General features: G+C 72.3%; 43 protein-coding genes (2 of these 43 cut by a window edge). 25 read left to right on the top strand and 18 right to left on the bottom strand.

Going from position 1 to position 57,671, the window contains the following annotated elements; all coding sequences use genetic code 11:
* A protein-coding gene (locus CUC05_RS15625) for an AfsR/SARP family transcriptional regulator (protein WP_157965623.1) crosses the window boundary here: on the bottom strand, window positions 1-2,978 show its 5' portion. Its footprint begins 46 nt before the window's first position; 2,978 of the gene's 3,024 nt are visible here — the first part of the coding sequence; the start codon lies at window positions 2,976-2,978; the stop codon falls past the left edge of the window.
* A gap of 240 nt (window positions 2,979-3,218) precedes the next feature.
* Between CUC05_RS15625 and CUC05_RS15620 the strand changes: the two genes are divergently transcribed.
* The 3 genes from CUC05_RS15620 to CUC05_RS15610 all read left to right on the top strand — a co-directional run bounded on the left by CUC05_RS15620 (window position 3,219) and on the right by CUC05_RS15610 (window position 6,670).
* Window positions 3,219-3,881 (top strand): serine hydrolase, encoded by a 663-nt coding sequence (locus CUC05_RS15620; protein ID WP_108667052.1) that lies wholly within the window; start codon window positions 3,219-3,221, stop codon window positions 3,879-3,881.
* Window positions 3,882-4,072: 191 nt separating this feature from the next.
* Window positions 4,073-4,897, top strand: coding sequence for a hypothetical protein (locus CUC05_RS15615; RefSeq protein ID WP_108667051.1), 825 nt, complete (start codon window positions 4,073-4,075; stop codon window positions 4,895-4,897).
* 69 nt (window positions 4,898-4,966) lie between these two features.
* Window positions 4,967-6,670, top strand: a complete 1,704-nt coding sequence (locus tag CUC05_RS15610) for a cell wall-binding repeat-containing protein (protein WP_108667050.1) — start codon at window positions 4,967-4,969, stop codon at window positions 6,668-6,670.
* A gap of 195 nt (window positions 6,671-6,865) precedes the next feature.
* On the opposite strand, the gene CUC05_RS24765 is transcribed toward CUC05_RS15610, so the two are convergent.
* Window positions 6,866-7,030, bottom strand: coding sequence for a hypothetical protein (locus CUC05_RS24765; RefSeq protein WP_157965622.1), 165 nt, complete (start codon window positions 7,028-7,030; stop codon window positions 6,866-6,868).
* A gap of 102 nt (window positions 7,031-7,132) precedes the next feature.
* Here CUC05_RS24765 and CUC05_RS15605 point away from each other — a divergent pair, with 102 nt between their 5' ends.
* Entirely contained in the window at window positions 7,133-8,050 is a 918-nt protein-coding gene (locus tag CUC05_RS15605) for a LysR family transcriptional regulator (protein ID WP_108667049.1), read from the top strand.
* 233 nt (window positions 8,051-8,283) lie between these two features.
* Window positions 8,284-9,066, top strand: coding sequence for a peroxide stress protein YaaA (gene yaaA / locus CUC05_RS15600; RefSeq protein ID WP_108667048.1), 783 nt, complete (start codon window positions 8,284-8,286; stop codon window positions 9,064-9,066).
* 88 nt (window positions 9,067-9,154) lie between these two features.
* Here the strand turns inward: yaaA and CUC05_RS15595 are convergent, their stop codons facing one another.
* Entirely contained in the window at window positions 9,155-9,553 is a 399-nt protein-coding gene (locus CUC05_RS15595; protein ID WP_108667047.1) for a hypothetical protein, read from the bottom strand.
* A 124-nt stretch (window positions 9,554-9,677) separates the two neighbouring features.
* On the opposite strand from CUC05_RS15595, the gene CUC05_RS15590 reads away from it, so the two are divergent.
* On the top strand, window positions 9,678-10,517 hold the full coding sequence (locus tag CUC05_RS15590) for a helix-turn-helix domain-containing protein (RefSeq protein ID WP_205712368.1): 840 nt from the start codon (window positions 9,678-9,680) through the stop codon (window positions 10,515-10,517).
* Window positions 10,518-10,526: 9 nt separating this feature from the next.
* Window positions 10,527-12,029 carry a CYTH and CHAD domain-containing protein gene (locus CUC05_RS15585; protein ID WP_108667046.1) on the top strand — a complete coding sequence of 501 codons (1,503 nt, stop codon included), beginning with the start codon at window positions 10,527-10,529 and terminating at the stop codon, window positions 12,027-12,029.
* A gap of 10 nt (window positions 12,030-12,039) precedes the next feature.
* On the opposite strand, the gene CUC05_RS15580 is transcribed toward CUC05_RS15585, so the two are convergent.
* Complete coding sequence (locus tag CUC05_RS15580; protein WP_108667045.1) at window positions 12,040-12,345, bottom strand: transcriptional regulator; 306 nt, start codon at window positions 12,343-12,345, stop codon at window positions 12,040-12,042.
* Window positions 12,338-12,820 carry a hypothetical protein gene (locus CUC05_RS15575; protein ID WP_205712367.1) on the bottom strand — a complete coding sequence of 161 codons (483 nt, stop codon included), beginning with the start codon at window positions 12,818-12,820 and terminating at the stop codon, window positions 12,338-12,340. Before CUC05_RS15575 ends, CUC05_RS15580 begins: the two co-directional genes overlap by 8 nt.
* A 164-nt stretch (window positions 12,821-12,984) precedes the next feature.
* Here CUC05_RS15575 and CUC05_RS15570 point away from each other — a divergent pair, with 164 nt between their 5' ends.
* The gene (locus CUC05_RS15570; protein WP_170128030.1) at window positions 12,985-15,381 is read left to right on the top strand and encodes a cell wall-binding repeat-containing protein; all 2,397 of its coding nucleotides are present in this window, start codon (window positions 12,985-12,987) and stop codon (window positions 15,379-15,381) included.
* A 35-nt stretch (window positions 15,382-15,416) separates the two neighbouring features.
* Here the strand turns inward: CUC05_RS15570 and aztA are convergent, their stop codons facing one another.
* Genes aztA through CUC05_RS15555 form a run of 3 tightly spaced genes read right to left on the bottom strand, consistent with a single transcriptional unit; the run spans window position 15,417 to window position 20,168 of the window.
* Window positions 15,417-16,214: a zinc ABC transporter ATP-binding protein AztA gene (aztA, locus tag CUC05_RS15565; RefSeq protein ID WP_205712366.1), complete on the bottom strand. Its 798-nt coding sequence runs from the start codon at window positions 16,212-16,214 to the stop codon at window positions 15,417-15,419.
* Window positions 16,211-18,712, bottom strand: coding sequence for a putative bifunctional diguanylate cyclase/phosphodiesterase (locus tag CUC05_RS15560; protein WP_108667043.1), 2,502 nt, complete (start codon window positions 18,710-18,712; stop codon window positions 16,211-16,213). The genes aztA and CUC05_RS15560 overlap by 4 nt, the downstream gene beginning before the upstream one ends.
* A 52-nt stretch (window positions 18,713-18,764) precedes the next feature.
* Window positions 18,765-20,168, bottom strand: a complete 1,404-nt coding sequence (locus CUC05_RS15555; protein ID WP_157965621.1) for a DUF3179 domain-containing (seleno)protein — start codon at window positions 20,166-20,168, stop codon at window positions 18,765-18,767.
* A 123-nt stretch (window positions 20,169-20,291) separates the two neighbouring features.
* Between CUC05_RS15555 and CUC05_RS15550 the strand changes: the two genes are divergently transcribed.
* Window positions 20,292-20,984 (top strand): GNAT family N-acetyltransferase, encoded by a 693-nt coding sequence (locus tag CUC05_RS15550; protein WP_108667041.1) that lies wholly within the window; start codon window positions 20,292-20,294, stop codon window positions 20,982-20,984.
* A 203-nt stretch (window positions 20,985-21,187) separates the two neighbouring features.
* On the opposite strand, the gene CUC05_RS15545 is transcribed toward CUC05_RS15550, so the two are convergent.
* On the bottom strand, window positions 21,188-22,636 hold the full coding sequence (locus tag CUC05_RS15545; protein WP_170128029.1) for an HsdM family class I SAM-dependent methyltransferase: 1,449 nt from the start codon (window positions 22,634-22,636) through the stop codon (window positions 21,188-21,190).
* 64 nt (window positions 22,637-22,700) lie between these two features.
* Here CUC05_RS15545 and CUC05_RS25135 point away from each other — a divergent pair, with 64 nt between their 5' ends.
* Window positions 22,701-24,431 carry an ATP-binding protein gene (locus CUC05_RS25135; RefSeq protein ID WP_170128028.1) on the top strand — a complete coding sequence of 577 codons (1,731 nt, stop codon included), beginning with the start codon at window positions 22,701-22,703 and terminating at the stop codon, window positions 24,429-24,431.
* Window positions 24,432-24,571: 140 nt separating this feature from the next.
* Here CUC05_RS25135 and CUC05_RS15535 read toward each other — a convergent pair whose 3' ends face one another.
* Entirely contained in the window at window positions 24,572-26,932 is a 2,361-nt protein-coding gene (locus tag CUC05_RS15535) for a cell wall-binding repeat-containing protein (RefSeq protein ID WP_108667038.1), read from the bottom strand.
* A 210-nt stretch (window positions 26,933-27,142) separates the two neighbouring features.
* Between CUC05_RS15535 and CUC05_RS15530 the strand changes: the two genes are divergently transcribed.
* The 5 genes from CUC05_RS15530 to CUC05_RS15510 all read left to right on the top strand — a co-directional run bounded on the left by CUC05_RS15530 (window position 27,143) and on the right by CUC05_RS15510 (window position 34,913).
* Entirely contained in the window at window positions 27,143-28,318 is a 1,176-nt protein-coding gene (locus CUC05_RS15530) for an exonuclease SbcCD subunit D (RefSeq protein WP_157965620.1), read from the top strand.
* A 41-nt stretch (window positions 28,319-28,359) separates the two neighbouring features.
* The gene (locus CUC05_RS15525; protein ID WP_108667036.1) at window positions 28,360-30,774 is read left to right on the top strand and encodes an AAA family ATPase; all 2,415 of its coding nucleotides are present in this window, start codon (window positions 28,360-28,362) and stop codon (window positions 30,772-30,774) included.
* 1 nt (window position 30,775) lies between these two features.
* A complete protein-coding gene (locus tag CUC05_RS15520; protein WP_108667035.1) occupies window positions 30,776-31,783 on the top strand; it encodes a hypothetical protein in 1,008 nt (335 codons plus the stop codon).
* Window positions 31,780-34,482 carry an ATP-dependent helicase gene (locus CUC05_RS15515; RefSeq protein ID WP_108667034.1) on the top strand — a complete coding sequence of 901 codons (2,703 nt, stop codon included), beginning with the start codon at window positions 31,780-31,782 and terminating at the stop codon, window positions 34,480-34,482. Before CUC05_RS15520 ends, CUC05_RS15515 begins: the two co-directional genes overlap by 4 nt.
* Before the next feature lie 131 nt (window positions 34,483-34,613).
* Window positions 34,614-34,913, top strand: coding sequence for a PspC domain-containing protein (locus CUC05_RS15510; protein WP_108667033.1), 300 nt, complete (start codon window positions 34,614-34,616; stop codon window positions 34,911-34,913).
* On the opposite strand, the gene CUC05_RS15505 is transcribed toward CUC05_RS15510, so the two are convergent.
* Window positions 34,910-35,758, bottom strand: a complete 849-nt coding sequence (locus tag CUC05_RS15505) for an SDR family oxidoreductase (protein ID WP_108667032.1) — start codon at window positions 35,756-35,758, stop codon at window positions 34,910-34,912. The genes CUC05_RS15510 and CUC05_RS15505 overlap by 4 nt on opposite strands.
* A gap of 233 nt (window positions 35,759-35,991) precedes the next feature.
* On the opposite strand from CUC05_RS15505, the gene CUC05_RS15500 reads away from it, so the two are divergent.
* Window positions 35,992-37,575, top strand: coding sequence for a cell wall-binding repeat-containing protein (locus tag CUC05_RS15500; RefSeq protein WP_108667031.1), 1,584 nt, complete (start codon window positions 35,992-35,994; stop codon window positions 37,573-37,575).
* Window positions 37,576-37,753: 178 nt separating this feature from the next.
* On the opposite strand, the gene CUC05_RS15495 is transcribed toward CUC05_RS15500, so the two are convergent.
* On the bottom strand, window positions 37,754-39,367 hold the full coding sequence (locus tag CUC05_RS15495) for a DEAD/DEAH box helicase (RefSeq protein ID WP_170128027.1): 1,614 nt from the start codon (window positions 39,365-39,367) through the stop codon (window positions 37,754-37,756).
* Window positions 39,368-39,564: 197 nt separating this feature from the next.
* Here CUC05_RS15495 and CUC05_RS24760 point away from each other — a divergent pair, with 197 nt between their 5' ends.
* Window positions 39,565-40,965 (top strand): cell wall-binding repeat-containing protein, encoded by a 1,401-nt coding sequence (locus CUC05_RS24760; protein ID WP_170128026.1) that lies wholly within the window; start codon window positions 39,565-39,567, stop codon window positions 40,963-40,965.
* 79 nt (window positions 40,966-41,044) lie between these two features.
* Here CUC05_RS24760 and CUC05_RS15475 read toward each other — a convergent pair whose 3' ends face one another.
* On the bottom strand, window positions 41,045-41,491 hold the full coding sequence (locus tag CUC05_RS15475; protein ID WP_108667029.1) for a redoxin domain-containing protein: 447 nt from the start codon (window positions 41,489-41,491) through the stop codon (window positions 41,045-41,047).
* Between the two features lie 9 nt (window positions 41,492-41,500).
* On the bottom strand, window positions 41,501-42,148 hold the full coding sequence (locus CUC05_RS15470) for a DUF4191 domain-containing protein (RefSeq protein WP_108667028.1): 648 nt from the start codon (window positions 42,146-42,148) through the stop codon (window positions 41,501-41,503).
* A 128-nt stretch (window positions 42,149-42,276) separates the two neighbouring features.
* On the opposite strand from CUC05_RS15470, the gene CUC05_RS15465 reads away from it, so the two are divergent.
* The 3 genes from CUC05_RS15465 to CUC05_RS15455 all read left to right on the top strand — a co-directional run bounded on the left by CUC05_RS15465 (window position 42,277) and on the right by CUC05_RS15455 (window position 49,812).
* Window positions 42,277-42,897: a DM13 domain-containing protein gene (locus tag CUC05_RS15465; protein WP_108667027.1), complete on the top strand. Its 621-nt coding sequence runs from the start codon at window positions 42,277-42,279 to the stop codon at window positions 42,895-42,897.
* A 172-nt stretch (window positions 42,898-43,069) separates the two neighbouring features.
* On the top strand, window positions 43,070-44,329 hold the full coding sequence (locus tag CUC05_RS15460) for a hypothetical protein (protein ID WP_108667026.1): 1,260 nt from the start codon (window positions 43,070-43,072) through the stop codon (window positions 44,327-44,329).
* A 116-nt stretch (window positions 44,330-44,445) separates the two neighbouring features.
* On the top strand, window positions 44,446-49,812 hold the full coding sequence (locus CUC05_RS15455; protein ID WP_157965618.1) for a cell wall-binding repeat-containing protein: 5,367 nt from the start codon (window positions 44,446-44,448) through the stop codon (window positions 49,810-49,812).
* 51 nt (window positions 49,813-49,863) lie between these two features.
* Here the strand turns inward: CUC05_RS15455 and CUC05_RS15450 are convergent, their stop codons facing one another.
* From CUC05_RS15450 to CUC05_RS15440, 3 genes are all read right to left on the bottom strand, one after another.
* On the bottom strand, window positions 49,864-51,636 hold the full coding sequence (locus CUC05_RS15450; protein ID WP_108667024.1) for an ABC transporter ATP-binding protein: 1,773 nt from the start codon (window positions 51,634-51,636) through the stop codon (window positions 49,864-49,866).
* A gap of 90 nt (window positions 51,637-51,726) precedes the next feature.
* Complete coding sequence (locus CUC05_RS15445) at window positions 51,727-52,131, bottom strand: hypothetical protein (protein ID WP_108667023.1); 405 nt, start codon at window positions 52,129-52,131, stop codon at window positions 51,727-51,729.
* A gap of 175 nt (window positions 52,132-52,306) precedes the next feature.
* Window positions 52,307-52,792 carry a MarR family winged helix-turn-helix transcriptional regulator gene (locus tag CUC05_RS15440; protein ID WP_108667022.1) on the bottom strand — a complete coding sequence of 162 codons (486 nt, stop codon included), beginning with the start codon at window positions 52,790-52,792 and terminating at the stop codon, window positions 52,307-52,309.
* Window positions 52,793-52,912: 120 nt separating this feature from the next.
* On the opposite strand from CUC05_RS15440, the gene CUC05_RS15435 reads away from it, so the two are divergent.
* Window positions 52,913-53,755 (top strand): DUF6676 family protein, encoded by an 843-nt coding sequence (locus tag CUC05_RS15435; protein ID WP_108667021.1) that lies wholly within the window; start codon window positions 52,913-52,915, stop codon window positions 53,753-53,755.
* A gap of 15 nt (window positions 53,756-53,770) precedes the next feature.
* On the opposite strand, the gene CUC05_RS15430 is transcribed toward CUC05_RS15435, so the two are convergent.
* Entirely contained in the window at window positions 53,771-55,177 is a 1,407-nt protein-coding gene (locus tag CUC05_RS15430; protein WP_108667020.1) for a gamma-glutamyltransferase, read from the bottom strand.
* A gap of 61 nt (window positions 55,178-55,238) precedes the next feature.
* On the opposite strand from CUC05_RS15430, the gene CUC05_RS15425 reads away from it, so the two are divergent.
* The 4 genes from CUC05_RS15425 to CUC05_RS15410 all read left to right on the top strand — a co-directional run.
* On the top strand, window positions 55,239-55,808 hold the full coding sequence (locus tag CUC05_RS15425; protein WP_157965617.1) for a QsdR family transcriptional regulator: 570 nt from the start codon (window positions 55,239-55,241) through the stop codon (window positions 55,806-55,808).
* A gap of 122 nt (window positions 55,809-55,930) precedes the next feature.
* The gene (locus CUC05_RS15420; protein WP_108667018.1) at window positions 55,931-57,067 is read left to right on the top strand and encodes a dienelactone hydrolase family protein; all 1,137 of its coding nucleotides are present in this window, start codon (window positions 55,931-55,933) and stop codon (window positions 57,065-57,067) included.
* 48 nt (window positions 57,068-57,115) lie between these two features.
* Entirely contained in the window at window positions 57,116-57,388 is a 273-nt protein-coding gene (locus CUC05_RS15415; protein ID WP_108667017.1) for a hypothetical protein, read from the top strand.
* Between the two features lie 45 nt (window positions 57,389-57,433).
* Window positions 57,434-57,671: the beginning of a TPM domain-containing protein gene (locus CUC05_RS15410; protein WP_108667016.1), read on the top strand. The gene runs 2,093 nt beyond the window's last position; only the first 238 of its 2,331 coding nucleotides appear in the window; its start codon is at window positions 57,434-57,436; its stop codon lies off the right edge, out of view.

The raw sequence follows: 57,671 nt of genomic DNA, 5'->3' as shown, positions 1-57,671 counted from the left end.
CCGACCTGGACGGCGAGGGCGACGGCGTGGGCCCAGTCGAGCTCGTGGCCCTCGGCGCGGGCGCGGTCCAGCACGGGGGCAGGCAGGACGTCGGTGACCAGCGCCCGCTGGCGAGGGCCGTCGATGGGGTCCATGCGGGCGGGATGGAAGCCGACGCGTGACCCCAGCCGGTCGACCGCACCGAGCAGCACCCCTCCTTCGTAGTGGCGGCCCATCAGCCCCGCCACCGACGCCATCGTGTGCAGGCCGGCCAGGGTGGAGGAGCGGTCGCCCTGCTCGGCCAGCCGACGCAGCGCCTCGGCCATGACCCGTCCGGCGTCGACCGGACGCTGCTGGTCCAGCAGGATCTTGCTGAGGATCCAGCCGGAGGACGCCCAGACATAGGTGTTGTCCCACCGGTCCGCCCGTTCGCGGGAGCGTTCCAGCACCGCGATGGCGTCCTCGATGCGGCCCTGCGACCGGCGGACCTGCCCACGGACCATGTCGACCTCGGCCAGCACCCACTCCGGCACGTCCCGCTCCTCGGCGGTGTCCAGCAGCCGGTCGGCCACCTCGGCGTTGCCGAACGCGGCCTCGAAGTAGGCCAGGTACGTGCGGGACAGGGCGCCGAGGACGTCGTGCTCGGCATGGGCCGCCATCGAGACCGCCTGGGTGATCCGCCGGTGCGCGGTGGGCAGGTCCCCGGACAGGTACGCCCCCAGCGACCGGCCGATCAACGCCTGGACCAGGTCGGCAGCCGCCACCGTCGCCGTCCCCACCCGAGCCGCGCCGCCGTCGAGGGCCTCCGGGTCGTCGACCAGCAGGCCGTCCAACCAGCGGTTGCCCTCGGTGACCTGCCCGAGCCGGAACCAGGCCCATGCGAGGTCCCCGCAGATCCGCAGGGCTGTCTCGACGTCGCCGACCTCCTGGCAGTGGGCGAGGGCGGCCCGGATGTTGTCGCGTTCGGCGATGGCGACGTCCCAGCGGGTCTCCTTCCCCAGGTAGGCGTCGGCCACGCGAGCCGCGACGTCGGCCAACCAGGCGGTGTGGCGGTCGGCGAGGGCCGCCCAGGCCGCCTCGCCGGCGTGCTCGCGGCAGTAGTCCCTGATCGTCTGCAGCACCCGGAAGCGCCGGCCGCCTGCCACGTCGACCGGGGTGACCAGGGACTTGTCGACCAGCTGGGTCAGGAGCGCCGCCGTCGCCCCGAGCCGCCGCTCGGCCACCACGGACAGGGCGTCGAGGTCGCAGCCGCCACCGAAGACCGACGCGGCATGCAACACCTCCTGCTGGTCGCGGGTCAGGGGGCGGTAGGACCAGTCCACGGCCGCCGCCATCGTCCGGTGCCTGGGCGCGTTGGTCCGACCGCCGTCGCCGAGCAGCGCGAAGCGATCCTCCACCAGGACGTCGATCTGGGCCAGGGACAGCGCCGACAGCCGCGCGGCCGCCAGCTCGATCGCCAGCGGGATGCCGTCGAGGGCCCGACAGATCCGGCGCACGACCGGCCTCGTCGTGTCGTCCAGCACGAAGGTGGGGTCCACGAGGGCGGCGCGGTCGGCGAACAGCAGCTCGGCCTCGCCCACCTCACCGTCCAGGCCCGCGGTCAGCGGCGGGATGACCAGGACCCGTTCGCCCGGCACGCCCAGCGGCTCGCGGCTGGTCGCGACGATCGACACCTCCGGGCAGGCGCCCAGCAGCTCGGCCGCGACCGTGGCCGCGCCACCCACCACGTGCTCGCAGTTGTCCAGCACCAACACGGCCCGGCAGCCCGACATCGCCGCGATGACCGCCGACAGCGGGTCGGTCGCCACGGCCGCCACGCCGATCGCCTGCGCGACCGTCGCCGGCACCATCGCCGGGTCGGACACGCCGGCGAGCTCGACCAGCCACGGGCCGTCCGGCGGCCGGGGACGAAGTCGCCGCACCGCCTCCAGGGCAAGGCGGGTCTTGCCGGCACCACCCACCCCGGTGAGGGTCAGCAGCCGGGCGGTCGACGACAGCCGCTGCACGTGGTCCAGCTGCGTGGTCCGACCGACGAACGTGGTCAACGGCACGGGCACGGCACGTGCGGCCGATCGGTCCAGCGCGGATGCACGCACCGGCAGGACCGAGGACAGCTCGACGCCGATGGAGGAGTCGCCGGCGGGGGAGTCGCCGGCCGGGGCATCGGGGACGCTGACGGACAGCGCACGGTCGGTGTCCAGCGACGGGGCCAGCGGATCGCCGTCGAGCAGGTCGGGATCCTGCTGCAGCACCAGCCGGTGGATGCGCTGCACCTCGGGACCGGGGTCGATGCCGAGGGTGTCGGCAAGCGTGGCGCGGAGGGTGTCGAAGCGCTGCAGCGCCTCCGCCTGTCGCTGCTCCCGGTAGGCGGCGACCATCAGCAGGGCCGCGACCTGCTCGTCGGCCGGGGTCCGGTTGGCCACCACGGCGAGGTTGTCGCGGACCAGGTCGTGGCGACCGGCGGCCAGGTGGGCGCGACCGCGCAGCACCTCCAGCTCCAGGCGGCGGGCCTGCAGCAGCTCCGCCGCGGTGATGGCGAAGGGCAACGCGACGATGTCGCCGAGCGCGTCGCCTCGCCAGCGTGCGAGGGCGGCGTCGGCCAGTCGACCGGCTTCGGACGGCTCCGTGCCGATCGTCGTGCGCGCCAGCAGGAGGAGGTCGGCGACCTCCAGCGCGTCGACGACGGTCGTTGACGCATCCAGGACGTAGCCACCGGTCACCTTCGGCAGGGCCGCCGGTCCGAGGGTCGAGCGCAGGCGCGAAACGTAGGCGCGGAGGGTGCCCTCGGCCGTCGCTGGTGGCTGCTCGCCCCACAGGCCGGTGACGAGGCGCTCGACCGGCACCGGCGAGCCGGCCTCCAGCGCCAGGGCTGCGAGGACACCACGAGGCATCCGACCGCCGAGGGCGACCTCGGTTCCGTCGATGGTGGCGATGACCGGGCCGAGCAGGTGCACCCGCACCGCCCCCGACCCGGAACGGTCGTGATCAGTTGTGGACAACGCGCTTCCTCGCACGACGCCCGAAGGACCCCTTGCCGTCGTGGGACGACAGCCCGCCGTGGACCGGCCGGACGCCTCGATCCTAGAACGGTGCAACCGAGGGTGCGAAGGGGATTTTCGGGACGTGTTGCAGCGGTGTTGCAGACGGATGGGAGGGGAGCGGTCGCAGGCGAGACCGGCGGACCCGTCAGGCACAGTCCCGGCAGCCGGGTCGTCGGGGCCCGGGAGACTGGAGCTGCCGTGGCCGTCCTGCGCACCGACCTGCCCCCTGCCCTCGCCGCCATGGGGCGTCGCATGCCGCCCAGCGCATCGGTGGTGGTCGCCGGCCGCACCCTCGTCGAGGTCGACGGCCCCGGGCCCGTCCGGCTGGGTTCCAACGTCAGCGGGGTCCTGCTGGTCGTCGTCGTGAACGCGCTGGCCGAGCAGGGCCTCCTGTCGCTGGGGACGACGATCGGGGAGTGCGTCGCACGACGAGTGCTCCCCGGCGACGCCGACCCGGACTGGACCGTCGCCTCGCTGCTGTCCGCGGTCGCGGACCCCGCGGCCACGCCGATGTCGACGTGTGCCAGCAGCCTGCTCGGTCGGGTGGCTGCGGCCGTGTCGGGGCAGCGCCTGCGACGCGTGGTCACCGAGACCGTCACCGAACCCCTCGGCATGACGTCCACCCGCTGGGACCGGGGGTGGACCTCCAGCGCCACCGACCTGGCCCGACTCGCCGGGTCGGCGGAATGGGCCGCCGCCCGCGACCGCACCGGATGGCTGCCCGAGCCCGGCACCGCCCGCCACGGGGCGGACGACCTCGCCGTCGCAGGCCTGTGGCGCAACGACGCGATGGACGTCTCGCTGGGGTACTGCGGGGACGGTCGCGCCCTGCTGGCGGTGCTCGACCACCTCTGCGCCTGACCCCGGGACTGCCCATGCGGTTGCAGCCGATGGTGGGGCGGTTGCACCGCCGTTGCAGCCGCCAACCGGCTGCCGAACCGGGGGTCGTCGCTCCATACGGTCCCCCACGTCGCCATCCGAGCCGGCCTGCACCGCCCGGCCGGAGGGCGACGCCAAGCCCCCAGCGAAACCCCTCACCACCTGGAGCCACCGTGTCCGTCGACCGTCCCTTCCGCAGGCCAGCCCTCGTCCTCGTCGTGCTGGCCTCGCTCGCCGGCGCCTGCAGCACCGACGGTCCCGGCATCGCCGAGGCCATCGCGACCGTGGAGGGTTCTCCCAGCGCACCGGTCACGGCGACCGAGCCGGCCGTCACCGCCGATCCGGCCACACCGGACGCACCCACCGACGACGTCGACAAGCCGTCCGTGCCGATCGCCCCCGACGCGTCCGTGGCCACCAGTCCACCGGCACCACCGGCGACCCTGCCACCGGCACCCGTCGCCCCGCCGCAGGAACCGACCGTCTTCATGTCGGAGGTCCCCATGACCACCGGCGCCGACCTGCCGCCCTACGACACCTACGTCACGGTCATCGACGACACCGGCCGCATCTCCGTTGACGTGCCGACCGACTGGGTCGACGTCGACGGCACGCCGGTCACCGTCAGCGGCACCACCGTCGCCGACATCCGGGCCAGCAACGACCTGGCGGCGTTCGCCAGCACCTGGACCACCCCCGGCGTGATCGTGTCGGCCGGCGACGTCCCCGGCGTCACCCCCGAGCAGATCCTCGACGACGAACGCACCACCCTCGGATCCACCTGCACCTTCCAGGATCGCGAGCCCTACACCGACGGCCTGTACGTCGGGTCCTTCGACACCTACACCGCCTGCGGCGGCACCACGGCGGTCTACGTCGTCATCGCCGCACGCCCGGCCGACGGCAGCGACCCGATCGTCGAGGTCCAGGTCCAGGTCAACGCCGAACGCGACATCCAGGCCCTCGACCGGATCGTGGCGTCCTTCGTCGCCATCTAGGCGCCCGACCCCGTCCCCAGCAGCGCATCGACTCCCCCCAACGACACCACCGCCAAGGAGCACCTCACCATGACCCCGCACGACCACTTCAACGCCCTCGTCGCCCTCGAGCGCCCCATCGCGACCCTCAACGACGGGCGCGGTGCCGACCCTCCCCGGCGCGTCCACCAGGCCAGGTCGCCTCGCCGCCACCGTCGTGTCGGCCTCGGCGCGGCCATGCTCGTCACCGTCCTCGCGGCCTTCGTACTGGTGACCATCCCCTCCACGTCACGCGCCCAGGTCCCGGGCGTGGACTGGACCAGCCTTCCCGCCGAACCGGTCGACCTGACCGGCGGCTGGGCCGGCGCGGCCTGCGACGGCGACGGTCCCTTCCTCTGCACCACCCTCGACGGCACCGACCAGGGCATCGTCGAGCACCTCGAATGGCTGCTGGAGGAGGGTGACCTCGCCGCCGACCTCGACGCCGGCATCCCGGTCCGCCAGGCGCTGGCCGCCGAGGCCGCCCGATTCCACGAGACCATCCGCACCGACCGCGGAAGCGTCTGCCCGGACATGGCCTACATCGCCGAACCCACCGTCGGCGCGACGGTCGCCGGTCTCGACGGCATCCGCTACGGCTTCGAGATGGTCGTCGGCGAGCGTGTCGTGGAGCAGGTCATCGGCTTCATGACGGTCCGCCAGGCCACCCACGGTGCCGTCGTCGACGTCGTCGCCGCGACGGAGATCAACGACGGTGCCTGCGTCGACGACGAGGGCCTCCAGCCCTTCCGCGACGGCAGCCTGTCCGAGATCGACCCGATCCTCGCCCAGGTGGTCGCGCGGTCCAGCTTCGGCCCGGGCAGCCGGCCCGTCCCCGAGCTGGCCGACGACCTCACCATCCCGCTCGGTGACCGTGTTGCCGTCTCGGTGGCCATGTCCCAGCTGGCCCACCCCGAGGACGGCGGCACCGAGGCCGTTCTGATCGCCCGTGACGACCAGTTCGCCGACGCCCTGGCCTCCGGCGGCCTGCAGGGGGCGCTGGACGCCCCGCTGCTGCTGACCGGCCCCGACCACCTCGACGAGCGCGTCGCCGCGGAGATCGGCCGCCTCGGCGCGGTCCGAGCGATCGTGCTCGGCGGCGAGTCCGCGGTGCCCGAACAGATCGCCACCGAGCTGCGCGGCCTCGCGCTCACCGTCGAGCGTGTCGGCGGGTCGGACCGCATCGCCACCGCACTCGCCATCGCCGACATGATCGGCCCCCGGGTCGAGCAGGTCGTGCTCGTCCGTGCCCACGGCCACGAGTCCGACCCCAGCCGTGCCTGGGCCGACGCCCTGGCCGCCGGCGCCACCGCCGCAGGGCTCGAGGCACCGGTCCTGCTGACCACCGAGGACGTGCTCGACCCGCGGGTCGCCACCTGGTTGCAGGCCGAAACCATGGACAACGGGCTGCAGTCGGTGCTCGTCGCCGGGGGCGAGGCGGCGGTCGACCGCCCCGTGCTCCAGGAGATCGTGGAGATCGGGCTCGGCGTCGACCGTGCCAGCGGCGCGGACCGGACCGAGACGGCGCTGCAGCTCAACCGGCGTCGGGGCATGGCCTCGGCCGAGCTGGTCGACACGGTCATCGTCGTCGACGGCAGCGACTGGGCCGGTGGAATGACCGCGGCGCTGGCGTCCGACGCGCTGGTGGCCCCCGTGGTGCTGACCGGCACGACGATGCCGGCGACCACCGCGGCCTTCCTCGGCGAGGCCGATGTCGCCGTCGTCTGCGTTGCCCGCGCAGCGGCGTGCCGGTGAGCGACCCGGTTCGGTCGGCCCGACGCGGGCAGGACCACCAGGCCTGCAGGTGAGGGCAGGGGTCACCGGCAGCCGGTCCACGGTTGCTGGCGGCCGTCCCCGCCTCATCGCAGAAACGCGGCCGGATCCGAGGGGGATCCGGCCGCGTGGGGGTGTGGCGGCGTTGCGGGCGACGCCACGGAGTGGACTGGTCCGCTACCCGACCCAGGTGATCCGGGGGGTGTGGACCGCGCTGACGCCTCGGCAGGCGCCGCAGCGGTAGTAGGTCAGCCATCCGTCGCTGACGGTGTGGCGGGACATGCGGGTGCCGGCGGTGGCCTGGGTGCAGGCGGTGCAGCGGGCGGTGGCGATCGTGGGCACGGTTGGCTCCGTTTCGGCTCTGGTGGAGAAGTGACCTCAGCGTGCCTCGCTCGTGCGATCATGTCACCTGAATGGTTCTGAACATACCGATCGGTAGATCCGATGGAACTGCGTGACCTCCGCACCTTCCTCGCCTGCGCTCGCCTGCAGCACTTCACCCGGGCAGCCGAGGAGCTGGCCTACGCCCAGTCCACGGTGACCGCCCAGATCCGGTCGCTTGAGAAGGAGCTGGACGTTCCGCTGTTCGACCGGGTCGGTCGGGGGGTCGTGCTGACCCCGGCGGGGGACCGGCTCGCGACCTACGCGCGGCGCATCGTGGACCTCGTCGAGGAGGCCAGCGCCACCGTGGCCTTCGTCGGGGCGCAGCCGCACGGCGACCTGACCATCTCCGCCACCGAGACCCTGTCGACGTTCCAGCTGCCCGACGTCCTGCGCGAGTTCCAGCGACGCTTCCCCGACGTGCGGCTGTTCCTGCGCCCGCACGACCCCGCCGACCTCGTCAGCCGGGTGGTCGAGGGCGACTCGGCGGCCGCCATCACCCTCGACCGGCCGATCGCCCACCCCGACCTCGCCACCGAGACCCTGCGGGAGGAGGCGGTGTGGCTGCTGGCCCCGCCCGACCACCCGCTGGCCGGACGCCGGCGAGTCCGCGCCGCCGACCTCGCGCCGTTCCGCCTCCTCCTCAGCGAGCTCGACGTCTCCTACGGCGGCGCCTTCATCGAGCGGTTGGCCGCCGACGGCGTCGTGCCGATCGACCCCATGGAGTTCTCCTCGGTCGCGGCGATCAAGCAGTGCGTGCGGGTCGGGATGGGGCTGACGGCGCTGCCGGCCTTCGCCAGCGCCGAGGAGGTCGACGCCGGCCAGCTCGTCGTGCTGCCCTTCGAGTGCCCCTCGGTGAGGGTGCAGCTGCTGTGGCACCGCCATCGGTGGATGCCCCCGGCGGCCGAAGCGCTGCTGGAGCTGACCCGCGAGCTGCTCGGCCAGGGAGATCCTCGGTCGGCTGCTGCCCCGCTGCGCTGATTCCTTCGGGCGAGCTGCGGGGGGTCCTCGGTCGGCTGCTGCCCCGCTGTCTTTCCGGGCGGGGCAGCCGAGACGCCTCCCTGCGAGCCTCCTCGCGAGCTGCGGGGGGTCCTCGGTCGGCTGCTGCCCCGCTGTCTTTCCGGGCGGGGCAGCCGAGACGCCTCCCTGCGGGCCTCCTCGCGAGCTGCGGGGGGTCCTCGGTCGGCTGCTGCCCCGCTAGATTCGGGAGGGCCATGATCACCTTGCTGTCCCCCGCCAAGTCCCTCGACTACGAGACGCCGCTGCCGACCCGCAAGCACTCCGAGCCGCGGATGCTGGATCGGTCGCAGGAGCTGATCGACGTCATGCGTCGCAAGTCGCCCGACGAGGTCGCCCGGCTGATGAGCATCTCCGACGACCTCGCCGCGCTGAACGTGCAGCGGTACCAGGACTTCACCGTGCCGTTCACACGCGACAACGCCCGCCCGGCGGTCCTGGCGTTCACCGGTGACGTCTACATGGGGATGGATCCCCGGGGGCGGTTCGGCGAACGCGACTACACCGAGGCGCAGAAGACCGTGCGGATCCTGTCGGGGCTGTACGGGGTGCTGCGGCCGCTGGACCTGATGCAGGCCTATCGGCTGGAGATGGGCACCAAGCTGACGACCGACCGTGGCGACACGCTGTACGACTTCTGGGGCGGCGAGATCACCGACGTGCTCAACGCCGACCTCGCCGAGTCGCCGGGGCCCGAGGCCGTCGTCAACCTCGCCTCCAACGAGTACTTCGGCGCCGTCGACACCGACCGGCTGGAGGGTCGGCTGATCAGCCCCCGCTTCCTCGACGAGGGCAAGGACGGCAGCTACCGGATCGTCTCGTTCTTCGCCAAGCGAGCGAGGGGTGAGATGGCCGCTTGGCTGGTCACCAACCGCGTCCGGTCGATGAAGGCGATCCAGGAGTTCGACGTGGCGGGCTACCGCTACGACCCCGACCGCTCCACCAGCGACGAGCCCACCTTCATCCGCCCGGCCCAGTAATCCGCGTGTCGGGTAACGGGCCGCCCGTCGTGATCACCCGACAAGCGCGGCGTGGTGTGCGCCGGGACGTCGACCTCCGGTGAGGGTGTCAGGCGGTCGGCGTGGCACGGAGCTGCATCGCGACGAACCCGGCCACCACCGCGGCCTGCGCCAGCACGACGGCCACGCCGAGGCCGGTCAGGTCCCAGGCGCCCAGGACGACCGCGCCGACGCTGGCCAGCACCCAGCCGCCGTTGGCAAGGCCGATCCGGCGAACCCAGCCGGCGGTCCGGGGCAACATCCGGGCCACCACGGCCAGCTCGGCGGCGTAGGCCAGCATGAAGATGCCCAAGCCGAGCAGCCAGCCCGACGAAATGCCGAGGGGCTCGGCGAGGGCAGCGTTGCCGGCGGCAAGCAGCAGGCCGGTGGCGCCGGAGCCGACGGCGTCGACCAGCAGCGCACGGGACTGGACGGACTGGCGGGAGGCAGGGGAGGAGATGGCGGTCACGGGAGGACCCCTTTCACGGTCGGGTGAGGGATGACGCCACCGACGATGGGGCCGGCCGGTCATGGCGTCGATTACCTCCCGGGTAATGGCCGACCGGCCGTGCGCGAGCCTACGGTCAGGGACCATGACCGGTTCCACCGCTGGCCCCATGACCACACCGACCCCGCCCACCCCGACCGTCGGCGTGCTCCTGCGCCAGTGGCGTGGCCATCGGCGGCGCAGCCAGATGGACCTCGCCCTGGACGTCGGGGTGTCGACCCGACACCTCAGCTTCATCGAGACGGGCCGGGCCAACCCCTCGGCGGAGGTCGTGCTGGCGCTCGCCGAGGGGCTGGACGTCCCGCTCCGCGAGCGCAACCACCTGCTGCTCGCCGCCGGCTACGCACCGCGCTACGAGGAGACCCCGCTGGACGCCCCCGCCATGGCCCGGGCACGGGACGCGGTGCAGCGGATCCTCGACGCGCACGACCCCTATCCGGGCGTCGTGCTGGACCGACGCTGGGACGTCGTGGCCGCCAACGCCGGCGCCCTGGCCCTGATCGACGGGGTGGCCCCGGAGCTGGCCGCGCCCACCCTCAACGTCTTCCGCGTCAGCCTGCACCCCGACGGCCTGGCCGCCCGCACCCGCAACTTCGAGGAGTGGGGCAGCTACCTGGTGTGGCAGCTCGAGCGCCAGCTGGCGTTGTCCGGTGACGAGTCGCTGGCCGCCCTGCTGGAGGAGGTGCGCACCTACCCCAACGTCGCCGCGCTCCCCCGGCGCACACCCGAGTCCGACCCGGCGCTGGTCCTGACCGTCGACATCGCCGATCCCGACCTGTCGTTCTTCACGACGCTGACGACGTTCGGAACACCACGCGACATCACCCTCGACGAGCTGATGATCGAGCTGTTCTATCCGGCCGACGACGCCACCGCCCGACACCTCGGACGGCAGGGCATCGCCGCGCGATCGGCGGAGACCTAGTCTTCGGCCATGGCCGCTGAACACGAGGTCAAGCTGGACCTCCACCCCACCGTCGAGCTGGGGGATCCGGTGTCGGACATCGAGGGCGCCGACGTCGAGCACGTCGACCCGGTCCGGCTGCGCGCGACGTACTTCGACACCGCCGACCTGCGGCTGATCCGGGCCGGGGCGACGGTGCGGTACCGGCCGGAGGCCGACAGCGACCCGTGGCAGGTCAAGCACCCCATCGGCGACGCCGACACCGACGGCATCGTGCGCGACGAGCGTGCCTACCCGGGCAACGACGAGGGCCCGCCGGCAGCCGTCACCAGCGCCGTGGCCGCGCTCACCCGCGGGGCACCGCTGGTCCCGGTCGCCACCCTCCTGACGGAACGGACTCGCGTGCGGGTGCACGCCGACGGGCAGGTGGCCGTGGAGGTCACCGACGACGACGTCGAGGCGCACGTCGACGGCCGGCTCGTTGCCCGGTTCCGCGAGCTGGAGGTCGAGGGCGACCACGACCGGATCCGCCGAGAGGTGGTGGACCGACTGGTCGACGCAGGGGCCTCACGGTCCGGCAACCGGCCCAAGCTGGTCCGGGCCCTCGGGCCGGCAGCCGAGGCCCCGCCCGACCTGGTCGTGCCCGAGCTGCCCACACCGAGCACGCGCGTGCCGGTGGTCGACGTGGTGTCGCGGGCGATGCTCGTGGACCTCGACCGGATGATCCGCTTCGACCCGGGCACGAGGCTGGGCGAGGACGTCGAGGCGTTGCACCAGATGCGCGTCGCCACCCGCCGGTTGCGGACGACCCTGCGGACCTACCGTCCGGTCCTGGACCGCGAATGGGCCGACAGCCTTCGTGACGACCTCCGACCCCTCGCGGCAGCCCTGGGGGCGGTCCGGGACCTGGACGTGCTGGTCGCGCGGGTCGAGACCGACCTGGCTGCCCTCGACCCGGCCGATGCGGTGGCTGGCCCGGAGCTCTGCGCCCTGCTCCAGCTGCGTCGTGACCGGGCCCGCGGGGTCCTGCTCGAGCAGCTGGAGGGCCCCGGCTACGGGGAGCTGCTCGATCGGTTGCTGGCCGCGGCGACCACCCCCCGTGTGCTGGAGCCCGACGCGCCCGCCGGGCCGACCCTCGCCCCGCTGGTCAGGCAGGCCTGGAAGGGCGTGCGCCGCGCCGTTGCGGCGGGCGACGACCAGCCCGCCGACGACCAGCACCCCGACGACCACCTGCACGACGTCCGGCTGCGCACCAAGCGCCTGCGATACGCCGCCGACGCGGTCCAGCCGGCGCTCGGCCAGCCCGCCGCGGACCTGTCGAGGGCTGCTGGCCGTGTCCAGGACGTGCTGGGGGCCTGGCAGGACGCCGTCGTGGCCATCGAGATGTTCCGGACGCTGCGGGACGAGGTCGATCCCGGCGTGGCCTACCTGCTCGGGGTGCTGGCCGCCCGTGCGGGGCGTCGGCGTGATCGCGCCGCTGGCCGTTGGCCGGCGGCGTGGCGACGCCTGCGCCGCCACCGGAAGCGGATCTGACGTACCGGACTCACCCGGCAGGGGCGGTGATGGCCCGAAGCGCGCGGACGTGTGCGTCGAACGCCGTCCGACCGGCCGACGTCAGGGACAACCAGGTCAGCCGCCGTGCGTCGCGTCGTTGCTCGGACGCGGCCTTGTCGGCGACGACGTAGCCGGCGGTGGCCAGGGTCTTGAGGTGCTTGGAGAGGGTCGCGTCGGAGACGTCGAGGGTGTCGCGCAGCACGGCGAACTCCAGCCGGTCGACCGGCCGGAGCAGCCCGCAGATCCGCAGCCGCACAGGGGCGTGGATCGTCTCGTCGAACGCCGCCTCAGCCACGACGCAGGCTCTGGACGGCCGAGCGGTAGGCAACCCCGGCAAGCCAGGTCGTGGCGACGAAGCCGACCAGGCTGGTGAGCGCGACCGCCCACTGCAGGCCGAAGGACACCAGCCCGAGCGACACGCTGAACAGCAGCGTGCAGGTCGCCACGATGCCCCCGACCGCCCAGCGAGCCGAGGCGCCCATCGTGGAGAACCGGATGCCGGTCTCGCGACGGATCAGGTGGAGGACGACGAAGACCGCGCCGAGGGCCAGCCAGATCGAGGTCGGCGGTTCGTAGTCCGCGCCGGGGGTGGTGAAGGCCGCGGCGCCGACCCACCATGCTCCGACCCCGCCGAGGCCGGCGAGCAGGTTCCACGGGACGTGGGTGCGATCGGCGAGGCGGTGACGATCTGCCTCCAGCATCGCCAGCGCGTCCGTGGCCTCGTCGTGGGACGGTCGTGACGGGTACGGCCCGTCGAGTTCGTTTTCCATGTCGGAAAGCGTATGAGTGAGTTTCCGGTTTCGCAAGTGATCGTGACCAGTCAGGACGGGCCATCCGAAAGATGGTCCGAAAAGTGAAGCGTCGCAGCGACGTCCTGTCGTACATTGCGACGGTCACGCTCCATTGGGGGGGCGTCCGTCCGAATGGGGTTGTCATGCTGCGCCGACTTGCGTCGATCCTGCCGGTCCTCCTGGTGCTCGGGATGCTGGCGCCACCGGCACGGGCCGCCTACCCGGGGGCCAACGGGGTCATCGCCTTCGAACGTGGGGGCGACATCTGGGTGGTCGACGCCGACGGCAGCAACCCCCGCAACGTCACCAACACCCCGACCAACGTCGAGAAGCACCCCGTCGTCTCGCCGGACGGCACCCGGATCGCCTACACCCGCACCGAGATCTACGACGAGATCTGGACGTCCACCATCGACGGCACCCAGGTCACGGAGGTCTCCAACCCGATCGGCCACGAGGTGCTCGGCAGCGCCGAACAGCCGACCTGGTCCCCGGACGGGACCGAGATCGCCTTCCAGGGCTACCACGGCGCCGAGGGACGGTTCGTCCTGTGGGTCGCCGACGCCAACGGCGGGGGTGGGTTCCCCCTGACGACCGGCTACACCACCGAGCAGGCCGACTGGGGCGTGCACGGCGAGATCGTCGTCCGCGTCGCCGGCGACTTCTACGCCGTGGACGCCAACACCGGCACCGAGCGCATCCTGATCCGCTACGAGGACGCCCCCGACGGCCCCGAGCTCGTCGATGACCCCGAGTGGTCGCCGGACGGCAGCCGCATCGTCTTCACCTGCGACACCGGCATGTGCTCGGCCTCGTCGACCGGGACGGACTGGCAGCGCCTGACCGAGGTCGGGGTCACCACCCACCCGCAGTACTCACCCGACGGACGCTTCGTCATCTACGCGGGCACCGGACCGGGGACCAGCAGCGGCGACTACGACATCTGGCGCATCCCCGCCGCCGGGGTGGCCGCGGGCCAGCCCGAGCGTGTGACGTCCGGTCCGGCCACCGACCGCTTCCCGGACTGGGGGGCCGCAGGAGGTGGCGCGCCGACGCCGACCCCGCCCCCCGCACCCACCCCGCCGGGGCCGACGACCCCGCCGGTCGTGGCGTTCGACGACGACCCGGCGACGACCGCCGTCATCGAGCGGGGTGAACCCGTCGGGGCCGCGATCGAGATCGCCAGGGCCAGGTTCGCCGATGCCAACGGGTTCGCGCAGGCCGGCGCCCGCGCCCAGTGGGTGGTCCTGTCGCGCGACGACACCTTCCCCGACTCCCTGGCCGGGGCGGCGCTGACCGCCGGTGGCCCGATGCTCTTCACCAACAGCCAGGCCATGACCCCCTCGACGCAGGCAGAGATCCAGCGGGTCCTGGGTGGGCAGGGCACCGTCTTCCTGCTGGGTGGCACCGGCGCGATCAGCGCCGACATCGAGTCCCAGCTGCGCTCGGCGGGCTACGACGTCCGACGCCTGGCAGGTCCCTCCCGCGTCGAGACCGCGCTCGCCGTGGCCACGGAGGTCCGGGCCCGCTTCGCCGACAACGGCACGGTGCTGATCGCCCGCGCCTCCGGACCGGCCGACAACCCGACCGCCGGGTGGGCCGACAGCGTCAGCGGCGGGGCCATCGCAGCGTACGGCGGCGTGCCGATCATCATCACCCCGACCGACAGCATCCATCCGGCGGTCGCCGCGTGGCTGCAGGCCGACGCCCCGACCCGCTCGGTCCTGCTCGGTGGCACCGCAGCCCTGTCCGCGGCCGTCGAGCAGGGCGTGCCGGGTCCCCTTCGCGTCGCCGGGGCCGACCGCACCGCCACGGCGGCGGCCATCGCCGCGGAGCTGTGGCCCGACGAGGAAGGTCGCGAGTTCGTGGTCGTCAACGGGTTCCGTCCCGACGGCTGGGCGTTCGGGCTGGCTGCGGCCGGGATCGCGTCGGACGCCGAGGCCCCCGTGGTGATCGTCGGGGACCAGGTCTCCCCGGCGACGGCCGGGCTCGTGTCGGCCTGTGGTGCCCCTGCAGTGGACCTGCTGCTGGTCGGCGACAGCACCATCATCAGCCGAGGGGTGGCCGACGAGCTCGACCGCCTCGACGGGGCGGGCTGCGACACCGGTGGCACACCGCCGCCGGGCGATGGCGGGGGGTCGGGCGGCACCCCGCCTCCCAGCAACGGCGGTGGGTCGGGCGGGGCCGGGCAGGTCGGTCGCTGGGCGGCCGAACCGCGCTCGCTCGTCGCCGAGCTGGAGTTCACCTACGACGGCGCCACGATCAGCGACGTCGACGGCACCCTCCTGTGGTACTGCGACGGTTCGTCCTACTCGACCTACACCACCTTCTACCCGGAGGGACAGCCGATCCCCGTGAGCGGGGGGTCGTGGACCGTCGACAACGAGTACAACGACGGACAGGGCAACACCTACCGCGAGCAGTGGACGGGCACGTTCACCAGCGCGACGACGGTGGAGGGCACCCTCAGCTACTCCGTCGCCGGCAACGGGTCGTACTGCGTCACCGGTGACGTGCAGTGGTCGGGTTCGCCGGCCTGACCAGAGAGGAGGCCCGGGCCGAGGACCGGCCCGGGTCAGTGCGTGTGGTCGTGTTCGCCGTAGCGGTGGACGTGGCCGTGGTGGCCGTGCACGTCCTCCAGCAGGGTCCCGCCCTCGAGGTCCACCAGTCGGCTGCCGTACCCCTCGCGCAGCACCTCGGGGACCAGCACCTCCGCCGGCGTGCCGGCCGCCACGACGTGGCCGGCCAGCAGCACGACGTGGTCGGCGCGCTGCGCGTCGGCCAGGTCGTGGGTGGTCAGCAGGATCGTCCGACCAGCCGCCTTCTCGACGGTGATGGCCTGCAGGATGAGCTGCTGCGAGGGCAGGTCGAGCCCCGTCACGGGCTCGTCCAGCAGCAGCACCTCGGCATCCTGCGCCAGGCCCTGCGCGACCAGGACACGCTGGCGCTGCCCGCCGGAGAGGGTGCTCAGGTGGCGGTCGGCCAGGTGGTCGACCTCCATGCGCGTCATCGCACGGTCGACCGCGTCGCGGTCCTCGCGGGTCAACCAGCGGAGGCCCCGACGGTGGGCGTAGCGGGCCATCGTGACGACCTCGCGGACGGTCACGGGCAGCAGCCGGTTGGACTCGGTCTGCTGGGGCACGTACGCCAGCCGAGGGCCCAGGCGACGGGGCGACTGGTCCAGCACCGTCACCGTGCCCGCGGCTGGCTGCAGCAGGCCCGACACCGCACCGAGCAGCGTGGACTTGCCGGACCCGTTGGGGCCGATCAGCGCCGTGACCGCGCCGATCGGCAGGTCGAGGTGGACGTCGTCCAGCGCGATCGCGTTCCCGTAGGCCACGCGAACCCCGGACATGTGGATCGCCGTGCTCACCCGCCGGAGACTATCGGGGTCGTCACCTCGCTGGGGATGACCACGGCTCGTTGCTGCAGCATGCTGCCCAGCGCCACGACGGGAACGGGACGGTCGAACAGCCACCCCTGCGCATGGTCGCACCCGGCGTCCTGCGCGATGACCAGGTCGGCTTCGGTCTCCACCCCCTCCGCGACGACCACCGCACCGAGCGCGTGCCCCAGCATCGTCACCGACTCCATCACGGTGGTGCTGGCCGTCTCGGGGCTCTCGCGCGACATCCGCAGCAACGACATGTCGATCTTCAGGACGTCCAGCGGGAACCGCATCAGCTGCCCGATCGAGGACTCGCCCTTGCCGAAGTCGTCGGCTGCCAGACGGAACCCCTCCGCACGGAGCGCTTCGAGGGACCGAACCGCGTCGGCGTCCAGCAGGACCGACTCGGTGACCTCCAGCACCACGCGGCTGGTCGGCACATCCGCCTCCTGCACGTCGTCGGCGAACTGCGTGGCCACGTCCGGGTGGCGCAGCTGGGCGCCGGAGACGTTGACGCTCAGGCTCCATCCGTCGCCGTAGCGCACGTCGTTGAGGTGGTCGGCCAGCTCCCGGCAGGCGATCCGCAGCACCTGCCGGCCGAGGTCGTCGATCAGCCCGGTCTCCTCGGCGATGGGGATGAACTCCGCCGGGCTGATCGGCCCTCGCTGGGGGTGGTCCCAGCGCGCCAGCGCCTCGAGGGAGGCCAAGCGGCCGGTGAGCGTGGACACGATCGGCTGGTAGGCCACGCGGATCTGGTCGGTCCCGATCGCATCGCGCAGGTCGGCCTCCAGCTGGAGGCGGTCGTCGGCCTGCGTGCGCATGCTCGGCACGAAGCTGTGCGCACGGCCCCGGCCCGCGGCCTTGGCGGCGTAGGTGGCGGCGTCGGCACACGCGATGAGGTCGGCCTGTTCAAGTCCCGGCTCGGACACCGCGACCCCCACCGAACAGGTGGTGTAGAAGCGCCGGTCACCGACGACGAACGGCTCGGCGATGGTGTCCAGCAGCCGCCCTGCCTCCGCCTCGACGGCGTCGGCGTCCAGTCCCTCCAGCAGCAGCACGAACTCGTCGCCACCGAACCGGGCCACGACGCATCCGGGGAACGTCCGTCGCAGGCGGGTGGCCACGGCCTGCAGCAGGCGGTCGCCGGTCAGGTGACCCAACGAATCGTTGACCAGCTTGAACCGGTCGAGGTCGAGCATGACCACCGCGCAGGGTCCGCCCTGTGTCAGCGTGCGGGCCAGGTGCTGCTCGAAGGCCATCCGGTTGGCGAGCCCCGTCAACGGGTCGCCGAACGCCAGGCTCTGCAGGGTCTGCTCGGCCCGCTTGGCGGCGGAGATGTCCTGGACCTGCACCGAGCGGAGCAGCCCGCCCTCACCGTCGTCGAGGGTTGCGACCGACTGCAGCACGAACAGCGGGTCACCGTCGACGGTGCGGTACTCCGCCTCCTGCACCCGACCCCGGACGGTGTCGTCGGTGCTGCTGATCGCCTCCTCCACCAGCCCTGCGCTGTCGGCGCTCGCGAAGTCGGTCAGCCGGACCTCGACGAGCTGTGCGGGCGTCAGCCCCAGCAGGTCGCCCAGCGCGTCGTTGGCGCGCACGATCTCGCCGGTGGAGCGGACCAGGGCCATGCCGACCGGCGACTGCTCGAAGGCCACGCGGAACCGGTCGTCGCTGGCGCCGAGCCGTCCCGCCAGCTCCGAGGCCAGGACCGTGACCGCGTCGTGGTGCAGCTCGAAGGCGTCGCTCAGGCGACGGACCTCGAGGCTGGAGCGCCGCAGCGACGACAGGTCCTCGCCGAGTCGCGGGATCGGTTCGCCGTCGCGGATGGACTCCAGGACCCGTGGGATCTCCTCGGTTCCGGACTGCTCGACCACGCTGGACAACGTGGCCAGGTCCCGCATCATCCGGCGGGTCAGCAGCGCGCCGATCAGGGCGGCGAGCACCGAGACGACGACGGTCACGAGGATCGTCTGCCGTCGCGCCGCCTGCTGGCGCTCGAGGACCTGCTGGTTGTTGAGGGTGACCTGGATCGTCCCGAGGGTGATGCCGTCGTAGGCGATCGGCTGGTTGATCCGGATCGCCCCGTCGTCGGCTCGGCTGATGTTGTTCACGACGAAGTCGCCGAGGTCGCCATGACGGTCCAGGTGCACGACCGAGTTCTCGTCGATCGGGCCGGCGAGGGCGGCGGGGACGAGCCGGATGTCCTCGACCGCCGCCTCGTCCCGGAGGCGGTCGAGCAGCTCCCCGATGTCCAGGGTGCCCGTGTCCTCCAGCTGGGCGGCCATGTCGGCCGCGACCCCCTCCCCGATGGTCCGGGCCCCGGTCAGCACCAGCTCCTGATACGCCTCGTCCTGCTGGGTGATCCAGAACCAGGAGAGGACGCTTGCGACGAGGGCCACGACGAACGCCATCGCGAGCATGACCTGACGCTGCAGGCCCAGGGTTGGCCGGCGGGACTGCGCGTCGGGCGTTGCATGGGACATGTCCCCGGGAAGATCGGCACCGCGTGTCCCGAACTTGAAGCCTGAGTTGCGTTCAGCGATCGTGCGGCCAGAGCGCGGTGTCGGGGTGGAACTGCGACCAGGCGAACCAGAACGCCTGGTGGGTGGGCAGCTGCTGGCCGTCGAGCTCGGCAGTCAGGCCCCCGGCGTCCTGCTGGACACGGATGCCGTCCAGGACGACCTCCTCTCCCTCCTCCAGCGCCTCCAGCGCCCGGATGACGTCGAACGCCACCGCCGACCCGTCCTCGAGGACGACGCCCAGGACCTGGTCGTGCACGCCGAGGCGGTCGTCGACGACCCCGACCGGGAAGATGGGGCCGTTGTCGTCGCGGCCGCGCAGCGGGTCCAGCGGGTAGGTGCGTCCGATGCCGCCGTTGCCGTGCAGGATCAAGGTGTCGGGGTGCTCGTCCTTCCAGTCCCCCCAGGTGGAGGTGACGACCGGGGCCTGCTGCAGCTCGACGCCCATCTCGCGCAGCGGCCCGGTGACCGCCTGTCCGGTGAAGGTGTCGAACACCGACGCGGTGGTCAGGTCGTACATCACCTTGTTGGACCGTCGGAGCAGGCCCGACGTGCGCATCACGATCTGGTCGGTGCCGCCGCCCTCGACGTCGGTGAAGAAGACCTGCGCCGCGCCGCACAGGGTGCAGTAGGGGATGGCCACCCGCCGCCCGCCGATGGTCGCGTTGACCATCTCGTGGACCTCCATGATGTTGCGGGGCAACGCCACGACGTCCTCGCCGATGATCACGCCGAACACGATCCGGTCGTCGGGGTAGTAGGCCCCCTCCTCGGCCGGGACGAACGGCGGGTCGTCCAGGCCGGGGATGCACCCGCCGGCGCACGGCTGGGTGTCGCCGAGCGGGCGGTCGTCGATGAAGACCCCTCCCCAGGACACCTGGCGCCAGTCGATCGTTGCGTCGGGGTCGTCGAAGAACGGCGCCCAGCCGGGTTCGATGGAGGTGAACAGCGCGGCCTTGTGGTCGACGTACCCGTCGTAGGCCGGCAGGTCCCACGCGATCAGGTGGTCCGTCAGCGGTCCCCACGGGAAGTCCCGGTCGCCGAGGTCGATCCCGGCTAGCGCCTCGGCGGTGTCGCGCAGCACCGCCTGCTCGTCGCGGGACTGCACGAAGCGCATCAGGTCCGACACCGGCCACAGCGCGCGCGGGTCGCCGCTGTCGGCCAGAGAAGCGACGGCCTCGAGGTCGAGGATCAGCGGCGTGTCGAAGACCGTGTCGAGCGCCTGTCGCGTGGCCGGGGGCAGCGGCCCGTCGGGCACGTCCGGTGAGGCAGGGAAGGGCACGCCGTCGCTGTCGACGCCCACGGACCCGGGGGGTGGCGTGCGGGCGGCGTCGGACTCCGCGGTCGTCGCGTCCTCCGCCGGGCTGCACGCGGCCGCCACGAGGGCGAGGACCAGGATCGGGAGGAGGATGCGCAGCACGCTGCCCAGCATCCCCCTCCAGCACCGCGACGGGGCTCGTGTCTTCATTACGGTCCCTCGGGTCGTGATGACGGACCGTGCCCGGACGTGCGCGCGCTGCCACACGTGGCATGCTGCCGGGTCGTGGCTGACCCTCTCACCGAACACCTCCGCCGTTGGCTGGGGGAGTGGCCCGCGGACGATCCCGGCCTGCGCATCATCGGCACCGACCGCCGGACCGAGCCCGACTGGGACGGTCGGGTGTCCCCCCTGCGCGGCCTCTCGGATGGAGTGCGCACGGTCGTGGGGGTGCCGCCGGGTACCGAGGACGAGGTCCGACGTGTCCTCGATCCCGCGCTGTTCGACCATCGAGTTCCCCGGCAGGACCTCGGCCGCCGACTCGGGGAGATCCTCGACCGGCCCGGCGCGGCGTTCGGCCACGCGATCTTCCGCTGGTCGACCGCCCCCGCCCCGCTGGAGCCGCTCGGCACCTGGGTCGACGCCCGGGATCCCCGGCTGCCGGAGTGGCTGCACCCCTTCAACGGTGGTGTGCTGGCGACCTTCGACGCGCGCGGGGCCTACCTCGCCGGGGTGGGCCGCAAGGTGCACGACGACTTCGGCCACGAGATCGCCGTCGGCACGACGCCCGCGGCACGGGGTCGCGGGTTGGCCCGACGGCTGGTCGTGACCGCGGCCCGCAGGATCCTCGCCGAGGGTGCCGTTCCCACGTACCTGCACGACCCCACCAACACCGCCAGCGCCAGGGTGGCGGTCTCCGCCGGCTTCCCCGACCGCGGTTGGCGCCTGCACGGCCTCTGGGGTGGCCAGCCCGGCTGACGCCTGCCGCCGGCCCGCTGGCCCACCCCTCCACCGAATTGTTCACCTTCGCCGGCTGGACGTTGGAGGTGCACGAGGCCGGCGGTCGGTTGTGCACCTCGGCCGCGTCAGACGCTGAAGTGCACGAGACGGTCAGCCGCGGGACGGCCGCGGGAGTGCACGAGACGGTCAAGGAGCGGGGACGGCCTAGGTGGGCAGGTCGGTCAGCGGCGTGGCAGGCGCTGGGCCCACCAACCGGACGCGACCGGATCGGCCTCAAGGTCGAAGGCCGACCACATCGACTCCCCGCAGCGTCGGAGCAGCTGAGTCCGGTCGGCCACGGCGGACGCCCCGTGCGCGGCCCGGAACGCATCGGCCGCGTCGTCCCAGGCAGGCCCGTCGGCGGGCAGCGGCAGGGCGAGGACCTGGGCGGCGCTCAGCTTCAGCGCCGTCCTCGTCCGTGCGGCACCGGCATGGCGACGGGCGGCGAGCGCCGTCAGCAGCGGGCTGGTCAACGCCGCCCCGACGTGCCACGGCCGGTCGGTCCGCACGGTGATGGCCGGGGTGGTTGGCAGCATGTCCCCCTCGGTGTCCACCAGCGCCTCCAGCACCTTCGTCTGGGTGGCGACCAGCAGCTTGGTGCCCAGCCGAGCGGCCAGGAACGCCGGGGGCAGCCCGACGGCGACCGGCCGGTCCCAGCGCTGCTTGGCGAACCGGACCGCGGCGGCCCCCCAACGATGGTGGGCGGGGTCGATCAGGCCGACGGGGGTGAGGCGGGGGTCGTCGTGACCGGGCCGGGCCTCCCGGACGTGCTCGGCGACCAGGTAGTAGGCCTCCCGGAAGTCGGCGGTCGCCGTCGCCACGTCCCCGACGGTCCGCGTCGCCCCGACCACGGGGTCGACCACCGCCGGGACGTCGTCGGCCAGCAACGACGCCCACGACGCCGTGCCCGACCCCGGCGATCCCGGCGGTCCCGTCCATCCCGGTCCCTGCCGTCGCAGCTGGAGGGCACACGTCGGCACGCCGGGGAACGCGCCCTCGGTGTCGCGCCAGACCACGTCGACGGCGCAGTGCGTCGACACCTCCTCGCGCACCCGCCCCGCCGACTCGGTGGCCAGCAGCGCCTCGGGCACGACCAGCACCGCGACGCCGTCGGGCGCGAGCAGCCGGCTGACCGCCAGCACGAACAGGCCGGCCTCGTCGACGTAGCCCTCGGCCGCCTCGCCGTACCAGCCACGCAGCCGCGCACGACGGTCCTCGCCACGGGTGGTCGCCGCCCGCAGCTGCGACAGGAACGGCGGGTTGCCGACGACCAGGTCGACCTCCTCGGGACAGGAGGAGGGGTCCAGCCCGTCGCCGTGCACGAGCGCCACGTCGGTGGCGCCGGCCCGCGCGAGGGCCTCGCGGGTCACGGCGACGGCTCCGGCGTCGATGTCGATGCCGACGAGCCGCGCATCGGGAAGCCGTTCGTGGGCGGCGAGGAGGAACGCCCCGCCACCGACCGACGGGTCCAGCACGACCCGGGGCGGACGGCTGCCCGCCCATGCCGCGAGGGCCCGGTCGACCAGCAGGCGGGCCACGGGTGCGGGTGTGAACCACGCCCCCCGGCGGGTCCGGTCGTCGGGGTCCTGCGCCTGCTCGAAGGCGACTCCGAGCGCGAACGGGTCGGCCACTGGCAGGTCACCTCCGTCGGGGCGGGTCGTCGCTGATGTCACACGTCCTCCGTATTGTGAACACATGACCACCTCGCCCCTCGACAGCCCAGACGACATGCCCGTCGCCGGCCGGGTGATCGGCACCGAGGCCGCAACCCCGCTGGAGTTCCAGGTCCACGTCGCCGCCGACCAGTTCCTGCAGCTCGACGACATCGTGTCGGTGACCCGTCCCGTCCCCGGTCAGGGGGCGATCGACATCTACGGCGTCGTCACACAGGTCCGCGGGTTCCACGAGGGGGTCGAGTACCACTCCGACGTCGAGAAGGTCTCCGCGGGCGTGATGTACGGCCGCACGTCGGAGGTCGCCACCGTGCTGACCACCCGACTCGAGCCGGAGGTGTTCCTGCCACCCGTCCCCGGCAACGAGGTCCGCAAGGTCGCGGGGATCAAGCGCGACCGGGCCATGTTCCTCGACAAGATCGAGCCGGGCAGGCGCCTCGCCGCCGGCCTGCACCGGGCCGGCGGGCCCGTGTACGTCGACGCGGACTTCCTCGACGGCACCAGCGGCGCCCACGTCAACATCTCCGGTGTCTCCGGCGTGGCCACCAAGACCAGCTACGCGACGTTCCTGCTGCACGCGCTGTTCCACCGGGGGTCGACGGTCCTCGGCAAGAGCGCCAAGCACGCGCGGGCGCTGATCTTCAACGTCAAGGGCCAGGACCTGCTGTACCTCGACCAGCCCAACGCCCGGCTGACCGTCGAGCAGCGGGCCCGCTGGGCCGAGGTCGGCCTGCCGGCCGAACCGTTCGGGTCCGTCGCGTTCTGGTCGCCGCCCGTCAAGGGGGCGGTCTCGCCGATGCCCTCCAGCGCCCGCAAGGACAAGGTGCGCGGGTACTGGTGGTCGCTGGCGGACTTCTGTGCCGAGGGCATGCTCAGCCTCCTGTTCGCCGACACCGACGACGAACGGCAGCAGTACACCGCGGTCGCCCGCAACGTCGCGATCGCGCTCGAACGGCACGCCACGCCGCTGCAGCAGGGCGGAGTGCAGATCGGGGTCGAGCAGGCCACCACCTTCGCCGACCTCGTCCGGATCATCCGTGACTACTGCGAGGACGAGGACCCGCAGTGGGTCGGCCGCTTCGCCACGTCCGGGTCGATCGGGGCGTTCATGCGCCGTCTGGACTCCGCGGCGGACCACGTCGCCCATCTGATCCGCGGCGACCAGGAGGGATGGCGGTCCCATCGCGTCAAGGTCATGGACTCCGACGAGCAGGTCAACGTCGTCGACCTCACCCCGCTGTCGGGCCGGGCCCAGCGCTTCGTGGTCGGTGCGCTGCTGCAGCAGGAGTTCCAGGCCAAGGAAGCCCGTGGCACCCGCGACCCGCTGCTGTTCGTCGTGCTCGACGAGCTGAACAAGTACGCCCCGCGGCAGGGCAACAGCCCCATCAAGTCGACGCTGACCGAGATCGCCGAGCGCGGCCGGTCGCTCGGCATGATCCTGATCGGCGCCCAGCAGACCGCGTCGGCGGTCGACGAAGCGATCGTGTCCAACGCCGCCATCAAGGTGGTCGGCCGCCTCGACCCGGCGGAGGGCACCAAGAACGAGTACCGCTGGATGCCCGAGAGCCAGCGCGACCGGGCGATGCTGATCAACCCGGGCACGATGATCCTCAAGCAGCCCCGCGTACCGGCGCCGCTGGTCGTCAACTTCCCGATGCCGGCCTGGGCGACCCGCGCCGAGGAGGTCGCCTACGACGTCACCCTCGACGGCGACGAGGACCCCTTCGACAGCGACATCTTCACCCGCGGCTGACCCGGACCGAAGCCGCCGACGAGCGACGCCCGGACACTGTCCGGGCGTCGAGGTGTCGGTCCAACGGGGTGTTCGGTCCGACGGGCGGCTCCCGTCGAGGCCGTGGGACCGCCCGGCGGGGGTGCCGGGCGGCCGGTGGGTCACGACAGGACGGACCCGGTCAGCGACACGCCGCCGCCGTTGCCGTTCAGGTCACGGACGTCGATCCGGTAGGTGCCGGTCTGGAGCACCTGCAGCACGTTCCTCGAGTCGAGGAAGAATCCGCTGTCGTCGTCATTGCTGACGAGGTTGCCGTTGGGGTCGAAGATGTCGACGATGGTGTCGACGGCGTCCTGGTCGTCCGCGGTCGTGTCCAGCACGAAGAGCTCGCCGGCCCGCAGCTCGACGGTGCGGCTGGTCGGCGTGACGCCCGTCAGGGTGACGGAGTCGATGATGACGTTGAACGCACCGGGTCGGTGTTCGACCAACATCTCGGTGAGCGCCGAGCCGGTGTTCGGGGTCAGGTTGCCGAACTCCACCATGTGCAGTCCGTCGGTGTTGAGGATCAGCTGGAGCAACGAGTTGGGGAACCCGCCGCCGTCGTCATCGAAGCCGACAGAGTTGTTGGCCGGGTCGAGGAGCTCGATCGTGGGGTCGGTCGTCCCGTTCTGGTCGAACGAGACGAACGTGACGCGCTCGCTGGGGAGCAGGTCGACGGCGTCGCCGATCGGGCCGTTCGCGTTCGGGGGGAGGGTCAGCACGCGCGAGGAGAACGCGGCCAGAAGCGTCGGGTAGACGTGCACCACGACCTGGACACAACCGCCGGCCTGGGTGAGGTCGCTGACCGACACCACGTGGGTTCCGTCATCGAAGATGGGTGTGGAGACGAGGGACTCGAGCTCGAACCCGCTGTCGTCATCAGTGGCCAGCAGCGCCGCGTTCGGGTCGAGGATGTCCACGACCGGGTCGACAGTGGACAGGTTGAGCACGTTGACCCGCAGCCGTTCGCCACGTGTGACCGGGAACGACAGGTCCTGGGTCGCGTTGGGCGCGATGGTCCGGACCTCGTTGGCGAGCTCGATCGCGCCGGGGCCGGGCGCCGACTCGACGAGGAGGGACACGTCGTTGGACTGACCGTTGAGGTCGGTCGTCTCGATCAGGTATCCGCCGGTCCGACGGACCTGCAGGCTGATCTGGGCCGTCACGTCGCCGGGGGCGACGTCGTCGTTGGTCGCGATGTTGTTGCCGGCCGGGTCCTCCAGCAGCAGGAACGGGTCCTGGCCGTTGTTCGTGCTGGCCGTGATGGTCACCACGTCACCGGCGTGCAGCTGGACGATCCGGTTGATGGCGTTGAAGCCTGCGGGGACGGTGAAGTCCTCGGCGTGGATCACGGTGGGCACCGGCGTGAACGCGGTGCACGTGGGCGGCGGGGGCGGAGGCGTCCCGGCGCAGTTCGCCTGGGTTCGTGCGGCGTCGCTGGTCGTCGAGGGGATGGCCGCGGTCGGACCGACGCTGATGATCTCGCCGGGTGCGGTGTCGCAGAGGTAGCTGCCGACGGGCGTGCCGACGCCGGTGGTGTTGACGTAGACAACCGGGAGGTTCTCCCGTGCACCGACCGCGCCGGCGGTCAGGGAGTAGGTCCAGCCGTCGTCGTTGAACCCGTTGACCAGGCCGACCGTGGTCGGCGTCGGGTTGGTGAACTCGCGGGCGATCACCGCAGAGGTGTCGTCTCGCGTCGCGCCCGCCAGCCGGCTCACGGTCGCACCCAGCGCGTTCAGTCGGTTCTCGACGTCCTGCGACAGGGCGGCGGTCCCGCCGAGCAGCACCACGTTGGTGATCTGGAAGTCACGGATGAACTGCTCGATCGCGGGATGGAGGGTCGCGACCGGGTTGACGAGGATCGGCACGCCGCGGCGCGCGGCGAGGCCACCGGCGGCCGCGGAGTCCGCGGGGTTGTTGTCGCGGGCCAGGAAGATGGTGCGGGGGCTGGTCAACGTCGGCGTGAACAGCCTGGCGATCTCGACGGACGTCTCGACGCGTCCGGCGCCGGCCAAGCGGGTCGTGCAGTACCCGAGCGCGCGGATGGAGTTCTCCACCTGCTGCGACAGGGCGGCGACGCCGCCGAGGAGGATGACCTGGCCACGGTCGCCCGCGCCGGCGCAGGGACGTGGGGCAGGGAGGACGCGGGTGATCTCCGCTTGGATGCGGCTGTCCAGCATCGTCGTCGGGTTCAGCAGCAGCGGGCCCATGCCGAGCACGCCGGCCAGCGACGAGCCGCCGAGGTTGTCGGCGAAGACGTCGGAGCGACCGACGATGATGCTGCTCACACGCGTGTCGTTGGCGGTGAAGAACTCAGTGGAGATGTCGATGGACGCCTGCACCGGGTCGGTGGTGTTGGCGAGGCGTCGATCGGGTGGTGTCTGGGCGCTCGTCAGCGCCGGGACGACGACCAGCAACGCAGCCGTCATCGCGAGCATGGCGAGCACGCTCAGCGCTCGCGGCCTTCGGGTTTCGTTGACCATGCCTTGACCCTCCGTCAGTCCGCCCACCGTGTCCGCCAGGGCTGCCGGGTTCACCGGCGCGGTGTGAACGCCATTCGGACCGTACAGCCCGTGAAGCTTTCATGAACGTGATTCATCGAATTGGTCGACCCCGTGTCGACCTGCCGACGCCCGACCATCGGTCGCCGGACGGTCAGCGGCGATGTCGCACCCACGCCCTACCGTGTTGGCATGAAGATCCTCCACACGGCCGACTGGCACGTGGGTCGCACCATCAGGGGGCGGTCCCGCGCCGACGAACATCGTGCGGTCCTCGCCGAGATCGTGGACGTCGCCACACGACGCGAGGTCGACCTGGTCATCGTCGCCGGGGACCAGTTCGACGTGCAGGCCCCGTCGCCCGAGGCCGAGCAGATCGTGTGGAAGGCCATGCAGGACCTGGCCGCCGTCGCCCCGGTCGTGGCCATCGCGGGCAACCACGACAACCCCCGCCGGCTCGAAGCGGTCCGCCAGCTCCTGGCAGCCAACGCCATCCACGCCGTCGGGTCGATGCGCCGCCCCGACGACGGGGGGGTCGTCCGTGTCGAGGCGGCAGACGGCACGCCCGTCAACGTCGCCATGCTGCCGTTCCTGCACCACCGTGCCGCCGTGCGCGCGGCCGACCTGCTCGACGGCGACAAGGCCGACGGCGAGTACGGCGCCCAGTACGCCGGGCTGTACACCCGCTTCACCGAGGGGTTGTGCCGCGACATGGACCCGACCGAGCTGAACGTCCTCGTCGGCCACGTCACCGCGTTCGGTGGCCTCAGGGGCGGGGGCGAGCGCGAGGCCCACACCATCGAGCGCTACTGCGTCGACCCCCGGGCGTTCCCGCAGGTGCTGGACTACGTCGCCCTCGGGCACCTGCACGTGGCCCAGCAGGTCGGGTCGGCGCCTCCCGTTCGGTACGCCGGTGCGCCGCTGATGATGGACTTCGGCGAGTCCGACAAGCCCTGCTCGGCCACCATCGCCGAGCTCGATTCCGGCAAGCCGGTCCGGGTCGAGGAGGTGCCGCTGGTCGCTGGCCGGCCGCTGCGCACGTTCAGGGGGACGCTGGAGGAGGTCATGGCGATCGACGTCCCGGACGACGACCCGTGGCTTCGCGTCCTGCTGACCGGTGCCGTCCCGGCCGGCGTGGCCGACACCGTGCGCGACCGGCTCGGTGAACACGTGGTCGACGTCCGGCTCGACACACGTGCCGATGACCTCCGGGTCGATGCCACCGAACGCATCGGCCGCCCGCCGCAGGAGCTGTTCGCCGCGTTCCTCGAGGAACGGCAGGTCGAGGACGAGCGGATCCCGGCGTTGTTCGCCGAGCTGCTCGAGGACGAGCTCGGACTCGAGGAGGGCAGCCATGCCGCCGCCTGACCCGACTTGGCCGTCCACGACCGCACGCGAGGGGGGTCCCCGTGCAGCCGCGTGAGCTGATCATCGAGGGCCTGACCGCCTTCCGGGAACGGGTGGTCCTCGGATTCGACGACGTGTCGTTGTTCGCGCTCGTCGGCCCCACCGGTGCCGGCAAGTCGTCGGTCATCGACGCCATGACCCTGGCGCTGTACGGACGGATCCCGCGGCTGCACGCCAACGAGATCGCACCCGCCATCTCCACCAACGCCAACGAGTGCACCGTCGGGCTGACCTTCACCGTCCGGGGACGGCCCTACCGTGCCGTCCGCACCGTGCGTCGCACCAAGACCGGCGCCAGCACCCTCGAAGCGGCGCTCGAGCAGCTCAACGACGACGGGGCAGTCGTCGCCGTCCTGGCCGGCACCGCCGACGACGTCACCGTCGAGGTCGAACGGCTCGTCGGGCTGACCTTCAACGAGTTCACCCGGGCCGTCGTCCTGCCGCAGGGCGAGTTCGCCCGCGTCCTGCGGGCCCAGCCGGCCGAACGGCAGGCCCTGCTGTCCCGGCTGCTCGGCGTCGGCATCTACGACCGCGTCAAGCAACGTGCCGGCTCCCACGCCCGCAGCGCCCAGGAACGCGCCGAGCAGACCAGCCACCAGCTGGCCCAGCTCGGCCGGGTCGACGCCGAACGCGTTGCCGCCCTCGCCGCCCAGGTGCAGTCGCTGGACACGCTCGTCGCCGACCTCGCCGCGGACACCGAGACGCTGCAGGACATCCGTGACCGGTTCCGCGACGCCGCCGAGGTCGCCAGGCGGGCCACCGACCGGGTCGCGCGGCTGGCCGCGATCGGCGAACCGCCCGAGGCCGTCCGCGAACACGGCGAACGGCTGTCCATCGCCGACCTCGCCGTGGAGAAGGCCACCGCAGCGGTCGCCGCCGCCGAAGCGGACCTCGCGAAGGCCGAGTCGGACCTGCCGTCGGCGTCGGAGACCGAGCAGCTGTCCACCGTCGTGGCGTTGCACCAGCGCACCCCCGAGCGCACCGCCGCGGTCGAGACGGCCACGACCACGCTGGCCGACTCCCGGGCCGAGCTTGCGCGTGTCGAGACCGCGCTGGGCCGTGCCCGGAGCGAGGTCGAGGCGGCCGCGGCCGCCCAGCGGGCCGCGCACCGGGACCATGCGGCGGTCCAGGCCGTCGACGGGTTGGCTCCCGGCGACGACTGCCCCGTCTGCGCGGCGACGCTGGCCGAGGACGCCCCGGCGTTCGCTGGGGGCGCGGCCGCCGGGCAGGACGTCCTGCAGGCCGCCGCGACCCGGATGACCGAGGCCAACCGAGCGGTCGGCACGCTGGAGGGGCAACACGCCCGGGCGACCAAGGACATCGCCGCGGCCGAGACGGCCCTGAAGGCGGCGGAGGACCGGCTCGCCGCCCACCGCGCCCAGCTGGACGGCAAGCCGTCGGAGGCGGAGGCCCGCGAGCGGATCGAGACGGCGCGGAAGGTCGAGCAGCAGCTCGCCGGACTGCGTCGCACCGTGGCGGAGGCTCGCAGCGACCTCGAGCGGGCGACGAGGGATCGGACCAAGCTGACCGACCAGGGCAAGGGGCTGTCCGGCACACTCGACCGGCTGCGGCTGTCCGTCGCCGAGCTCGACCCACCGGCGCTGGACGGCGACGTCGTGGTCGACTGGACGGCCCTGCACGAATGGGCCGTCGCCGAGCTGCCGGCCCGCAGGGAGGAGGCGACCGAGGCCGAGCAGGCCGTGGAGTCCGCCAAGGTCGAGGGATCGGCCCTTCGTGCCCGCATGGAGCAGGCCTGCCGTGACGCCGGTATCCCCGAGGGCACCGGGGACCCGCGTGACCGGGCGGTCCAGCGGCGGGCCGACCTGGCCGCCGAACGCGACCGGCTGACCACGATGCTGGAGCTCGCCGACAACCTGCGCGCCGACGAGGCCGACGCCCGTGAACAGGCTGCGGTCGGTGGTGAGCTCGCCCGTCTGCTGCGGACCGACCAGTTCCAGCGCTGGCTGCTCGACGAGGCAACCCGGGCGCTCGTCGCTGGTGCGTCGACGCAGCTGCGTGCCCTCTCCAGCGGTCGCTACGAGCTGGTGCTCGACGGCAGGAACGGCTCGATCGCCGTCGCCGACCTGGCCAGCGCCGGTGCCCCGCGGAGCGTCCGTACCCTCTCCGGCGGCGAGACGTTCCTCGCCTCCCTTGCGCTCGCCCTGTCCCTCGCCGAGCAGATCGCCGTGTCCGCCAGCGGACAGGTGGCGCTGGAGTCGTTGTTCATCGACGAGGGGTTCGGCGCGCTGGACCCCGAGACGCTTGACATCGCGGCGGGTGCCATCGAGCAGCTCGGCGCTGGCGACCGGACGGTGGGTGTCGTCACGCACGTCGCAGAGATGGCCGAGCGCCTGCCGACCCGGTTCGTGGTCCACCGGACCGCCAGCGGCAGCCGCATCGAACGGGTGGACCTCTGACATGCGCTTCAGGCTGGACAGCTGGCAGTCGGACTACGCCTTCCCCTACGAACCCGAGCCGATGGACGTCGATGCGGTCGATGCGGTCGACGTCGAGGTCGAGGCGCCTGCCCACGACTGGGCGCCGATCACCCCGCACGCCGACACGCCGCCGTTCGAGACGGTCCGGTTCATCGACGGGGTGCAGGCCAGCGACGCCGTCATCTGGATCAACGACCCCGACCGCGACCGGCCGCTCCCGGGGCTCGTCGCGTCGTGGGCCGCGGGGGTTGTCAGCTGCAGCGCCGACGGCGCCGTGCTCGACCGGGTCGTCCTCGAACGTGGGGTGTTCTCCGACGCCCGCAGCCTTGGTCCGATCATCGCCGGCAACCTGACCTGGCGGCCACAGGCGCCGGAGACGCCGGTGGAGGAGGGGGACGCCGCCGACGTCATCCGCGACCCCGACCCGATGGCGCTCCGCGAACGGCTGGGCCTCGCGCGCCGACGCCTCGAGGATCGCATCGGAGTCCTCCCCGCACCCGACGGGAGGGACGTGCTGACCGTCTACGACGGGCTCCTGCACGCCCGCTCCCGACCCCTTGCCGCTGTCGGCCTGGCCAAGCGCGCCCATCGGGTCTACCTGCCCGAGTCGTTGCAGGGCATCCAGCGGCAGCTGCGACGTGGTGAACGCACACCCCTGTTCACCACCGACGCCCAGCGCCGACGGTTGTCCTTCTACCTGGCCCTGTCCGACCCCTTGCCCCCGGCCGTCGCCGACCCGGGGTCCTGCGTCGCCCGCATCGAGCTGTCGGTCGGGCCGGACACCACCATGGGCGCCACGAGCGCGTTCGCCGACCGGGTGGCCGCGACCCTGCCGCCCTTCGCCTCCGAACCCCACGTCGACCCCCGCGCTCCCCAGAACCTGATGCCGATCCGCAGCCTCGAACGCGAGCTGCGGCGCCTGCTCGGGCGCCCCGCCGTGGTCCGTCCGTTGCTCGCGTCCCGGGCGGCGGAGAGCAACCCGTCGTGACCGGTCCTGCCCCAGCCGCCGAACCCGGCGGCGCGCCCAGCCATGCACCGTCCCGGCCCGTCCTGCACCGGGCCGTCGACCGGCCCACGGTGGCCGCTCCGGCGCTGCTCGGCCGGGGGGCCATCGTCCGGCCCGGCCAGAGCCCGCCCGCATGGGTCGGTGACGCCCCACGCGTCGTCGTCGACGACCGTGTGGTGGCCGATCCGGGAGCCACGGTCGACCGGCTGCACCGCCTCTGGGTCACCCGGCAGCCCTACGTCGTCGAGCTGGCGGTCGACCCCCGGGCGCTGCAGGCACCGACGAGGTCCACCGAGCCGGTCCACCGTCACGACCCCCGCTTCCTCTTCGCCCTCGATCGGCTGGCCTACCTGGTGTGGGCCAACACCGTCGACTGTCGCGGCGACGAGCCGACCTGGTGGCACACCGTCAAGGCCACCCGCGCCCTGCCCTCGTTGACGGCGGGGGGCCAGGCCGACGTGACGCTGCCCGACGGCAGGCCGGCATGGATCGACGGCGGGCCCCGCGAACCGCTCGACCTCGACGCCGTCGTGCTGCACCGCGACGACACCGAAGCCGGACGCATGGCCCTGCCGACCAACCGCCCCCTGGACCCGACTCGAGGCCTCGCCCCCGACCAGGCTGCGGCCGTCACCGCCCCCGGCGGGGCGGTCCGGGTCGCCGCGCCGGCCGGGTCGGGGAAGACCCGGGTGCTGAGCGCCCGCATCCAGGAGGTGCTGGGTGTCCGCGGCGTCCCCGCCGAGTCGGTGCTGGTCTTGGCCTACAACACCAAGGCGGCCGCCGAGCTGCGCGAACGCTGCCCCGTCCCGGGTGCGCGCGTGGCCACGGTCCACGCACATGCCCTCGGGCTGCTGCGCCGCCACCTCGGCGACGTCGAGGTGCTCGGGGACCGCGACGTCCGCCGCATCCTCTCCGGCCTCGTCGAGGTCCCGCGCCGCGCCAACGTCGACCCGATGCAGGCATGGATCGATGCGCTCGAGCGGGTCCGCATCGCCATGGTCGACCCGGAGGAGGTCGAGGAGGACCACGACGAGGTCGAGGGGCTGGCCGAGGTGTTCCTCGCCTACCGGGCGCAGCTCGCCCGCCGCAACGCCGTGGACTTCCCCGAGATGGTGCACCGGGCGATCGAGCTGCTGCTGACCGACCCGGCGGTTCGCGCCGCCGAGCAGGCCCGCGTCGGCCAGGTGCTGGTCGACGAGTTCCAGGACCTCACCCCGGCCTACCTGCTGTACATCCGCCTGCTCGCCAGCCCCCAGCTGCAGTGCTTCGGGGTGGGCGACGACGACCAGGTCATCTACGGCCACGCCGGAGCCACGCCCTCCTACCTGCTGCACTTCGACACGCTGTTCCCTGGCGCGACGGACCACCCGCTGACCGTCAACTACCGCTGCCCCGCCCCCGTCGTCGAGGGGGCCGTGCAGCTGCTGGGCAACAACAGGGTTCGCCTCGACAAGGAGATCCGACCCCGGGAGGGCGCCGCCGACACCCCGGTGACCGTGCACCGGCTGGACCGGCACGCCGAGGCGCGGACCGTCGGCGAGACCGTCCAGGGGTGGCTCGACGACGACGTCGACCCCACCGACATCGCCGTCCTCGCGAGGGTCCGCGTGGCGCTGCTCGGGACCCAGGCCGAGCTGTCGACGCGCGGGATCGCCTGCCGGAGCCCGATCGGGGAATGGTTGCTCGCCCGCACCGGCGTGCGCGCAGCGCTGGCCTACCTGCGGCTGGCCTGCGACGACCACCTGTCCGGCGAGGACCTCGCGGAGGTCCTCCACCGGCCGCTCAGGCCGATCCCGGGTTCGCTGAAGGATCCGCTGCGACGCCGGACATGGACCGTGGAGTCCCTCGGCCGGTTCGTCGACGGGCTCGACGGTGGTGGACCACGACGGGCGCTGCAGGACTTCGTCCGTGACATCGAGGTGCTGCGCCGTCGGGCGCTGCGCCAGCCCACCGCCGAGGTCCTGCGCTACATCACCGATGTCGTCGGCCTCGGCGACGTCGCCGAGTCGTTGGACCACCATGCCGTGGCCGGGGGTGGTGCGGCCGGGGCGTCCCACATCGATGACCTGCAGGCCCTGATCCAGGTGGCCGACCACTGCACCGAGGCGGCCCGCTTCCCGGAGTTCCTGCGCGAGGTCGTGGCCCAGCCCGACCCCGACGGACCGGCCATCACCCTGTCGACCATCCACAGCGTCAAGGGCCTCGAGTGGCCGAAGGTCATCGTGGTCGGTGCGGCCGAGGGCATCTCCCCCCACCGGCTGGCAACCGGTGCCGCCGAGCTGGAGGAGGAACGGCGGGTCTTCCACGTCGCCATCACCCGGGCCAGCCAGCAGCTCGTCGTGGTCGCACCCACGACCGGGACCTCGCGCTTCGTCGCCGAGATGGAGGGCAAGCCGGCGTTGGTCGGACGATCCGCCGCGCCGCGACCGTCCGCGGGGGCGGTGACCACCCGGAAGGCCCGCACACCAGCCCGCACGCCGGGAAGGGCCACGACCTCCGCGCCCCGCTTCCGGGCCTCGGTCGGCCTGGAGGTGAAGGCACCCGGCGGGCTGGCCGGGACGATCGAATCGGTCACCGAGGAGGGCGCGCTGATCCGCACCGCCAGGGGGTCGCTGCTGCGGCTGAAGTACGGCAGCGAGGTCCGTGTGGACGGCACCCTCGGCACGCTCGCCAGCCCTTGATCCGGGCGACCCCTGACAGGGGACAGTGGGGGAGAACCCCAGCAGACCGGCCCCGGCCTCGGGCCTAGCGTGATCGATGTCGTCGCAGTCCTGCGGCGCACCCGCTCGATCAGCCGCCAGGAGAACCACCCGTGAGCACTGCCACCGCCCCCACCCGCCTGTACCGCTCCACCCGCGACAAGAGGATCGCCGGCGTCTGCGGCGGCATCGCCGAGTCGATGGGGTGGGACCCGACCACCGTCCGCCTGATCGCGGCGCTGTCGGTCCTCCTGCCCGGTCCGCAGTTCCTCGCCTACTTCATCGCCTGGATCGTGCTGCCCACCGACGAGGAGGCGTTCGCGGCCCAGCCCGTGCAGTACCCGTCGGCCGACCCCTCCTCGACCGGTTCCGGCACCGACTGGTCCGCGCCGACCGACCCCAGCGGCGCCTAGTCCGTCGCGGCGTCGACCGGCGTCGGGCGCGGGGCCCGGCCGTGGAAGGTCTTCATGGTGTCGTTGACCCCGAGCAGGCCGATGGCCGCGTCGAACGCCTTCACCGGCAGGATCCGCATCGGGGACAGCAGGCCGACGATCCGCGGCAGGTTCACGACCTGGCGGTTGCGCTCGACGGCGGTCACCACCGCCTTGGCCACCTCGGCCTCGGCCAGGATCGGCAACAGGAAGGGCACCCGGCTGCGCACCCCCTCGAACATGCCGGTGTCGATGAAGAAGGGGTTGACGACGGTGGTCCTCACCCCGGGCGCCACCTCGGCGAGCTCCATGCGCAGGGACTCGTCGAAGCCGACCGCTGCGTGCTTTGAGGACGCGTACTCGACCATTCGCGACACCCCGAGCAGGCCGCTCGCCGAGGCGATCGTCACGACGTGGCCGTCGTTGCGCGCCACCATGTCGCCGAGGAAGGCCTTGGTGACCCAGAACAACGAGAGCGTGTTGACGGCGAACGTCCGCTCGATCTCCTCCTCGCTGGTCTCGGTGAGGGGACGGTTGCCGGCCACGATGCCGGCGTTGTTCACCACGACGTCGACCGCGCCCACCGAGTCACGCACCTCCTCAGCGGTGCGCGCAACCATCTCCCGGTCCGACACGTCCACGCGGAAGGCGTGGTGGACACCGCCGGAGCTGGCCTCGAGGTCCTTGGTCACGGTCCGGGCGGCCTCGAGGTCGATGTCCCAGATGACGATCGTCGCGCCACGGGCCGCGAACACCTGCGCCATCTGACGACCGATCCCCGACCCTCCACCCGTGATCAGCACGGTGCGGTCCTGCAGCTTGCTCATGACGTTGCTCCTCGTCCTCGGCTGCGGTGGAGGATCGCACGACGACCCGCCCGCGACCCAACCGCAGAGGGACGTCCAGGAGCGGTGACTAGTCCGTTCAGGCCCCCCAAAGATGGTCGGAAGTGAGGATATGACTCTACGTGCGGCTCCAACACCATGGGGTGACACGCGGTCGGCGACGGTCGGCTGCGTGGTCCGCAGTCACTCAAGATCCCCTGAAGGTGTGCCCGTACATGACGCGTTCCCGCTTGTCTCTCCTCGCCGGTGTCCTCGGCGCTGCCCTGATCGCCGGGCCGGTGTCGGCCCAGCTCCCCATCATCCCCGACCTGCCCATCGTCGATCCGATCGTGGATCCCGTCCTCGACCCGCTGGACCCGGTCCTCGACCCGCTGGACCCGGTCCTGGATCCGATCGAGGACGTCGTCGACCCGCTCGTGCCCGGCCTGCCGGACCTGCCCACCGACCCGACCGACGTGATCGATGACCCGACCGGCATCCTGGACGACCTGACCGACATCCTCGACGGCCTCGGCCCGATCCTGGACCCGGCAGACCCGATCCTCGACACCGTCACCGGCATCATCGACCAGCTCGACGGGATCATCACCGACGTCCTTGCCGACGTGATCCTGCCGAACCTGCTGGCACTCCAGGGCGAGGACGCCGTCGACGCCTCCATCGCCTTCAGCCAGGCGACCTACGACAGCTCCGACACCGCGATCATCGCCCGTGACGACGTCTTCGCCGACGCGCTGACCACCGGCGCCCTGCAGGGGATCTTCGACGCTCCGCTGCTGCTCACCGGCTCCAGTGACCTCGACAGCCGCACCGCCCGCGAGCTCGTTCGCCTCGGTGTCGAGCGCCTCGTCATCCTCGGGGCCGACTCCGCCATCAACCCGCTCGTCGTCCAGAAGCTGCAGATCGCCGGCCTCGACGTGACCCGCGTCGGCGGCCCCAGCCGAGTCGAGACCGCAACCCTGGCCGCCGCGGAGACCGCGCCGAACGCCACCACGGCCGTCCTGACCCGCGCGTACTCCGCCGACGGTGACGACTCCCAGGCCTACGCCGACCTCCTCGCCGTCAGCCCGTGGGCCGCCGAGAACGACTGGCCCGTCCTCCTGACCCAGACCGACACCCTCACCCCGTCCGTGGCCAGCTACCTGACCGACTCCGCGATCACCGAGGTCGTCATCATCGGCGGCGAGACCGCGGTGTCGGGCGCCACGCAGCAGGCCGTCGAGGCGCTGGGCATCACCACCCGTCGTGTCTCGGGCTCCAACCGCTACGCCACCGCCGTGGCCGTCGCCAACGAGCGCGGCTTCGCCAACTCCGGTGACGCCGACCGGCTGATCCTCGCCGAGGGCACCTCCTCCCGCAACGACGTGTGGGCCCCCGGCTTCGCCAGCGCCGCCCACGGCGCCACCCACCGGGCCCCGGTCCTGCTGACCGCCGGTGACGTCCTGCCGGCCGAGACGATGTCGTTCATCACCGAGGGCCTGGAGGCCAACCTGACCGACGGCGGCCCGGCCACCGTGTGCGCCAGCTTCGTCAGCCCGATCGCCTGCGAGGCCGCCGGCCTGCTGCTCCTGGGTGACCTGCTGGACGCGGTCGACCTGCTGGACCTGGACCTGACCGACCTGCCGCTGGTCGGCGACCTCCTCGACGTCATCGAGCAGGTCACCGGCGTCGAGCTGCCGGACGTCGAGGGCCTGCTGGGCGACCCGCTCGGCGCGGTCGACGGCGTCACCGGCGGCGGTGCCGGCGGGCTCGACCCGGTCACCGATGTCGTCGGCGGCGTGCTCGGTGGCGGCAACTAACCACACGGAGTCCATCGCACAGGCGTAACGTCAGCACAGCCGCAGCCCGGTACCGCACCCCCCGTCGGTACCGGGCTGTGGTTCGTCCGGGGGACGTCGGGACGGGCGGGTTGGCCCCCGATCGTGCCGGTGACCACGCGGGGGTGGGTTGGGCCCCGATCGTGCCGGTGACCACCGGCTAGAGGCGGGTCAACCACTTCTCGCCGGCCTCGAGGCGTTGCTCGAGCTGCGCGGCGGTGGCCTCGGAGATGCGGGTGATGCCCGACATCCGGTTGAGCTCCAGGTTGACGGCCTTGTGGTCCATGTTGGCCCGCCGGACCAGCAGCCGGACCAGGTCGGCGTTGCGCTTGCGTAGGGTGGCCTTGGTGACGTGCATCACCTGGGTCGGCGTGCCGTCTGCCTCGAAGGTCGGGATGTGCCCGCCGACCGTGGGCGGGGGGAACAGCGTGAGGGGCACGCCCTCCTGGTCGGCCGCCGGGAACGGATCGGCGGTGAACCACTCGGGTTCCTCCGACGGGCCGTTGTCCGACGCGGTCGCGGCGACGGCCTGGAACAGCGAGATCTGCTCGCCCTCCTCCACCATCATCGCCTCGAGCGGGTCGGCGAGCGGATCGTCCTCCTGTTCCTCCTTGCGCTTCAGCAGGTGACGACGCGCCTCGGAAATGCCCATGCTGTGGGCGCGCAACCGGGGGTCGTCGGGCAGGAACATCATCGACCGGGCACCGCGGGTGTCGGGGGTGACGCGCACGAGGCGACCGACGGCCTGGCGGAAGAACAGCTCGGTGGCCGTCGTCGTGGCCCACACCCCCACACGCAGTCGGGGGATGTCCACACCTTCCGACACCATCCGCACGGCCACGATCCACGGGTCGGCGGACTGCGCGAACCTGGCGATCCGGTCCGACGCGTCGGGGTCGTCGGAGGTCGCCACGACGGCACGGATGCCGCACCGCTCGCGCAGCAGCCGGACGATGCCCGAGGCGTGTTCGGTGTCGATGGCGATGACCAGCCCGCCCGCGTCCGGGTGGGTCCGACGGACCTTCATCAGGGCGCTGTTGGCCCGCACCAGCACCGACGGCAGCCACTCGCCGTGCAACGACAGCGCCGTGCGCAGCCGCTGGGCGGTCAGGGTCCGGTCCAGCGCATCGCCGAAGGAGGCCTGGTGGTGCGAGCCGTCGGCCGACACCCACTCCATGTCCCCGTCGATCCGGGGGAAGTAGACGGGCCGGACGACGCCGTCGGCCAGGGCGTCGCCGTAGCCGTACTCGACGTCGGGCTGTGCCTCGTCGAAGTCGTAGCGGACGAACGGGATGGCCTGGGTGTCGGACCGGAACGGCGTGCCCGACAGGGCGATGCGTCGCCGGGTGAACTGGAAGGCCGTGGCGACGGAGTCCCCCCAGGCACGGTCGTCGCCGGCGTGGTGGACCTCGTCGAGCACGACCACCCCGTGGGCGACACGCTGGGCCAGGTCGACGGCCGCCGACGCCACCTGCTGGTAGGTCGTGACGATGCCGTGCATGTCGGGGCTGAACGGCTGCCCGGCGCTCCACGACGGGTCCAGGTGCAGGCCCAGACGTGCTGCCGCCTCCGCCCACTGGATCTTGAGGTGCGCGGTCGGTGCGACGACGACGGCCGGGCCGGGTTGACGGCTGAGCTCACGGATCATCGCCACGAGCGCGAACGTCGTCTTTCCCGCCCCTGGCGTGGCCACGGCGAGGAAATCGGGGTGCGGGTGGTCAGCGAGCGCGTCGAGGGCGCGTCGTTGCCAGGGGCGGAGCATCAGTGCAGGCACAGCGGATGGGCAAGGATGCCATCCCCGAGAGTCCTTCCCAACCGACCGCACCGGTCGGCTGTGGATGTTCGTCCAGGGGTCACCGGCCGTTGACCAGTCAGGAGGGACCATTGCCACGTCGTCGTGTACGTGCGTCACTCCATCATCGGCGGGGTATCAGTCCGTCGCAGTCCACCACGACCCGAAGGGGCCCCAGGATGAAGCCAGTCCTCCGCGCGCTCAGCATCCTCCTCGTCCTGTCCGTCACCGTGCTCGGCCCCGTGGGAGCGGCCAGCGCTCAGATCGGTGACGTCGTCGGCCAGATCCCCATCCCGGACCTGCCCCCGGAGCTGGAGGACCCGCTCACCGACATCATCGACCAGGTCGAGGACGGCGTGGTCGGGGCCATCGGCGACATCCCGCTGGACAACGCCGTGCAGCTGCTCGGCAACGACGGGGTCGAGGCCGCCATCAACCTGTCCAAGGCGACCTTCCCCGACGGCATGTCGCCCGTGGCGATGATCAGCCGGTCGACCATCTTCCCCGACTCGCTGTCCAGCGGTGGGGCCCAGGGCGTCCTCCAGGCGCCGTTGCTGGTCACCGCAGAGGACGAGCTGGACCCTCGCGTGGTCGAGGAGCTCCAGCGGCTCGGCGTCACCCAGGTCGTGGTCCTCGGCAACACCTCCGCCATATCCGATGACGTGGTGGCCCAGCTGGAGGGGCTCGACCTGCGGGTCGACCGCCTCGGTGGCCCCACCCGCATCGAGACCGCCGTCGAGGTGGCCGCCGGCCTGATGCCCGACGCGACCAGTGCCATCGTGGCCCGGGCCTACCCGGGAGATGGCGGGGACGACGCACAGGCCTACGTCGACAGCCTCTCCGTGGGGCCCTGGGCCGCGGAGGACCGCATCCCGATCCTCCTGACCCAGACCGAGGTCCTGACCCCGACGCTGCGGACCTACCTCGAGGGTGCCGACATCACCACGGTGACCGTCATCGGTGGTGAGGAGGCCATCTCGCCCGCCGTCGTCACACAGCTCGAGGGCCTCGGGATCACCGTCGAGCGGGTGGCCGGCGTCAACCGGTTCGCCACCGCCGTCGCGGTCGCCGCCGCACGCGGCTACCTGTCGGTCTCCGACTTCGACCGCCTGCTGCTCGCGGAGGTCGACGGCCGCGACGACGTCTGGGTGCCCGGCTTCGCCGCCGCGGCCAACGGCGGGCTCTACAACGGCCCGATCCTGCTCACCGACGGCTTGATCCTCCCGACGGAGACCATCGCCTACCTCGTGCAGGGGCTGCCCGACACGCTGGCCGACCTCGGCGGTGCCCCGGTCATCTGCACCTCCTTCGTCAACCTGCTCGCCTGCGAGGCCGCGGCCCTGCTGCTGCTCGGTGCGCTGACCGAGGTGCAGGACCTGCTCGGCATGACGCCGCTGCCGGTCGGCGACATCATCGACATCATCACCGGTGGCGACGGCGAGGAGGACCCGCCCGCCGACGACGAGGAGGACCCGCCCGCCGACGAGGAGGACCCGCCTGCCGACGGCGAGGACCCTCCCGCAGAGGAGGAGTGCCTCTTCCCGGCGCCCTTCCCCTGCGTGCCCCCGCCCGGCACCTGATCATCGCGCCGGCCACCGGGCGGTCCGTGGGCTGCCCGGTGACTCGAGCCCCCGAGCGGTGACCGTGGTCGGCGCCTGCTCAGGTGGCCAGCAACGCCTCGACCGTCGTGCGGATGGCCGCCACGTCATCGCCGTCGTGGATGGCCACCACGCGGCCGCGCTGGTCCACCACATGGGTGCTGGGCCAGCCCTGTCGTGACCGATCGCCGTGCCACCGGGTGAACACGGTCCTGCGGTGGTCCATCGCCACCGGCCAGGGCACCCCGGCCCGGGCGATGCCGAGCGCGATGCGCTGGGGGTCGGCGTCCTCGGCGTAGTCGGGGGCGTGCACGCCGATCACGTCGAGGTCGCCGCGGTGCTCCTCCCACAGCGCCCGCAAGCCGGGCACCATCGCCGTGCACCCCGGTGCGGACAACGAGAAGAACCAGACCAGCACGACCCGCCCCCGGTGCTGCGCCAGGCTCCGCGGCGGTGACTGCAGCCACCCGTCGAGGCCCGACAACGACGGTGCCCGACGGTCCCTCATCACGTGCTCCTAGCGGTACTTCTTGGGTGCGCGTCGCATCTGGGGGCCCTTCGGCATGGGCGGTGCGGACGCCTTCAGCGCGCTGAGCTTGCGGTTCAGCGGCCCGACCTCCTTGGGCTTGATCGCCCGCGGCAGCTTCGCCATGTGGAAGGCCAGCTTCTTGAGCTCGACCTGGTCCTCACCGTCGCCGACCAGGACCTCGGTCACGGGGACCTCACCGGCGGCACGCTCGAAGCGGCGACGTTCCTTGGCCATCAGCTGCTTCACCCGGGCAGGGGAGGTGCCCTCGGCGACCAGCACGACACCGGGCGGGCCGACCGCCAGGTGGATCATGTCCTCGCGCCGGTTGAACGCCACCGCCGGGGTGACCTCCCACGCGCCACGCATCGACTGCAGCACGGCGGCAGCGGCACCGGCCTGTCCCTCGATCGCCGCCAGGCTGGCTGCCTGCGCCTTGCGACCCAGGATGATCAGCGCCGTGGCGACCATGGCGAAGAGGGCCAGGGGGATCCACAGCAGCAACGGGCCGAGGACGAAGCCCAGCACCAGGCAGAGCACCAGCGCCCCACCGGCCCCGAGCGCAACGGCGGGCACGACGCTCGGGTCGTGCTGGCGGGTGACGTTGAACGTCTGGATGATCTGCTTGATCTGGTTCATGGCTCTTTCGAACTCCTTACGGTGTCCCGCATGCTAGCCGTGCCGGGAGGATCCAGACGTGCGAGCCGGTTGTCGCCAGCCACGCATCCCCCATCCCCGAGCAACCGATCCGAGCGAGGCAGGAACCCATGAGCAAGCCCGTCATCCGAGCAGGCATCGCCGCGGTGGTCGTCGTCGTGCTGGCCGTCGCCTTCTACCTGATCCGTCCCTACTTCGTCGACGAGGTCGTCGACGAGGCCTTCCCCGGTGGCGACGTCACCGCGGAGTCAGGAGCGGACGCCGTCGGCGAGGCCTTCCCCCTCTCCGACGGGGCCGTCGTGCCCGACGACATGACCCAGGAGGACGTCGAGGCCGAGATGGAGGCCGCGGCCGCCGAGACCGTCGAGGAGGTCGAGGACATGCCGGACGGCGAGCCCACGGCGATCGTCAACGGGTCCTTCGTCGGGGCGGACAGCGTGCATCAGGGGTCGGGGTCGGCCACGGTCTACGAGCTGGCCGACGGAAGCCGCGTGCTGCGGCTGGAGGACTTCGAGGTCACCAACGGGCCCGACCTGCACGTCTACCTGGCCCCCGTCGTCGACGGCACGCCCCAGATCAACGCCGACGCGGTGGACCTCGGCAGCCTCAAGGGCAACGTCGGCAACCAGAACTACGACGTGCCCGACGACCTGGACCTTGGCCAGGAGCTGGCGGTCGTGATCTGGTGCCAGCCGTTCCAGGTGACCTTCGCCACCGCCGCGCTCGGCTGAGCCGGGGCGGGATTACCACCATGGTCGTAGGACTGGTGTAGTATGAATCACAACGCCTCCACGTCCGCCGCCCGGGCTGGAGGCGTTGTCAATCCCGGGGGTCGATGCGGCGAACCGGTTCGGGGGCTGCCTCCGGCCGTGGATCCGCCCCTCGGCATACCCTCGACCGCGTGTGAGGACCGTGTCGGCCATGCTGCTCGCGGCCCTGGTGGCGGTCCTCGTGTCCGCGTGCACCAGCGCCGCGCCCACCCCGGCGCCCACGTTGCCCCCGCTCGCGCTGCGAACCGCCGAGCCGGCCGCGTCCATGGCGACCCCGGGGCCGACCACCGTGCCCACCCTCACGCCGACGACGCCCGAGCGGCTCAGGATCACCAGCGCGCCAGTCACCGACGGTGACGAGGTCGTGGTGGCGGTCGGGGCACGGGACCGTGCGTGGCTGCTCTCGGTGGAGGGGGAGGAGCCTGCTGAGCTCGTCGGCATCACCAGGGTCACCGACCCCGCCGGCGAGGTGCGCTACGCCGCGGACCTCAGGGCCGGCCTGCTCCTCGTCGACGACCTCCACCCACGGGTCCTGGCCGACGAGGGTGCGGTCGGCCTGTACGTCGCCTCGGCGCCCGACCACCCCCTGACGGAGGGGGAGTGGCGCGTCCGCGTGGCAACCAACGGGACCACCGCGACCGTGGCGACCGCCGTCAGCCACGACGACGGGAACCTGGACCCGCCACGACTCGACATCGCGGTCTGGGCGACCGTCGACGTCGACATCCCTGCCGTCGCCCAACGGTGGCGTGCGGACATGGACGCGGTGCTGGCCACACACGGACTCGGGATCGGGTCGCTGGACGTCGTCGCCGCGGGAGACGCCGGTGCCAGCCACCGGGTCCTCGGGGTCGACGGGCTCGCCGGCGACGGCCACGAGGCCTGCTCCGCCGCCCATAGGGCGCTGCAGCCGACACCCGGGACCGCGGTGGTCGTCCTCGCCGAACGCATCGGTGAGGGCGTGCTGACCGCGTCGGTCGACGCCGCCGACGACCTGCGCGTGGCGTACCGCAACCCCGACGGGGACATCAGCGGGTTCGCCGTGGCCGCCCCAGGGACCCCGGTGATCGGTCCGCCGTCCCACGCGTGCGTGCTGGTCTCGGCCAGCGGGGATGCGGCCGCGAAGGGGACCGTCGCCCTGCACGAGCTGCTGCACGTCGCCGGACTGCCGGTGCACACCAGCGAGGACGACGGCCGGACCCACGACAGCGTGGACGACACGCCCGAGTGCACCGCGGCGGCCGACACCGACCTGGACGGCAGCGTCAGGGCCGACGAGTGCGCCGACCTCGGTGCGGACAACCTGATGTTCTGGGCCGAGGGCGGCCGGGAGCTGACGGCCGCACAGGCCTGGCGGGTGCGCTGGCATCCCCTCCTCCACGGCAGGGGTTGACTTGGGCGGCGCGTTACGTCTCACTACGGTGAGTGAATGAACTGCTGAAGTCGGCTCCCGACAGCACTACGCTGCGACGCACGGGGGCGATCAGCGACACGAGCAGGGGTGGGACCGTGGGTTGGAGTACCGGTGGCGACGTTCGTCGACGGCTGTCGGTCGTCGGGCTGATGACGGCGATGGTGGCGGCGACGCTCCTCGCGGTCCCCACCGCGGCGCAGGCCCAGCCCACCCTGCCGCCCGACTTCGTCATCGAGACCGTGATGGACGTCGGGGGCACCTACAGCGCCAACGCGATGGCGTTCCTGCCCGACGAGGCCATCGTTGCCGTCGCCGACAAGCGGGGCCACGTGGACCTGTACGGCGAGGACGGGACCTCCCACGGCCTCCTCCTCGACATCGAGGGACAGGTCAACGCCCACCACGACCGCGGCCTGACCGGTATCGCCTTCCATCCCGACTTCGACCGGACCGACCCCTCCACTCGGCTGCTGTACCTCGCCTACACCTGGGACCCTGCCTCGCTGGCCCCCGACACCAGCGGCCGGCGCATCTCCAGGGTGACCTCCGTCCAGCTCGCCCCGGTCGTGCTCGAGCCCGAGCTCGGGGTCCAGATCCCGTCCTACGAGGTCGTGCCCGGCAGCGAGACGGTGGTGCTCGGCGCGGCGGGGATGGTCGATCCGATGGATCCCACGCCCGCCGAGCTGACCGCAGCCCTGGGTGCGGATCCCGACTGCACCACGACCAACGGCTGCTATCCGGGGTGCCTCGACGACGGGGACCCGTCCAACGACGCCGAGTGCCTCCCGCTGGAGTCCTGCAGGGACGGGGCGGGCTACCTCGAGGACTGCATCGCCTCCGACGCGGCCCTGCACAGCACCGGGACCATCCGGTTCGGACCCCACGGCCTGCTGCACGTCGGACACGGTGACGGCGCGTCCGCCACGGGTGCGGACCATCGGGCGTTCCGATCCGGTGACCCCGACAGCCTGAACGGCAAGATCCTGCGCGTCGACCCCGTCACTGGTCTCGGCGTGCCGCAGAACCCCTGGTGGAGCGGTGACGGTGCCGACAACCGGTCGCGGGTGGTCTCCGCGGGACTTCGCAACCCCTTCCGGTTCGCCATCCACCCGGACCGCGGTGACCTGACCGCAGGCGACGTCGGTTTCTCGACGTGGGAGGAGATCAACACCGGGTTCGGCGGCAACCACGGATGGCCGTGCTACGAAGGCGGCCAGGGGCAGAACCTCCCGACGTTCCAGTACACCGCCGAACCCGACTGCCAGACCCTCTACGACGACGTCGCCAACGGCACCGTCGTCATCGAACCGGCCCTGCACGCCTACCGCCAGGACGCCTACTCGCCTCCCGGCGCCGAGGGGACCGGCGGCGGGGCCGCCATCGGTGGCGACTGGTACCGCGGGACCGGATGGCCGCTGACCTATCGCGACGGCTACTTCTTCACCGACTTCAACGACGCCACCCTGTCGTACCTGCCGGCGGTCAGGGACTCGGGCGGGGTCGCCACCGGCAACGCGCCGGATGCCCAGCTGTTCGCGACCGGGATCGGTGACATCGTCGACACCCAGGTCGGCCCCGACGGCACGATGTGGATGCTCGACATCGTGGCCAGCCGGATCACCCGCATCCGTTACGTGGGCGAGGACCCCAACCGCGCCCCGGTCGTGTCTCGTCCTGTCGACCAGTCCAGCGGCCTGGGTGGGGACGTCAACCTGCAGGTCCTGGCCAGCGACCCCGACGGCCAACCGGTGACGTTCGCCGTGGATCCGTCCGCGCCCCTGCCCCCGGGACTGAGCATCTCCGCCACCGGGTTGATCACGGGCCAGCCGACGACCCCCGGGACCTACGACGTCACCGTGATCGCCAGCGACGGCGAGCGTCAGGGCACGACCACCTTCCGCTGGACCGTGGCGACCACGTACGCGCCGCAGGTCACGATCACCAGTCCGACGGTCGAGGACGGCTACGCGATCGGCGACATGGTCGCCATGACGGGTGAGGCAACGGACGCCGAGGACGGCCAGCTCACCGGGGCATCCCTGCAGTGGCGTGTGCAGATCAACCACAACGACCACGTGCATCCCGACCAGGCCTCGGGGAGTGGCGGCAGCCTGGCGCCGTTCTGGATCCCCGACCACGGGTCGGACTGGTACATGGTCGGCTGCCTCACCGCGACCGACAGCAGCGGGTTCCGTGACGTCGAGTGCATCGACCTGCGCATGAACGAGTACGAGTACGTCGTCTCCTCCGACCCGCCGGGGTTGCCCGTGACCCTCGGCAGCGCCGAGATCACCGAGGCCACCCCCTTCACCCTGTACGAGAACCAGAAGGTCACGGTCTCCGCTCCGCTCGTCCAGGGGGGCCTGTCCTTCGTCGGCTGGACCAGCGGCCGCGCCCGCAGCCGCCAGATCGTGGGGGGCAACGCACCCGAGGCGATCGTGGCCCGGTACCGCGACACCGCTCCGCCGACCAACCAGGCGGTGACCGGCACCGCTCGCCAGTCGACGACGCACCCCTACGCACCGTGCGGGGTGCACTCCGCCGACAGGGCGATCGACGGCAGCATCGCCGGCTACGAGGACGACTGCTCGGTCAGCCACACCTCGTGGGGGACCGACCAGTGGTGGGAAGTCGACCTCGGCACGACGCTCCTCGTGGAGGAGGTGCGGGTCTGGAACTGGCTGCAGCACTCCCTCAACCGGCTCTCCAACGGCTACGTCATGGCGTCCCCCACGCCGTTCGGCTCACGCACGCTGACCCAGCTGCTGGCGGACCCCACGATCACCACCACGCCGTTCACCGCCACGATCGGACGGCCGACCGCGTTCGTCGAGGGCGTTCGCGCCCGGTACGTGCGGATCCTGCTCGAGGGCCCGGGACGTGAGCTCGTCATGTCGGAGGTCCAGGTCATCGCCGGGCCGCTCCGCGTTCCGGTCGGTGGGATCACCGCGCCGAGCGGCACGATCCCGCAGGGCGCCGCCGTGTCGGTCACCGCCGTTGGCTGGATCGACCCCGACGGGACACCCCTGACCTACTCGTGGACCCTCGACGGGGGCACCGGCGACGCCTTCGACGACCCGTCCGCCGCGACCCCGACGCTGGACACCACCGGCCTCACCGGAGGGACCCACACCGTCACCGTGACCGTCACCGACGGCGACGGCCAGTTCGCCACCGCGTCGGCGGACATCGAGGTCGAGGCCGAACCCCAGCCGCCGGTCGCCGCCATCGCCGACCCCGGCCCCGCGGTCGAGCGCGGAACGCCCGTCCCGCTGGACGCCTCCGGGTCGACCGACCCGCAGGGTTCGGCGCTGACGTTCGCCTGGGACCTCGACGACGACGGCGCCTTCGACGACGCCACCGGCCCGACGACCACCCTCGACACGACTGGCTTCCCCGCGGGCAGCCACCCGGTGGCGGTCCGCGTGACCAACGGCTTCGGCCTCGACGACACGGCAACCGCATCGGTCGCCGTGACCGAACCCGTCGAACCGGCCGACCCGCCGGTCGCCGCCCTGGCCGACCCCGGCCCGGCGGTCGCGGTCGGCACCGTCGTCGACATGGACGCCTCGGCCTCGACCGACCCGGAGGGCGGCCCGCTCGCATTCGCGTGGGACGTCGACGACGACGGCGCCTTCGACACCGACGAGGGGACGACGGCGATCAACCCGGTCGACACCAGCACCCTGGGGGCCGGCGACCACGACATCACCGTCCGGGTGACGTCGGGCGCGAGCGGCCTGCAGGACACGGCAACACGGGTGCTCAGCGTCCGGACGCCGCCGACGGCCGTCATCGACGACCCCGAGGGCCCCTACGAGGTCGGCCAGCAGGTCCCGCTCGACGCCTCCACGTCCATCGATCCGCACGGCGGGACGCTGGCCTTCGCCTGGGACCTCGACGAGGACGGCGCGTTCGACGACGCGACCGGCCCCGAGACCACCCTCGACACCACCGGCTTCGCCGTCGGCATCCACGAGGTCGCCGTGCGCGTCACCTCCGACGCCACGGGGCTCGATGGTCGGGCCGTGGCACGCATCGCCGTGACCGACCCCGCCCCGGGCGGTGGCGGCGGCGACCCCGGCGGTGGTGGCGGCGGCGGTGGCGGCGGTGGCGGTGGGCTGCCCATCGAGCCCGAACCCGAGCAGGCCGACGTCTCGATCAACATGGCCGCGTCCCCCCGGGAGACCGCGGTCGACCAGCCCGTGGTCGTCACCACCCGGGTGCACAACGACGGCCCCGCGGAGGCCCCGGTCCTCCTCGCCCTCGAGATCGGTGACCTCGACCTGGTCGAGGCACCCGAGGACTGTCGTGTGGTCGACGCCCGCCTGTCGTGCGAGGCCATCCGCCTGGCCGCGGGTGAGTCCCACGAGATGGAGGTGGCGCTGTCCTCGGCCTCCGCCGGCACCCACACGGTGGACGGCACGGCCGTCGTGGCAGACGTGGTCGACCCGACCCCGGACGACCTGATCGCCTCGGCGACGTTCAGCACCTTCGACGCCCAGACCGGGGGCGAGGAGGCCATCACCCCGGCGGCGCTCGCCATCCAGCTGTCGCAGCGGCTCTACCGCGATGCCAACGACACACGCGGCGTCGACCGACGCAGCGCCGCGGCCGTCGTGCTGTCCCGTGACGATGCGTTCGCCGACTCGCTCACCGGCTCGGCGCTGACCGGCGACGCCCCGCTCCTGTTCACCGACCCGGCTCGTCTGGACGACGCGACCGCCGAGGAGATCCGTCGGGTTCTGCCGCCCGAGGGCGAGGTCATGGTGCTGGGTGGCGAAGCGGCCCTGTCCGCAGCCGTCGCCGAGGAGCTCGCCGACATGGGCTACCTCGTCAGGCGACTCGCCGGACCCAGCCGGGTCGAGACGTCCGTCGCCATCGCCGAGGAGGTCGAGCGCCGCCATGCCGAACCGCGCCAGGTCGGTATCGCCCGTGCCGACGGTCCGGCCGACAACCCGACGGCGGCATGGGCGGACTCCGTCACCGCCGGTGGCTGGGCCGCACGGACGGCGCAGCCGATCCTGCTGACACCGACCGATGACCTGCACCCGGCGGTCGAGGCGTGGCTGGCCGAACGCGGCAACGCCATCCCGATCGTCATGGGCGGCGAGGCGGCCGTGTCGGCCGACGTGGCCGGCGCCCTCGGCCCGCACCTGCGGCATGCCGGCGCCAACCGGTACGAGACCGCGGCGATGATCGCCGAGCGACGGTGGGACGACCCCGCCGGGTACCTGGTGACGGCCGGCGACCAAGAGCTCGGCTGGGCCTACGGCCTCGCGGCCGCGGGCCTGTCGGCGGCGACGAACCAGCCGTTGCTGCTCGTCGAGCAGGACCGCCTGCCCGAGGAGACGGCCACCGCGATGTGCGACGCCCGCCAGCAGCCCCCGGTGGAGTTCGTCGGCGGTACCGACGTCGTCTCGTCCTCGGTGCGCGACGCGGTCGCCGCCATCTGCCGCTGATTGCCACGGTTGTCGGGTGATCACGGCGGGCGGCCCGTCACCCGACACGGGTCAGCTGGCGAGGTCCACCGCCGGCTGTCCGGTCTGGACCGCCCACAGCTTGGCGTAGCGGCCACCGGCGGCGACCAGCTCGTCGTGGGTGCCGGACTCGGCCACGCGGCCGCGGTCCAGGACGTGGATGCGGTCGGCTGCCACGATCGTGGACAGGCGGTGGGCGATGACGATGGTCGTCCGACCCTTCGACACGTGGGCGAGTGACCGCTGGATGGCGGCTTCGGTCTCGTTGTCGACCGCCGACGTGGCCTCGTCGAGCAGCAGCACGGGCGGGTCGCTCAGGATGGCCCGGGCGATGGCGATGCGCTGGCGCTGGCCGCCGGACAGCTTCTGCCCGCGCTCGCCCACCACGGTCTCGTACTGCTGCGGCAGGGCGGTGACGAACTCGTCGGCCTCCGCCAGCTGGGCCGCCCGCACGATCTCCTCGTGGCTGGCCCCGGGGGCGCCGTAGGCGATGTTGTCGGCCACGGTCCCGTGGAACAGGAAGACGTCCTGGCTGACCAGCCCGAACTGCTCGCGAAGGTCCTTCACGCGCAGCTCGCGGACGTCGACGCCGTCGACCGCCACCGCGCCACCGGTCACGTCGTACAGCCGCAGGAGCAGCCGCGCGATCGTGGACTTGCCCGCACCGGTCGAGCCGACGATCGCGTGCATCTCCCCGGCCGGGACCGTCAGGTCCACCCCGTCGAGCACGACCCCGCCGTCGGGGTAGGCGAACCGCACGTCGCGCAGCGCCACCTCGCCGCGGACGGGACGGTCCAGCTGGCGCGGCCCGTCGACGATCTCGTGGCTGCTGTACAGCAGGTCCAGCACCCGACGGGTCGACGCCATGGCCCGCTGGTACTGGTCGAAGACCTCGCCCAGCCCGGTCAGCGGCCACAACAACCGCTGGGTGACGAACACCATGACGGAGTAGACGCCCACCTCCAGCGTCCCGTCGATCGCCTTGAACCCGCCCAGCACCAGGATGGCGGTGAAGGAGAAGAGGATCGCCATGCGGATGAGGGGGATGAACGCCGAGGAGGGGCGGATCGCCGCGTCGTTGGCGTCCACGTAGGCCTGCGACTCCTCCTCCACCCGGGCGATCTCCCGGGGTTCGGCGGTGAACGCCTTGATGGTGGCCACTCCGCCGAGGGCACCGGCCAGGGTCGCGTTGAGGTCGCCGACCCGTTCGCGCACGCGGGCGTAGCGCGGCTCGAGCAGGCGCTGGAAGCGCATCGAGCCGATCAGGATGAGCGGGATGGGGGCGACGGCCCACCACGCCATGTCGGGTGCCACGACGAAGAACCCGCCCCCGATCACGATGACGGTCACCGCGACCTGAAGGATTTCGTTGGCGCCCCGATCGAGGAACCGCTCCAGCTGGTTGATGTCGTCGTTGAGGATCGCCATGAGCGATCCCGTGGACGCGTCGGCGAACACCGACTGGTCCAGCGACATCACGTGGGCGAACGCCTCGACGCGCAGGTCGTGCTGCACCCGCTGGGCCAGCGTCCGCCAGGCCACGGCGTAGAGGTACTCGAAGATGCTCTCGAGGATCCAGACGACGGCGCTGAGCACGGCGAGCGCGACCACCTGCCCGCGGACCGTGGCGATGCCGGCGTCGGCCAGGAACGAGTCGTCCTGGCGGACCACGACGTCCACGGCCGCCCCGATGAGCAGCGGCGGGGCCAGGTCCATCAGCTTGTTGAGGACGCTGGTGAGGGCGGCGAAGACGATCCTGCGACGGTGACCGGTGGCGTGCTGCCACAACCTGAGGAGGGGATTCATCCCGGCCAGTCTGCCGGTCCCGGTACTCGCGGGCTCGGGTCCGGGTCGGTCGGTCGGGGCCGGGCGTCCGGCTGACCGCCGGGCCCGACGTCAGCTGGGCCGGCTGTCCTCGATGGTGCGCAGCAGCTCCTGGGCCAGCGCGATCCACCGACCGACGTCGAAGCTCGCCGTCTGGAACGGACCGTCCTCCACGGGGGCGCAGCCCGGCAGGTACCCGCCGCCGTGCGTACCGCTGGCCGCGTCGCGGAAGGCACAGACGACCTCTCCGTCGCTCCAGCTGACCCAGCCGACCACCGGCGGGTCGACCATCGCGTTGTCACGTGTGGACTCCAACGTGAACAGCGCGCTGCCCTCGGTGTGCAGCGTGTACTCGGCCCGCCAGCGCTGGCCGTGGTCATCGGTCAGGGTGACGACGAAGGAACGGGGCCACTCGCCCGTACGCGGGACGGTGTGCACCGCGCCACGCATGTAGGGACGCAGGAGTGCGGTCGACATCGTTGGGCCTCGCTGGACGATCGGGGTTCCGGGGTGACATCCCACCCAACGAGGCAGGCACCGGATACGTTACGGATCGTAGTGTGAAAAGTGCGAGGTGTGAAGGCCCTTGTCGTCGGGCCTCGTGAGCGATGCCTCGGACCATGGACGGCGCGGCCGGACGCGGCCGTCGGGCTCAGTGGCGGTGGGGGGTCTCGGCGCACTCGGCCTCGACCACGGCCGTCATGGCCTCGCCCACCACGTGCAGCTGCTCGGGGGTCAGGTGGTCCAGCAGGTGGCGTCGGACGGACTCGACGTGGGTCGGTGCGGCCACCTCGATCCGGGCTCGGCCGTCGGCGGTCAGCGCCGCGTAGGCGCCGCGTGCGTCGGTTGCGCATGCCTGCCGTTCGACGAGTCCGCGCTCCTCGAGGCGACGGAAGCGGTAGGTGATGTGGGCCTTGGCGACGCGCAGCACGTCGGCGAGCTCCCCGAAGCGCAGCCGCCCCTCGGGGGCCTCGGACAGCATCGCCAGGATGGCGTAGTCATCCATCGAGAGGTCGTGGGCGCTGAGCATCTCGGCGTTGAGCTGGCGGGACAACATCGTGATCGCGGTGACGAACGCGCGCCACGACGCCTGTTCCTCCGCGGTCAGCCAGCGCGTCTCGGTGGTCGTGTTGCTCATGACGCCACTCTATGGATCGTTCTGATTCTTACCATCTTGGCTCTCCCCTCGCCGTGTTCCTCCGACGATACAACTCCCCGTCGAGGGCCGGACCGGGCGGTCTGGCAGGATGTCGGACTGATGATCCGCCGTGCCCGTGTGCATCGTGTTCCCCAGCCCGTCGTCGTCCTGGGTGGGCTCGTCCTCCTGCACGGACTGTTCGTGCTGGGCGGGGTGTTCGGGTACGGGGGCACGGCCCTTGCCTCCACCATCGGCGACGCCGTGGAGAACCTGAACGACGGGGTGTACGTGGCGTCGGGCACCGGGCAGGACCCCGGTGCGCTCAGGGGAGTGGTGGCCGACTTCGCCGACGAGGAGCGCCTGGTGATCGCCGTCTTCGCCGCCGGGTTGTCCCCCACCCCGGAGGACCGGGCGAACGACCTCCTCCGGGTCGTCGCCGCCGACACGGTGGTGTTGTTCACCCCCGACGACGTGGCGGTGGCCAGCACCCTACACACCTCCGAGGACGTCGACGCAGCCTTCGACCGGGCTGGTCGGGCCGCCCTCGACAGCGATGCGGCCGTTGCCAGCCGGGCGCTCATGGACGCCTTGACCCATCGTGCGACACCGATCTGGGTCTGGGTCGCAGTCGCGGCCACCCTGGTCGGTCTCGTCGTCGTCATCGGCCAGCTGCTGGACCGTCGTCGCCAGCGGGCGGGAGCCCAGCGGTCCTTCGCCGCCGAGCAGGCCCAGCTCCGCTCCCGCCTCCAGACCCTGGCCGACCGGATCCTCCGGACCGAGGAGCACGTCACGATCGCCGACGACCCGGAGCTGGATGCCATCCTGACGGAGGCAACCGGGATCTACCAGGACGTCCTGTGGTCCCTCGAACGGGTGAACACCGCCGAGCGGCTGGCCCTGCTCGAACCGCCGATCGCCAGGGCGGAGACCCTGATGGACCGGGTCACCGACCGCATCGGGTGAGCGGCCAACCGGGGTTCACCGATGGGCCAGCCCGACGCCGCCCCGCCGTGGGTCGCCCTGCGTGCCGGCAGCGCCGGCGACGCTGACCCCACCGAAGAAGTGGTGGCGCGACGTCCAGCGCTGCACGGTGAACCCCGCGGCGACCAGGGCGGCTTCGTCCTCCTCCCGCAGGTGCGGTTCGACGTGGACAACATCTCCCAGACGATGCAGACGGGGCAGGTCGACGGCCGTGGTCGCGTCGAGCTCGCCGAGCACGATCCCGTCGATCGTCCTGAGCATGGCGCTGGGGATGCGGGAGCCGCCGGCCGCCCCGAGGACCGTCGCCGCTCCCGTCGGCGAGACGATCGCGGTCGGCGCCATCATGCTGCCCATCCGGGTCCGGGGCCGCAGCCCGCCGACCAGCAGGTCGACCTCGCCGAGCATCGAGTTCAGCTGGCTGCCACGGAACCAGTCGCCGGTGCCCAGGCCGAGGCTTGCGGTGATCGCGCAGGCGCGGCCCTCGGCGTCGGTCGCGGCAAGGGACGTCGTGCCCAGCGCCTTCGGTGGGGTCGCCGACTGGGCCAGGGCCAGCCGTGCGGCGTGGGGGCCGTCGCTGGCGTCCAGCCGGGCGACCCAGTCAGTGAGGGGTGACAGGCCCCGACGGCTGCGCACCTGCCAGCCGCCGAGCCGCACCGTCGGTGGCGTGTGCTCCACCGCGGTGCAGGCCGCCAGGTCCTCGGCGGTCACGAGCGCACCCGCCTCCGCGGCGAAGGTGGCCAGCTCGCGTGACATGGGACCCTCGTAGAGCGTCGGCCCACCCTCCTCGGCGATCTGCCGCAGCGCGTCGGCGAGGTCGGGGATGCGTACCCGCTCGCCCGCCACCCGCATGCGGTCCCCGACGCAGAAGACCTCGCGACCCACCCCGATCGTCATGACGGGCTCGAGCATGTGCAGCAACGACTCGTCCTGCTCGGACAGCACGAACCCTCGCTCGGCCCAGCCGATGGCCGGCGCCACCACCTCGGCCCACGGCAGGCGGCCGAAGCGTCGATGGAGGTGCCAGCACCCGGCGACCAGGCCCGGCGTGCCGAAGGTCGCGCCACCGATGGTGTAGGGCACGCGAGCGCCGCCGAAGTCGATCGTGGTCTCCGCCCGACGCCCGCCGGACGGGACGGCGGGCACGTCGACGAACCCGTCAACGGCCCGGGTCGTCCCGTCGGTGTCGACATGGATGCCGTGCAGCCCCGACAACAACGAGACGACGAACGGTTCGACCACGCAGGCAGCCAGCGTCATGCCCACCGCGGCGTCGGCCGCGGTCCCGCCGGCGTCCAGCAGCGCCATGCCGGCCTCCGCGGTCGCCGGGGAGTGCGCCGCGACGCCGACACCCGCCGCCGAGGAGGCGGTGGGGCCTGCTGCGGGGCGGGCGAGCGGCGACGTCATCGCCGGGGAAGGCTAACCGGCCTTGCCCGTGTGCCCTCATCGGGTGGTAGACACGGTGCTGATGAGCAGGGTCATCTCGTACTCCGACGCCTACATCGCCGCACGTCGCCAGTTCATGGCCAGCGGCGACGTGGACATGAAGGCGCTGGCCGAGGAGCTGATCGTCGGCCGGGCCACCCTCTACCGGGTCGTCGGCAGCCGGGATCGCCTGCTCGGGCGGATCGTGGCCGACCTGGCGGCCGTGACCCAGTCGCAGGCGGTCGAGGCCGCGTCGGCCGAGCACCCCCCGTCGGTGGAACGCATCGTGCAGGCGGCGTACCGCATGAACAGCGACGTCGTGGCGTTCAGGCCGCTGCGCCAGCTGGTCAGCAACGATCCGGAGACGGCCTTCCGGGTCCTGTTCACCGAGGTCGGTGGCGTGCATGCGGCGTCGGTCGCCTCGTGGGCGGCCCTGATGGACGCGACCGCCCGGGACGGTGGCTTCGAGCTGCCCCGCGACACCGATCGGTTGGCCTACATGTTCGTCCGCATCGGCGAGTCGATGATCTTCGCCGACCTGCTGCACAGCCACGAGCCGGACCTCGAGCTCGCCCGTGATCTCCACCGGGCACTGCTCACGCTGCCTGCCTGACCCCTTCCTGAGACGTCGTCTCGTCCTTCCGGGGGCGGGGAGGTGTTCGGTGCAGGCGCGGCGAAGGACGCGAGTACCGGTCCTCGGAGCCGACCGGTCCTCGTCATCAAGGAGCCGAAGTCGTGCGACGTCCATCGATCCGCCTGTTCCTCTGCCTCGTCCTCGCGGTGGTGATGGCCGCTCCAGCGGCCGCCGCTGACGACTACACCGATCCGGAGTACCGGTCGCACGAAGGCGACAACCTGACACGTGGCCGCGGCATGCAGCTCTACCAGCTGACCACACCGGCCTACAGCGAGGCGTTCGTCTCCGCCTCGGCCGACTCACTCGCACGGGCACAGGGTCATCAGCTCGCGGACGCGCGGTACGGCCGTGCCTACGTGGGGGCATCCCAGTACATGTCCACGTGGGGTGTGGGGAACGCGGAGGACTACTTCGACGTCACCCCCCGCGAGATCGCGTTCGTCAGCCAGACGGGGGCCAAGCTGTACGGGCACATCTGGGGCAGCGAGCTGCCGGGGCCTCGCCCGGGCGTGGTGATCACGACCGGGTCGATCCAGGGGTCGAACCAGATGTACTGGTGGGCCGCGCGAGCGCTGAGCGCTGCTGGATACGTGGTCATGACCTACGACGTGCAGGGGCAGGGGCAGTCCGAGACGTTCGGCCACGCCCCCGGCAGTGCACTGCCGACCGCCGAGGGCGTGCCCTTCCAGCAGTCGTTCAACTTCGTGCAGGGCACGATCGATGCGATGCGGTTCTTCCTGTCCACTCCGGAGCACCCCTACGTGCCCGCCACGTGGACCGCCGACGACGTCGCGTCCCAGGAAGCTCGTTCCGACGGCGAGCGCATGGACTGGGTCAACCCGGCATGGGCCGTCCTGGACGGGGAGAACATCGGCATCGCCGGTCACTCGCTCGGGGCCTCGGCGGTCACCGTGGTGCAGCAGTGCTCCGACGAGTCCACCCGCTACCTCGACGTGCCCGACTGCCACGGCGAGTCCTATCCGATCCGCGCCGTCGTCGGCTGGGACCAGCTGGGGACCACGGACTACGTACCGGTCGTGCCCGGCATGAACCAGGCAGCCGATGGCTACTTCCTGTCGCCGACACCGTCGCCAACTGCCCCCGATCCCCACGAGAAGCTGGTCGCGCACGATGCATGGACGGCCGCAGGCATCGACACCTACACCCTCGTCATTCGTGCGGGCACGCACCTCGAGTGGTCACAGGTGGCCTACCACGGACCGGCTACCCGCTAAGGCGAGGCCCTCGCGGCCTACTACACAGTGGCCTGGATGGACCGTTGGGTGCCAAGGGACGCCGTCAGGAACGAAGCGGCCTATCAGGCGCTGGTCGAGGGCCCTCGTCCTGACGACGAGTCGGCCCCGTCGTCGGCGGCGTACATGTCCGTTCGGCGGCTCGGCGCCTTCTCGTTGACCGATCCGGCCGCGTCCGGACAGGACCCCGATGCCGCACAGCCGATGGAGGTCATCGACCTGAGGGAATGGGCGGGCCGGTCGGCCGTCGGGGACTGGGCCGGTGCCAACGCCGACACCGTCGGAGCCGTCCTGCCGGGCTGATCTCGTGCCCGCTGGCCCGACACGGGCGGACTACGCTTCCGCGCGATGACCCGTCTCGCCGCCCTCCTCCTGCTCGTCGGCACGCTGGTGCTGGCGTCCGCCCCCGTCGCCCTGGCCGCCTCCGCCTGCGGCGGTGTGGTGCAGGACGGCGAGGACCTGCTGACCGCGCCCGAGGAGGACGAGGTGCGGGAGGCCGCCGAGCGCCTGGCAGCCGTGGGTGTCAGGCCGCTCGTCGTGGTGACCGAGACCCTGTCCGGCAACGACGCCGAGGACGTCCTCGTGT

The sequence above is a fragment of the Euzebya rosea genome, assembly GCF_003073135.1.
Taxonomy (GTDB): domain Bacteria; phylum Actinomycetota; class Nitriliruptoria; order Euzebyales; family Euzebyaceae; genus Euzebya; species Euzebya rosea.
This window is presented reverse-complemented; position numbering and strand designations above follow the sequence as displayed.

What these genes read in the sequence shown, in the direction of transcription:
- CUC05_RS15610 (WP_108667050.1), top strand. Translation starts at nt 4,967, where the DNA reads ATGACCCCGCACGACCACTTCAACGCCCTCGTCGCCCTCGAGCGCCCC.
- CUC05_RS15605 (WP_108667049.1), top strand. Translation starts at nt 7,133, where the DNA reads ATGGAACTGCGTGACCTCCGCACCTTCCTCGCCTGCGCTCGCCTGCAG.
- yaaA (WP_108667048.1), top strand. Translation starts at nt 8,284, where the DNA reads ATGATCACCTTGCTGTCCCCCGCCAAGTCCCTCGACTACGAGACGCCG.
- CUC05_RS15590 (WP_205712368.1), top strand. Translation starts at nt 9,678, where the DNA reads ATGACCGGTTCCACCGCTGGCCCCATGACCACACCGACCCCGCCCACC.
- CUC05_RS15585 (WP_108667046.1), top strand. Translation starts at nt 10,527, where the DNA reads ATGGCCGCTGAACACGAGGTCAAGCTGGACCTCCACCCCACCGTCGAG.
- CUC05_RS15575 (WP_205712367.1), bottom strand. Translation starts at nt 12,820, where the DNA reads ATGGAAAACGAACTCGACGGGCCGTACCCGTCACGACCGTCCCACGAC.
- CUC05_RS15570 (WP_170128030.1), top strand. Translation starts at nt 12,985, where the DNA reads ATGCTGCGCCGACTTGCGTCGATCCTGCCGGTCCTCCTGGTGCTCGGG.
- CUC05_RS15560 (WP_108667043.1), bottom strand. Translation starts at nt 18,712, where the DNA reads ATGTCCCATGCAACGCCCGACGCGCAGTCCCGCCGGCCAACCCTGGGC.
- CUC05_RS25135 (WP_170128028.1), top strand. Translation starts at nt 22,701, where the DNA reads ATGACCACCTCGCCCCTCGACAGCCCAGACGACATGCCCGTCGCCGGC.
- CUC05_RS15535 (WP_108667038.1), bottom strand. Translation starts at nt 26,932, where the DNA reads ATGGTCAACGAAACCCGAAGGCCGCGAGCGCTGAGCGTGCTCGCCATG.
- CUC05_RS15530 (WP_157965620.1), top strand. Translation starts at nt 27,143, where the DNA reads ATGAAGATCCTCCACACGGCCGACTGGCACGTGGGTCGCACCATCAGG.
- CUC05_RS15520 (WP_108667035.1), top strand. Translation starts at nt 30,776, where the DNA reads ATGCGCTTCAGGCTGGACAGCTGGCAGTCGGACTACGCCTTCCCCTAC.
- CUC05_RS15505 (WP_108667032.1), bottom strand. Translation starts at nt 35,758, where the DNA reads ATGAGCAAGCTGCAGGACCGCACCGTGCTGATCACGGGTGGAGGGTCG.
- CUC05_RS15500 (WP_108667031.1), top strand. Translation starts at nt 35,992, where the DNA reads ATGACGCGTTCCCGCTTGTCTCTCCTCGCCGGTGTCCTCGGCGCTGCC.
- CUC05_RS24760 (WP_170128026.1), top strand. Translation starts at nt 39,565, where the DNA reads ATGAAGCCAGTCCTCCGCGCGCTCAGCATCCTCCTCGTCCTGTCCGTC.
- CUC05_RS15475 (WP_108667029.1), bottom strand. Translation starts at nt 41,491, where the DNA reads ATGAGGGACCGTCGGGCACCGTCGTTGTCGGGCCTCGACGGGTGGCTG.
- CUC05_RS15470 (WP_108667028.1), bottom strand. Translation starts at nt 42,148, where the DNA reads ATGAACCAGATCAAGCAGATCATCCAGACGTTCAACGTCACCCGCCAG.
- CUC05_RS15465 (WP_108667027.1), top strand. Translation starts at nt 42,277, where the DNA reads ATGAGCAAGCCCGTCATCCGAGCAGGCATCGCCGCGGTGGTCGTCGTC.
- CUC05_RS15450 (WP_108667024.1), bottom strand. Translation starts at nt 51,636, where the DNA reads ATGAATCCCCTCCTCAGGTTGTGGCAGCACGCCACCGGTCACCGTCGC.
- CUC05_RS15445 (WP_108667023.1), bottom strand. Translation starts at nt 52,131, where the DNA reads ATGTCGACCGCACTCCTGCGTCCCTACATGCGTGGCGCGGTGCACACC.
- CUC05_RS15440 (WP_108667022.1), bottom strand. Translation starts at nt 52,792, where the DNA reads ATGAGCAACACGACCACCGAGACGCGCTGGCTGACCGCGGAGGAACAG.
- CUC05_RS15435 (WP_108667021.1), top strand. Translation starts at nt 52,913, where the DNA reads ATGATCCGCCGTGCCCGTGTGCATCGTGTTCCCCAGCCCGTCGTCGTC.
- CUC05_RS15430 (WP_108667020.1), bottom strand. Translation starts at nt 55,177, where the DNA reads ATGACGTCGCCGCTCGCCCGCCCCGCAGCAGGCCCCACCGCCTCCTCG.
- CUC05_RS15425 (WP_157965617.1), top strand. Translation starts at nt 55,239, where the DNA reads ATGAGCAGGGTCATCTCGTACTCCGACGCCTACATCGCCGCACGTCGC.